The sequence below is a fragment of the Micromonospora sp. NPDC051543 genome, assembly GCF_044454415.1.
Lineage (GTDB): Bacteria > Actinomycetota > Actinomycetes > Mycobacteriales > Micromonosporaceae > Micromonospora.
Genome location: NZ_JBITDT010000025.1, coordinates 1 through 56,510 on the forward strand (window position 1 = coordinate 1; position 56,510 = coordinate 56,510).

A 56,510-nucleotide genomic window follows, 5' to 3' on the forward strand; every position below is an offset into this window, starting at 1 on the left:
GCCCCCCGGCTCGGCGCCGCCGCGCGCCTGGCGGGGGGGCGGGGGCCGGGGGGGGGGGGGGGGGGGCGGGCGGGCGCCCCCCCCCCCCCCCCCCGACGGTCAGCGGATCTCGGTGGTGTCCTCGGGCCGCGTCTGACCGCGCGGCGGCGCGGACCACGGCGATTCGCCGCCCACCCGGCGCGGCAGCGGCTCGGTCGGCGTCGGATCGGCCGGGTAGCCCAGGGTCAGTGGCGCGGTGTCGCGCTCCGCCGATTCGGACGACGACCAGTCGGTCAGGGTGAAGTCGTCGCCGCGCGGCGCGTCCGCCGGCGCCGGGGTGGCGGCCGGTACGGTCACCGGCTCCGGCCACCGCCGCCAGCGTTGACCGCTGAACGTCGCCATCAGCAGCAGCAGACCGATCAGGAAGAGCGTGCCGTTCTCGACCGGCAGCCGCAGCGGCAGCGGGTCACCGAACACCTTCCACTCGTGCGGGATGGCGTCGCGCACCTCGAACGGCGCCACGAACATCCCGATGTACGGGGTGACCAGCAGCAGCCCGGCCAGCAGTGGCCCCGCCGGCGAGAAACGCAGTGTGCCGAGCAGCCCGAGCAGGACACCGCCGACACCGAGGTACACGGCCGGTTCGATCAGGTTGGCGGTGTTGAAGGTGCCGATCTCCACCCAGCGGTCGACCGTCCGGCTCGACCCGTCCTGCCCGAGTGTGACAAGCACCCACGTGATGGGTGCCACCACCAACCCGGCGAGGAAGCTCCAGAGATGTCGCATCCGCGCACCGTACCGTTTCCGGCATGACCGAGCACCTCTCCGCCGCTCCGACCGGCAAGCCGACGTCGTACTCCCGGGTCACCCTCAGCAAGATCATGACTGCGGTGGACGTCAACCTCTACGGAACCGTCCACGGCGGGGTCCTGATGAAGTTCGTCGACGACGTGGCCGGCGCCGCTGCCGCCCGGCACAGCGGCGGGACGGCGGTCACCGCGGCGATCGACGAGATCGTCTTCTCCGAGGCCGTCCGGGTCGGTGACCTGGTGCACGCGCACGCCCAGGTCAACTGGACCGGGCAGACCTCGATGGAGGTGGGGGTGCGGGTGGTCGCCGAGCGGTGGGACTCGGCCGAGGACGCGCCGGTCCGGGTCGCCACGGCGTACCTGGTCTTCGTCGGGGTGGACGTCGGCGGCGCGCCGCGCACGGTCCGCCCGGTGCTGCCGGAGACGCCGGACGACGAACGCCGGTACCGGGAGGCGGAGATCCGCCGCGAGCACCGCCTGGCCCGCCGCCGGGCCATCCAGGCGCACCGGGCCGGCTGACCCACATGGGTTGACCCGGTGGAGTGTGGGCCGGGCACGCGTCGATCGGCCCACCCGGTGCGCAGAATGGCGCTTCGAGGTAGGGCAAGATGGCGCCACGGCCCATGCACAGTGTCGTGCGGGCCTCAGGGAGGGTGGAGCAGTGGGTGACGTGCTGTGGACGCCGCCGGCGGACGTGCTCGAGCGGTCCCGGATCGGCGACTACCTGCGCTGGCTGCGGGAGCACCGAGGGCTGGACTTCGCCGACTACGACGCGCTGTGGCGCTGGTCCGTCACCGACCTGGACGCCTTCTGGCGTTCCATCTGGGACCACTTCGAGGTCATCGCGCACACCCCGCCGACCGCCACGCTGGCCGAGCGGGCGATGCCCGGCGCCCGCTGGTTCCCCGACGCCACCCTCAACTACGCCGAGAACGTGCTGCGCATGCCGGGCCGCGATGACGACGACCCCGTCGTCATCGCGCACGGCCAGACCCGCCCGCCGGTCACCCTCACCGCCGCCGAGCTGCGCGAGCAGGTCCGCCGGGTGTCGGCCGGCCTGCGCCGGCTCGGCGTCACCGCCGGGGACCGGGTGGCGGCGTACGCGCCGAACATTCCCGAGACGTACGTCCTGCTGCTCGCCACCGCCAGCCTGGGCGCGATCTTCTCGTCCTGCGCGCCCGAGTTCGGCACCCGCAGCGTCACCGACCGGTGGCAGCAGATCGAGCCGACGGTGCTGGTCGCCGTGGACGGCTACCGGTACGGCGACAAGCCGGTGGACCGTCGCGCCGAGGTCGCCGCGATCCGGGCCGCCCTGCCGTCGCTGCGGCACACCGTCGGCATCGCGTACCTCGACCCGGACGGCCCCGCGCCCGACGGCGTCCTCGACTGGGCGGACCTGGCCGCGCCCACGGACGAGCCGTTGACGTTCACGCCGGTCCCGTTCGACCACCCGCTGTACGTGCTCTACTCCTCGGGCACCACCGGGCTGCCCAAGCCGATCGTCCACGGCCACGGCGGCATCCTGCTGGAACACCTGAAGATGCTCGCCCTGCACCACGACCTCGGCCCGTCCGACCGGTTCTTCTGGTTCACCACCACCGGCTGGATGATGTGGAACTTCCTGGTCTCCGGGCCGGCCGTGGGCGCGGCCATCGTGCTCTTCGACGGCAACCCTGGGGTCCGGGCGGAGCCCGGCCGGCCGGCAGAGCCCGACCTCGGCGGCCTGTGGCGACTGGCCGCCGAGACCGGCACCACCTACTTCGGCACCTCCGCGCCGTACCTGCTGGCCTGCCGCAAGGCCGGCGTGGTGCCGCGCGAGATCGCCGACCTGTCCGCGCTGCGCGGCGTCGGTTCCACCGGTGCGCCGCTGCCCGCCGAGGGCTTCCAATGGGTGTACGACACGGTCGGCGACCAGGTGCAGCTCCAGTCGCTGTCCGGCGGCACCGACGTGTGCACCGGCTTCGTCGGCGGGGTGCCGCTGCTGCCCGTGTACGCCGGAGAGATCGCCTGCCGCGCGTTGGGCGCCAAGGTGGAGGCCCGCTCGGCCGACGGCACCCCGGTGATCGGTGAACTGGGCGAGCTGGTGATCACCGAGCCGATGCCGAGCATGCCGGTGGGCTTCTGGAACGACCCGGACGGCGTCCGCTACTCCGAGGCGTACTTCTCCGTCTACCCGGGTGTGTGGCGGCACGGCGACTGGATCACCATCAACGCCCGAGGTGGCTGCGTGATCACCGGCCGCTCCGACGCCACCCTCAACCGCGGCGGCGTACGACTCGGCACCGCCGAGTTCTACTCGGTGGTCGAGGGGCTCGACGAGGTCGTCGACTCGGTCGTCGTGCACCTGGAGGACGACGAGGGCGGCGCAGGCGAGCTGCTGCTCTTCGTCGTGCTTGCCGACGGCCTCGAACTGGACGACGCGCTGCGCACGAAGATCAGCCGTGAGCTGCGTACGGCACTCTCCCCCCGGCACGTCCCCGACGAGATCCACCAGGTACGCGCGGTGCCCCGAACCCTCTCGGCGAAGAAGCTGGAGGTACCGGTCAAGAAGATCCTCACCGGCACCCCGGTCGACTCGGCGGCAGCCAAGGGCGCCCTGGCGAATCCTGAGTCCCTGATCGCCTTCGCCACCTTCGCCCAGTCCCGCCCCCACCCCTGACCCCGACCCCCGCCCGCTGACCCCCGACCCCTGACCCCCGACCTCTGACCGCAGTGCCCCGAGCCCCGGAGCCCGATCCCTGACCCCGGAGCCCGGAGCCCCGAGCTCCACCCCCACACCGCTCCCGCCGCTACTCCCGTGCCGCCCCGACCCCAGCGTTCCCGCTCCCGCAGGGCCCGGCTTCCGCACGCTCCCGTCCCAGGCCCCGGCCCCGCACGCTCCCGTCCCAGGCCCCGGCCTCCGCACGCTCCCGCCCCAGGCCCCGGCCCCGCACGCTCCCCGCCCTCGCAGGCGTCGATCATGGAGTTGTGGTGCCCCGCAAAGGGTGCATATCCCTGCTATTTGCCCACCACGACTTCATGATCGACCCTGCCTAGCCCTGAAGCACCGCGATCTTGCACTTTCTGTGGCGGCATAAGGGGCATTCCACGCGTATCGGCAACCGAAACTGCAAGATCGCGGGTGCGGGTGCGGGTGCGGGTGCGGGTGCGGGTGCGGGTGCGGGCGGCACGGGGCGGCGCGGGGCAGCGGGGCGGGGCGCGGCGGCACCGGCGTGGGTGCGGGCGCTGGCGGGGCGGCACGGCACGGCACGGGGGTAGGGGGGCGGGAGGTGTGGGGGCGGGGTTCGGGAGTGGGGTTAGGGGAGGGGGTGGGTTACTTTTTCGGCGGTCTGGCGGGCAGCTAGGCGGGCCGGGTCCAGGTTGGCGCAGAGGACCACCGTGGCGGCCCGGGTCAGCGGCGCGAGGAGCCAGTCGACCGGGTCGGGATAGCGGGCGGTGTCGACCAGGAGGCGCGCGCCCCGCTCGATGCCCAGCTCGTCGGCGCGGGCCTCGGCTCGGCTCAACAGGTGCGCGTCGGTGGGGCCCGGGCCGGGCTGCGGGGTGAAGTGGTCGCCGTGCCCGCGTACCTCGACCACATAGTCGGCGAAGCCGGGCGGCACCTGGCGCAGTGGGGCGGCGAGCGGGGCGAGGCCCAGGGCATAGCGCTCGTCCGCCGTCCAGGACTGCGCCTCGTCGAACCGGTCGGCGGCGGCGAAGAGGACATCCACGGTTCCCGGCATGTCGAGGACGCTCAGCTTGGCCGACCAGCAGCCCAGCAGCACCGCGGCGGTCTGCCAGTGCGGAGGGAGCAGGACGCCGGCCGGTGTGCCCGGCGCGAGGCCGACCTCGTCGACGAGGAGATTGGCGGTCTTCGACACCCAGTTCGCCAGGGTCGCGCCGGAGAGTTCGGTGCGGTCTCCGGTGGAGTCGTCGTACCAGGTCAGCAGCGGTCGAGTCGGGTCGGTCGCGATCGCGTCGGCGAAGACCCGGGCAATGTTGTCGGCCATCGGCGCGAACGATACGCCTCCGCGACCCGTACTCGATGACGATGACAAGTCGGCGTACGGTCGGGTCGCAGTCAGCGTCCGCCCCGTACTCCGGCGTAGGCTTTACCCCCGGAGTGTTGTTCCCCACAGACCCACCCTCAAGGAGTTGCCCCGTGACCGCCGGTCGCCCGCCCCGCGTGCTCATCGACGCCACGAGTGTCCCCGCCGACCGTGGTGGTGTCGGTCGATACGTCGACGGTCTGCTCGGCGCCCTCGGCAAGGTGTGCGGGTCGGGGGTGGAGTTGGCCGTGGTGAGCCTCCGCACCGACCAGGAGCGTTACACCCGCATGCTGCCCGGCGCGGAGATCATCCCCGCTCCGGCCGCCGTGGCGCACCGCCCGGCCCGCCTCGCCTGGGAGCAGACCGGCCTGCCCCTGCTCGCCCAGCAGGTCGGCGCGCACGTGCTGCACTCGCCGTTCTACACCTGCCCGCTGCGGGCCGGGTGCCCGGTGACGGTCACCGTGCACGACGCGACGTTCTTCACCGAGCCGGAGCACTACGACAAGTCCCGCCGCACGTTCTTCCGCAGTGCCATCAAGACCTCGATGCGCCGCGCCAACCGGGTGATCGTGCCCAGCAAGGCCACCCGTGACGAGCTGATCCGACTGCTCGACGCCGACCCGACCCGCATCGACGTGGCCTACCACGGCGTCGACCACGCCGCCTTTCACGCGCCGAGCGAGGAGGAGAAGGCCCGCGTACGTGCCCGACTGGGGCTGGGCAACAGCAGTTACGTCGCGTTCCTCGGCGCCAAGGAGCCGCGCAAGAACGTACCCAATCTGATCCGGGGTTGGGCTCGCGCGGTGGCCGACCGGGCCGACCCGCCGGCGCTGGTGATCGCCGGCGGTCAGGGGCACGACGACGACATCGACCGCGCGGTGGCCGAGGTTCCGTCGCACCTGCGCCTGCTGCGCCCCGGCTACCTGCGGTACGGCGACCTGCCGGGCTTCCTCGGTGGCGCGCTGGTCGCCGCCTACCCGTCGTACGGTGAGGGGTTCGGCCTGCCGATCCTGGAGGCGATGGCGTGCGCCGCCCCGGTGCTGACCACGCCCCGACTGTCCCTGCCCGAGGTGGGTGGCGACGCGGTCGCGTACACCTCGGAGGACCCGGACCAGATCGCCACCGACCTGGCCGCCCTGCTCGACGACGAGCAGCGCCGGTTGTCGCTGGCGAAGGCCGGCTTCGACCGGGCCAAGGAGTTCACCTGGGAGTCCAGCGCCGAGGTGCACATCGCCGCGTGGAGTCGCGCCCGTTCGTGACCGTTTGGGCCCCTCATGGTGACCCGTGCCACTGCGGGACGATGCGTCGGGCATGATGTGCGGATGCTTTATGCGGTCATCCCGGCAGGTGGCAGCGGCACAAGGTTGTGGCCGTTGTCCCGCGCCGGCCACCCCAAGTTCCTCCACCCGCTGACCGGCACCAGTTCCTCGCTGTTGCAGGCGACCGTGGAGCGGCTCGCGCCGCTGACCACGCCGGATCGGACCCTTGTGGTCACCGGCGCCGCGCACGTCGCGGCGGTCGCCCGGCAGCTCACCGGGCTGCCGGAGGAGAACATCCTGGTCGAGCCGTCCCCCCGGGACTCCTGCGCGGCGATCGCGCTGGCCGCGGCGGTGATCGCGGGCCGCGATCCGGAGGCGGTGATGGGCAGCTTCGCGGCCGACCACCTGATCCGTGACCCGGACAGCTGGGTTCGTACGGTCCAGGAGGCGGTCCGGGGTGCCGAGCAGGGCATGCTGATGACGGTCGGGATCACTCCGACCAGGCCGGAGACCGGGTACGGCTATCTGGAGACCGACGACGCCACCGACGGCGCCCCGTGGCGTCAGGTGGCCGAGTTCAAGGAGAAGCCGGCAGCCGAGGTCGCCGAGGCGTACGTCCGCTCGGGTCGACACCTCTGGAACGCGAGCATGTTCGTCTGGCGGGTGGACGTGTTCCTCGCCGAGCTGGCCCGTCAGCAGCCGGCGCTGCACGCCGGGGTCACCGCGATCGCCGCCGCCTGGGGCACGCCGGAGCAGGACGACGTCCTCGGCACGGTGTGGCCGACGCTGCCGAAGATCTCCGTCGACTATGCGGTGATGGAGGGCGCGGCCACCGCCGGCCGGGTCGCCACCGTGCCGGGTGACTTCGGCTGGAACGACGTCGGCGACTTCCACACCCTCGGCGAGGTGCTGCCCGCCGACGACGCGGGCAACGTCGTGCTCGGCACGGACGCCAAGCCGGGCGTGCTGCTGCGGGACACCGCCGACCTGGTCGTGGTGCCACAGTCGGGTCGGCTCGTGGCCGTCATCGGCGTGCGTGACCTGATCGTGGTGGACACCCCGGACGCGGTGCTGGTCTGTCCGCGCGAGCGGGCGCAGGACGTCAAGCTGCTGGTCGACGAGCTCAAGGAGCGCGGCGAAGAGGGCTACGTCTGACGTCCGGAGCGTGATGCTGGCGACGGGAACTCTCGTCGCCAGCGCCGCGTCACCACCTGCGGAGGGCGGCGAGGGCCGGCTCGACGAGTTGTTTGGTGCCGCCGGCCAGTGGCTCGGGCAGCCCGTCGGGCGGGAACCACCCCAGCGCCTCGGACTCGTCGCTGACCTGCTCGACCGCGTCGGCCGGGGCGACCACGGCGAACCGGATGTCGTAGTGGCGCGAGCCGCCCTGGCACTGCACCTCGTGTACGTCGATGTCGATCGGCGCCGGGTCGATGCGCAGCCCGGTGATGCCGGATTCCTCGGTGGCTTCGCGCAGCGCGGCTCCGACAAGGGTCCGGTCGACCGGTTCGCAGTGCCCGCCGAGCTGCACCCACCGGCCGAACTTGGCGTGCAGGCAGAGCAGCACCCGCGCCCCGGTCGGGTCCAGCACCAGCGCGCTCGCGGTGACGTGGCCGGGACGGTGTTGTCGGCTCATCGCGATCGGCCCGGCGGCGAGGAACGCGAGGGTGCGGTCCCGTGCCTCGGCCGAAGCCGAGCTGGTCGGCTGCCAACCTTCGAGCAGCGCGACGGCGTCGGCGTGCAGTGCCGCGAACGTCGTGGAATCGATGGGGTCGACGGTGGGTCCGGTCATCGCGGTGTCGGGCATCCCGTCACTCTACGAGCGGGTGGCCCTCCGCCTGGCCGGCGACGCGTGCCACGGCGGCGGGGTGACCGGACGACACCTCTGCGGAGCAAGGGCCGCAGACCCTCGTGGTGCCGCCCGATCACCGGTCCTCCCCAGTCCCGGTGCCCCGTCATCGAACGCGTCAAGGACGCGTCGGTGCCGTGCGCGGGCACTCGAAGCATGCCCAACCGTCCCCGAGGGCGTCGAGGTTTTTCAGCCCAGGCTTAAAGATGGAGATAACTGCCGGCCAGGTAGAGTCGAAATGGCCGTCCGGCATCCCTCTGCCGGCGGCACGGGAGTGCTCCATGCTGAAGATCCACTTTTCTGGGGAGGACATCCTCCGGACCCGGGTGGCACCGGCGGCCGACCCGGTCTGGGAGCTGGTCCTGAGCCTGCACGCGTTGCAGAGCCGCAACCGCGACCCGCTGACGTCTGCCTGGCGGCACACCGTGACCCGCGGGCTACGCCGGGACATCGCCTCCGACCAGCTCCGACTGCTCTTCGCCCTGAATCCGCCGCGCGGCTACTTTCCCGACTTCCTCACCCCGTACGCCAGTGTGGAAGGTTTCGAGGCGGGCCTGGAGGCGGTTCGCAGCACGCCGGTCGAGGTGCTCCAGCGGGACCTGACCCTGGTGGCCGCCGAAAACCCGCTGCCCCCCTCGGCCGCCGCGCTGGCCCGTGGCGACGTGGCGACGGTGCGGCACCTCGCGGATTCGATGGAGCAGTACCGGGCGTTGGCGATCGGCCCGTACTGGAGCCGGATCCAGGCCGCCGTCGCGGCGGACCGTAACCGCCGGGCGCGCGCCCTCCTCGACGGCGGCGTCGAGGGCCTCCTGACCAGCCTGCGCCCGACCATGCGCTGGGCGGGCGGGGTGCTCGAGGTGCGCGACTACCCGCACAGCCGCGAATTGCACCTGGACGGGCGGGGGCTGCTGCTGGTGCCGTCGTTCTTCTGTGCACCCACACCGGTCGCTCTGCTCGACCCGGCGCTGCCGCCCGTCCTGGTCTATCCCGTGGACCGGCTGGGCGGCCTCGCCGCCGCCGATGGCGAGGCGTCGGCCGCGACCGGTGCCGGCCGTGACTCGCTGGCCGCGCTTCTCGGCCGGACCAGGGCCGCGGTGCTCCAGGCCAGCGACGACGGCTGTACGACGGGCGAGATGGCCCGTCGGCTCGACATCTCCCCGGCGGCGGCGAGCCAGCACGCCACTGTTCTGCGCAACGCCGGCCTGCTCGTCAGCCACCGTGACCGGAACACCGTGCTGCACACGCTGACCCCGCTAGGCCGAGCCGTCCTAGAGGCCTAACCCCCACCCCCACCCCCACCCCCACCCCACCCACCCCGCTCCACCCCGTTGATCATGAAGTTATTGCCCGGACACGCCGAGGCGGCGGGCAATAACTTCATGATCAACGCCAAAGTCGGTCGGGTTGGCCGGGGCCGGGGGACTACAGGGCTAGGGCGGCGCTTGCTGGGCTGCCGGCGGGTGGGGGCAGCAGCGTCGAGCCGACGCCCTCGGCGGCCAGGGCGAGGCGCAGCCGGTGCAGGTCGGCGCCGAAGCGGACCAGGTCCATCGGGTCGACCGGCGCCGGGGCGGTGCCGAGCACCAGCGCGGTGGCGTCGGCGGGCCAGCCGGGCACCTCGGCGACCAGACCGGCGCGTACCTCCGCCTCGTCGACAAGCGTGAAGACCGTGCCCGGGGTGACCACCCCGGCCACCGCGTCGAGCGCCCGCCGCACCGCGGCGGGGTCGATCGGCTCGGGGCCGACGGTCTCGACGAGGGTCGCGGCGTCGGTCAGTCCGGCGGCCCGGGCCTCGGCGGTACCCAACGAGAAGAGGTCCTGCGCGGCGTCCCGGATCAGCGCACGCGCGCCGCCGGAGTCGTCCGCGCCGGTGGCGGTGAGGTAACCCCGCACCACGGCCACCGGGACCTGGTCACACTTACCCTTGATCAACTCGCCGGCGCCCGCCAGTTCGTCCACCACGGCCATCTGGGTGAGCTGGAGCTCGTTGCCGTACGGGTCGACCTCTCCCCGGTGGTCGCGGATGGCCGGCATGCCGGCGACCCCGAGCGCGACGTCGGTCAGGCCGTTGCGCCAGGGCCGGCCCATGGTGTCGCTGACGATCACCGCGACGTCGAGCTCGTACCGTTCCCGGAGCGCGGCGCGCAGCTCCCGGGCCGACGCGTCCGGGTCCTCGGGCAACAGCACCAGTCGGGTCTTGTCGACGTTCGACGCGTCGATCCCGGCGGACGCCATCACGAACCCGTGGTGGGTCTGCACGATCCGGGTCGCGCCCCGGCTGGCCACGACCCGCGCGGTCTCGCCCGCCAGCACCTCGTCGCGTGCGGCGAGCCGCTCCGGCCCGTCCGCCGGGACGTCGACCAGGCGCCCCTCCGCCTTGGAGACGATCTTGCTGGTCACCACCAGCACATCGCCGTCGCGCAGCCACGGCGCGGCGGTGGCGATCAACGCCGCCAGGTCGTCGCCCTCGGTCACGTGGCCGATGCCCAGCACCGGCAGGATCTCCAGCCTCACGTCAACTCCACCGCGGCGCGGACCATCGCCGCCGTCGCCGCCTCGTCGGTCATCCGCAGCGGCACCGCGCGGACCGTCACCTCCGGCACCAGCGTGTCGGCGTCCTCCTCGGCGACCAGCCAGCCGTCCAGCAGGCCGCCGGCCGGCCGGCCACCGTACAGGCGGCCCACCCCCGCGGCGCTGCACTCGACCCCGAGCACCTCGAGACAGCGGTCGGCCATGCCGCGTACCGGCGCGCCGCCGATGATCGGCGACACCCCCACCACCGGTGCCGGGCCGTCCACCACGGCCTCACGCATCCCGGGTACGGCGAGCACGGGCGCGACGCTCACCACCGGATTGCTCGGGGCGACCAGCACCAGGTCGGCCGCCCCGATGGCGTCCAGCACACCCGGTGCCGGCTTCGCCGTCTCCGCGCCCACGAACACGAAACGGTGGGTCTCGATGTTCGCCCGGTACCGCACCCACCACTCCTGGAAGTGGATGGCCCGCTGGCCCTGGTCGTCCTCGGCACCGGGTTCACCGCCGCCGCTGACGATGGCGTGGGTCTCCAGCCGGTCGTCGGTCGCCGGCAGCAGGCGTACGCCCGGTTGCCAGCGGCTCGCCAGCGCCTCGGTGACCGCGCTGAGTGGGTAACCACCGCTGAGCATGGTGCTGCGGACCAGGTGGGTGGCGATGTCCTTGTCGCCGAGGCCGAACCAGGTGGGCTCGACGCCGTACCCGGCCAGCTCCTCCTTGACCGTCCAGCTCTCACCGACCCGGCCCCAGCCCCGCTCCGGGTCGGCACCGCCGCCGAGGGTGTACATGACGCTGTCCAGGTCGGGGCAGATCTTCAACCCGTGCAGCCACAGGTCGTCGCCGACATTGACCACGGCGGTCACCTCGGCGCCGACCTCGCGGGCGTACGCCCGGACGCCGAGCAGGAACCGGGCGCCCCCGATGCCGCCGGCCAGAACCACGATGCGCATGTCGACCATCCTCGCGTACGTGACGCCTCCGGTCCGCCGGTGCCCGGGGAGACTAGGCTCACGTGCGCCCTGTCCGTCAATGCCCCGAGGGGGAGCTCGTGACCAGCCCCGCCGAGCCCGCGTCCGCCGACGCGACGCAGGCCCGCCAGCTGACCAAGCCACTGCGCGAACTGGGTGCGCTCGCCCTGCTCGGCGCGAACGCCGTGTTCCTCTTCGTGGGGCTTCTCCGGCTGCTCATTCCTGCCGACTACACCGACTTCACCGGTCGGGCGGGCAGTTCCTTCTTCTCGTTCATCGGGGTGGAGGCGGTGGTCCTGCCGTTGCTGGCCGTGCTGCTGGCGACCCACGTCGCCCCGGTGCTGCCGAAGGCGAAGCTCATCACGCAGGTGGCGCTCGGCGAGTACGCGGTCAGCGCGCTGTTCGGCACGCTCACCATGCTGATCTGGACGGTCGGCCGGCTCGCCGAGGCGGAGCTGCTCGACGCGCTGCTCGGCGTACTCACCCGGTTCGCCTGGCTGGTGATCTTCGCGGTGGCCGCCTGGGTGGTGTTCACGATCTGGCGGGCGTTCTACTACGTGCCGAAGCCCAAGCCGCAGCCGGGCGTCTACGGGCAGCCGCCGCAGGGCTGGCCGCAGCAGCACGGTGGTTGGCCGGCCCCCGGCCAGCCCGGTGGTCAGCCGCAGGCCGGTTGGCCCGCCCCCGGCCAGCCGGGCGGCTACCCGCAGGCGGGTCAGCCGGGCGGGTACCCGCCGGCGCAGTTCCCGGGCCAGTACGGCCAGCCGTCGCCGCCGTTCCAGGCCCCGCAGTCCGCGCCGCCGCACCAGCAGTCCGCGCCGCCGCACCAGCAGTCCGCGCCGTCGTTCCCGCAGTCCGCCCCGCCGTTCCCGCAGTCCGCCCCGCAGTCCGCCCCGCCGGCCAACCCGGGACCGCAGTCCGCCCCGCCGTTCCCGCCGGCCAACCCGGGCCCGCAGTTCGCGCAGCCCGCGCCGCCGTTCGGACAGCCGCCGTCGGCCGACCCGACCCAGACCATCCCGCGTCAGTCCGCCGACCCGAGCCCTGCCGACCCGACCCAGGCGATCCAGCGCCCCGCGGACGAGGACAACGACCGCACCCAGCACATCAACCCCGAAGGCCCGCGCTGACCCGCACCCCGCCAACCTCGCGCCGATCTTGCACTTTCGGTTGTTGGTTCGCGTGAAATACCCCTTGTGTCACCACAGAAAGTGCAAGATCGGCGAGGGCCGGGCCAACGGCCACGGGGTGGGCGGGGGGTGGGGCCGGGCGGGGGTGGGTTGGGTGGGGGTTTGGGGCGCATAGGGTGAGCGGATGGTTGATCGGATGCACCCCGGGCCTGGCGAGGCCAGCGTGCGGCGGGCCCTGGGCCGGGCCGCCGCCGGCCGGGCGCTGGACCTTGACGAGGCGACCGCGCTGCTCGCCGCCCGTGGTGAGGCGCTGGACGAGCTGCTCCGGGTGGCCGGCCAGATCCGTGACGCCGGGCTGCGGGAGGCGGGGCGGCCGGGTGTCGTCACGTACTCGAAGAAGGTCTTCATCCCGCTGACCCGGCTCTGCCGGGACCGCTGCCACTACTGCACCTTCGCCACCGTGCCGCACCGCCTGCCGGCGCCGTTCCTGGACCGCGACGAGGTGCTCGCCATCGCCCGCGAGGGCGCCGCGCAGGGCTGCAAGGAGGCCCTGTTCACCCTCGGTGACCGGCCGGAGGAGCGGTGGCCGGCGGCCCGTGCCTGGCTGGACGAGCGCGGCTACGACTCCACCCTGGACTACCTGCGCGCCTGCGCGGTGGCCGTGCTGGAGGAGACGGGCCTGTTGCCGCACCTCAATCCGGGGGTGCTGTCCTGGTCGGAGCTGCAACGGCTCAAGCCGGTCGCGCCGAGCATGGGCATGATGCTGGAGACCACCGCCACCCGCCTGTGGTCCGAGCCGGGCGGCCCGCACTACGGCTCACCCGACAAGGAGCCGGCGGTCCGGCTGCGGGTGCTCGACGACGCGGGCCGGGTCGGGGTGCCGTTCACCACCGGGCTGCTCATCGGCATCGGCGAGACGCCGGCCGAGCGGGTTGACGCGCTGTTCGCGATCCGCCGCGCGCACCGGGAGTATGGCCACCTCCAGGAGGTGATCGTGCAGAACTTCCGCGCCAAGCCGGACACGGCGATGCGGGGGATGCCCGACGCGGAGCTGCACGACCTGGCCGCCACGGTGGCCGTGGCCCGGTTGCTGCTGGGCCCGAAGGCTCGTATCCAGGCCCCGCCGAACCTCATCGCCGGCGAGTACGGCCTGCTGCTGCGGGCCGGTATCGACGACTGGGGCGGCGTCTCGCCGCTCACCCCGGACCACGTGAATCCGGAGCGCCCGTGGCCGCAGATCGAGGAGCTGGCCCGGCACACCGAGTTGGCCGGGTTCACGCTGCGGGAGCGGTTGACGATCTACCCCGAGTACGTGCGGGCGGGCGACCCGTGGCTCGACCCGAGGCTGCTGCCGCACGTGTCCGCCCTCGCCGACCCGGCGACCGGCATGGCGGTCGAGTCGGCCCTTCCGCAGGGCCGGCCCTGGCAGGAGCCGGAGGAGGTGTTCGGCGGGCGGACCGATCTGCACGCCACCATCGACACCACCGGCCGGACCGACGACCGGCGCGGTGACTTCGACAGCGTCTACGGCGACTGGGCCGAGGTCGCCGGCAAGGTGACCCCGGAGGCGGCAGCGCGCCGGGTCGCCGTACCCCCGATCACGGCCGGCAGTGGCGCGGACCGTGACCTTGCGGCCGGGCTGCGGCTCGCGGCCGACGACCCGGCGGCGCTGCTCGACCCGGCCCACACCGACGCGGCGTTGGCGCTGTTCGCGGCGGACGGGCCGGCGCTGGACGAGCTGTGCCGGCTCGCCGACGACGTGCGTCGGGACGCGGTCGGGGACGACGTGACCTACGTGGTCAACCGCAACATCAACTTCAGCAACGTCTGCTACGTGGGCTGCCGGTTCTGCGCGTTCGCGCAGCGTGAGCGGGACGCCGACGCCTACCGGCTCTCCGTCGACCAGGTCGCCGACCGCGCCCAGGAGGCGTGGGCTGCCGGCGCCAGCGAGGTCTGCCTCCAGGGCGGGATCGACCCGAAGATGCCGGTCACCGGGTACGCCGACATCGTCCGCGCCATCAAGGCCCGCGTGCCCGAGATGCACGTGCACGCGTTCTCCCCGATGGAGATCGTCACCGCCGCCGCCAAGGCGGGCGTGCCGGTCCGCGAGTGGCTGACCCAGCTCCGCGAGGCCGGCCTGGACACCATCCCGGGCACCGCCGCCGAGATCCTCGACGACGACGTGCGCTGGGTGCTGACCAAGGGAAAACTGCCGGCCGCCGCCTGGGTCGAGGTGGTCAGCACGGCCCACGAGCTGGGCATCCGGTCCAGCTCCACCATGATGTACGGCCATGTCGACCACCCTGGACAGTGGCTCGCGCACTTCCGGGTGCTGGCCGGTGTGCAGGACCGTACGGGTGGTTTCACCGAGTTCGTGGCGCTACCGTTCGTGCACACCAACGCGCCTATCTACCTGGCCGGCATCGCCCGTCCCGGGCCGACCTGGCGGGAGAACCGGGTGGTGCACGCGATGTCCCGGCTGCTGCTGCACGGCCGGATCGACAACATCCAGTGCTCCTGGGTGAAGCTCGGCGACGAGGGCACGGTGGCGATGCTCCAGGGCGGCTGCAACGACCTGGGCGGCACGCTCATGGAGGAGACCATCTCCCGGATGGCGGGGTCCGGCAACGGTTCGGCGCGTACCGAGGAGCAGTTGCGGGCCATCGCGAAGGCGGCCGGGCGTCCGGCGCGCAAGCGGACGACCGCGTACGGTCACGTTCCGCGCTGAGGTCGAACCTTTTCCCGCCGTCGGCCGTACCAAGCGGTGCCGGCGGCGGTCGCGGCGAGGGCCGCCGCCGGTGTTCCCCCAAGGGGCCCGGCGACGTCGGTCGGCGGCACCGGACCCGTCACCGCGGGCGCGTGCGCGCCGCCGCCGGAAAGGTTCCCCATGACCACTGATCAGCGGAAGCGGCCCTGGCCGCGACTGACCCGCCGGCAGACGTTGACCGCCGCGGCCAGCGCCACCCTCGGCGCCGCCGCGCTCACCGTGCCGGGCCTGTCGGCCGCCCAGAACGCGCCGGGCGCGGCAGGTCGGGCCGACGAGCCGATCGTCGTGCACCTGCGCGACGCCGCGTCGGGAACGATGGACGTCTTCGTCGGTGAGTCCCGGATCGAGGTACGCGACCGCGGCCTCGCGGACCGGCTGCGCCGCGCCGCCAAGCGCTGACCAGCGCCTTCGCCCGGCGCTTCCCAGCGCCCTCCGTTCCGCCATCAGTCCCCGCCCAGTGAGGTTGGTCCGCCATGTCTTCCCACCGCGAGGCCCCGGAGATAGCCAAGGATCCGGTCGCCGACAGCTCCGACCTTTACGCGTTCGTCAGCCCCGACAAGCCCGACACGGTCACGCTGATCGCCAACTACGTGCCGTTGCAGCTCCCGTCCGGAGGGCCGAACTTCTTCGAGTTCGGCGACGACGTGCGCTACGAGATCCACGTCGACAACAACGGTGACGGTCATCCCGACGTCACCTACCGGTTCGAGTTCACGACCGAGATCACCAACCCGAACAGCTTCCTCTACAACACGGGGCCGATCGAGTCGCTCGACAGCAAGAACTGGAACCGCCGGCAGTTCTACAGCCTGACCCGGATCACCGACGGCAAGGAGCACCGGCTCGCGCACAAGCTGCCCTGTCCGCCGTGCAACGTCGGACCGCTGTCCACGCCCAAATACGCCGACCTCGTACGCCAGGCCACGTACACCCTGTCGACGGGGGAGCGGGTCTTCGCCGGGCAACGCGCGGACGGCTTCTTCGTCGATCTGGGAGCGATCTTCGATCTCGGCACGCTGCGGCCGTTCCAGCAGCTGCACGTGGCCGGCAAGAAGATCTTCAAGGCCGAGGGGGAGCCGGTCAACGCCACCGACCGGATGAACGTGCACAGCATCGCCCTGCAGGTGCCGCTGAAGCAGGTGCGTCGCCGTGCCAACCGGTACGGTCCGGCGGACGCCGCGTCGGTGCTGGGGGTGTGGACGTCCGCGTCGCGCCGGCAGGTCCGGGTGCTCGGCGACCGGGGTGGGGCGGACACCTCCACCGGTCCGTTCACCCAGGTCTCCCGGCTGGGCAATCCGCTGTTCAACGAGGTCATCGTGCCGATGTCCAAGAAGGACCTGTGGAACTCGCTGCCGCCGTCGGAGGACAAGCGGTTCGCCCGGTTCGTCGAGCAGCCGGAGTTGGCCGCCCTGCTGCCGGCGCTCTACCCGGACGTCTTCCCCAACCTGGACAAGCTCAACAAGTCCAAGAAGGCGCGGGCGGACATGGTGGCGATCCTGCTCACCGGCGTGCCGGCTGGTCTGATCGACGGCTTCACGAACGCCACCGGCGATGTGCAGGCCGACATGCTGCGGTTGAACACGGCCATCGCGCCGAACCGGCGACCGGACCGGTTCGGGGTGCTCGGCGGCGACCTGGCCGGCTTCCCGAACGGACGGCGGGTCGGTGACGACGTGGTCAGCATCGCGCTGCGGGCGATCGCCGGGGTGACCGTACCGCTGGTGGACAAGACGTTCCGCCCCGACGCGGCGGCCGGCGCGGTCACCCCGGGGCTCAGCGCAGCCGATGTGACGGCGCCCTTCCTCGCGAACTTCCCCTATCTGGGTACGCCGTACGACGGGTTCAACAACCCGCCGGCGTCGTCCTGACGTCGGGCGGGGGAGTGGTGGTGCACGAACACACGTACGGGCCGTCGGAGACGGGGAGTGTCGTCCTCGACCTGGGCGGCGACACCGGCGCCCTGATCATCTATACCGGCCGGGATCTGCACGGCCGGGAGATCGAGATCAGCCGGGGTGACGATCGGCGGGTCCACTCGGCGGTCCGGGAGCGCCGGGTCCGGGACGGTTCGTTCCACAGTGCGGTCTACCCCGACCTTCCCGCCGGGATTTATACCGTCTGGTGGGACGGGAACACGTCCGCCGGCACGGTCTCCGTCCATGGTGGAGGGATAGCCGAGTTCGCCTGGCCCAGCAGCGGTTTTGGGGCTGCCGGCTGACCTCTGCGCACCCTGTTTCCCCTCGCACCCCGTCCACATCGTGGGCGGGGTGCGAACGCTGTCCACAACTGGACGGGCGGTCTGCGTCGCGCCGCGTTAACCTGTCCCCCACCAAGATCAGCTTTAGACAGGAGGTGCCGGTGCTCCACGGTCGGCGGGCCGTCCGGGGGAGCGCCACGGCAGAAACTTCGGGCAACTCGCCGGAGAGGGCGTTACTCGGCCGGGGTCTGAATCGATAGGGCAGGTTGCGAGGCTGGACGGTCCTGGTGGCCGGCCAGGGTTGTCGGGAGGGCGACTCCATTATCAAGTTTGGCTTGACGGCGCACGCATTACACGCGTGTAATTTGAATGGGGTTGTTCGCACGGAACGCAACAAAACGGGACCGGACGGACACGCACGCCTTTCGCGTGGGGGGTTGCAGCGGCGATGACGCCGGTGCGCGACAAGGAGGCATTTGATGGACGGCCAGCTTGAGGTGGCCGACCTGCTCGGAAACGCGCCGGAGTGGCAGGAGCGGGCCTTGTGCTCGCAGACCGACCCCGAGGCGTTCTTTCCCGAGAAGGGCGGCTCGACCCGCGAGGCGAAGCGAATCTGCTCGCGCTGCGAGGTCAAGACCGAATGCCTCGAATACGCTCTCGGCCACGACGAGCGGTTCGGTATCTGGGGTGGGCTCTCGGAGCGGGAGCGGCGCAAGTTGAAGCGCCGCGCCGCCTGATCGGTACGGCGTCGGGGGTGGTGCGGAGTCGAGGCGGTGGGGGCCGCCCGGCTCAGGCCAGCTCGTCGGGGTCGACCCCGAGCAGGTTCGCCACCTGCTCGATGATCACGTCATGGACGAGGTCGGCGAGATCTTCGCGGTCCATCGCCCGGAACTCCAGGGGTCGGCGGTACAGCACGATCCGGGGCGGCACCTCCTGGCGGCCGGGGCGACCCGGCAGCAGCCGGGCCAGCGGCACCTCGCCGTCCTCCAGCACATCCGAGTCGTAGACGTTCAGGTCCGGCGGGACATCCTCCACCGCGAACTCGACGCCGGCCAACTCCTTGGCGAAGCGTCGCTCCAACGTTTCGACGGTGTCCAGCACCAGGTCGTCGAAGACCTCCGCCTTGGTCCGCGCCAGCGGCACGGTCGCCGGCACCAGGCGCCCGCGCAGGCCACGCCCGTGCCGGTCGCGGTGCGCACGCCGGCCGGGGCCGGGGCGGCGGTGTTCCGGGCTCGTCATGAGGCAAAGGGTAGCCCCCGGGCCGGGTCGGCCAGCGGCACCGCCGCCAGCGTGGCGCGGCGCGGCGCGAACCGCGAATTGTGATCACCACGACGGGCGTGTCGCAACGCGAACCGGTGCGCCGGACCCGGTAATGGGGATACCCTGCCGCACGTGAGGTCACCACGGCGCTGCTCCCGTAACGGCTGCCCCCGGCAAGCGGTCGCCACATTGACCTATGTCTACAACGAGTCCACCGCCGTGGTCGGCCCGTTGGCGGCGTTCGCCGAGCCACACACGTACGACCTGTGTGAGCAGCACGCCCGCAGCCTCACCGCGCCGCGCGGTTGGGACGTGGTCCGGCACGAGGGCGAGTTCGAGCCGCCCCCGCCCACCACGGACGACCTGGTCGCGCTGGCCGAGGCGGTGCGCGAGGCGGCCCGCCCGGCGCCCCGCCCCCCGGAGCCCGACCAGCCCCACCCGGAGCACCCCCACCAGACCGGCCGCCGAGGCCACCTCCGGGTGATCCCCCCCAACCACTGACCAGCAGCGGTTACTGGCCCAGGAGGCGGGCGAGGGTTCTGGCGCTTCTGGAGGGGCGGTCGGTTCGGGTTTCCTTGGCGTCGGCGCCGGTCATGACGCGCAGGGCCGCGTTCATCGCCAGCCAGCGCAGTGGTTCCGGCTCCCACCTGGGGGAGCGGTGGTCCACCCAGGGCAGCCTGGTCAATTCGGTGCGCTCGCCGCGGATCAGGTCGGCCAGGGTGCGGCCGGCGAGGTTGCTGGCACCCACTCCGTCCCCGACGTAGCCGCCCGCCCAGGCCAGCCCGTTGGCCCGGTCGAACCCGACGGAGGCGGCCCAGTCCCGGGCCACCCCGAGCGGTCCACCCCAGGTGTACGCCACCGGAACGTCCGGCCCGAGCACCGGGAACAGCTCGCCCAGGGTCCGCCGCAGCGCCGCGAAGACCCGTGGCTCCCGGTCGTGGCCGGGAGAGATCCGGGACCCGAAATGGTACGGAGCACCGCGCCCGCCGAAGGCCAACCGCCCGTCGGCGGTCCGCTGGCCGTAGATGATCACGTGCCGGTGGTCGGAGAACGTCTCCCGGTCCGCCAGGCCGATCCGTTCCCAGACGTGTTCCGGCAGCGGCTCGGTGGCCACCATCAGCGAGTACACCGGTGCCACCGTGCGACGCAGACCAGGCAGCGTGGGCGTGTACCCCTCGGTGGCCCGGACCACCACCGACGCCCGCACGCTGCCCGCGTCGGTGACCGCCGCGCCGGCCCGGATCGCGGTCACCGTGGTCCGCTCGTGGATCCTCACCCCGAGACGTTCCACCGCCCGCGCGAGGCCACGCACCAGCTTCGCCGGGTGCACGGTCGCGCAGTGCGGGGTGTACGTCCCACCGCGTACCCCCTCGGCGGTGCAACGGGCGGCGGCCTCGCCGGGGCCGAGGAGCGTCAGGTGGTCGTCGCCGAAGCCGAACGCGCGGGCCTCGTCCACGGCGGCCCGGGCCCGGACGAGCTGCGGGCTGGTCCGGGCGAGCGTGACGGTGCCGCCGTCCGCCCAGTCGCAGTCGATGCCCTCGGCCGCGACCACCCGGCCCACCGCGCGGACGGTGTCGTGCATCGCCCGCTGCATGGCGACTGCCGCGTCGCGGCCGTGCCGGCGGGCCAGCCCGGTCAGCGACGTGGGAAGGAGCGCGGAGCACCAGCCGCCGTTGCGCCCCGACGCCCCGTACCCCGCGATCTCCTTCTCCAGGACGACGACCCGCAGCGTCGGGTCGGCCTGGGCCAGGTGATACGCCGTCCACAGCCCGGTGTAGCCGCCGCCCACGATCACCACGTCGGCGTCCGTGTCGCCGGGCAACGCGGGCCGAGGTGTCAGCGGCTCGTCCAGGCTGGACAGCCAGTACGACAGCTCCTGGTAGCGCACGCTCAGAGCCGTGTCCACGCCTCGGTCAGCACCGTGCGGAGGATCTGCTCGATCTCGTCGAAGTGTCGCTGCTCGGCGATCAGCGGCGGGGCGAGTTGGATGACCGGGTCACCCCGGTCGTCGGCCCGGCAGTAGAGGCCGGCCTGGAACAGCGCGGTGGACAGGAAGCCGCGCAGCAGCCGCTCCGACTCGGCCTCGTCGAAGGTCTCCCGGCTGGTCTTGTCCTTGACCAGCTCGATGCCGTAGAAGTAGCCGTCGCCTCGGACGTCGCCGACGATCGGCAGGTCGTGCAGCTTCTCCAGGGTGGCGCGGAACGCGTCCTCGTTGGCGCGTACGTGCCCGACGAGGTCTTCGCGGGCGAACACCTCCAGGTTGGCGAGGGCGACCGCGCAGGACACCGGGTGCCCGCCGAAGGTCACCCCGTGGGCGAACATGCCGGTCTCGGTCAGGAACGGCTCCATGAGCCGGTCGCTGGCGATCATCGCGCCGAGCGGGGCGTACCCGGAGGTGATGCCCTTGGCGGTGGTGACGATGTCCGGCTGGTAGCCGTAGCGGACCGCCCCGAAGTACTCGCCGAGCCGACCCCACGAGCAGATCACCTCGTCGGAGACGAGCAGCACGTCGTACGCGTCGCAGATCTCCCGTACCCGCTCGAAGTAGCCGGGAGGGGGCGGGAAACAGCCGCCGGAGTTCTGCACCGGCTCCAGGAAGACGGCGGCGACCGTGTCCGGCCCCTCGCGTTCGATGGCCCGGCCGATCTCGTCGGCGGCCCAGCGGCCGAACGCCTCGGGGTCGTCGCCGTGCTCCGGCGCGCGGTAGAAGTTGGTGTTCGGCACCTTGATCCCGCCCGGCACCAGCGGCTCGAAGTCGCTCTTGATGCCGGGCAGGCCGGTGATCGACAGCGCGCCCATCGAGGTGCCGTGGTAGGCGATGTAGCGACTGACAACCTTGTACTTGTTGGGCTGGCCGGTGCGCTTGAAGTACGCCCGGGCCAGCTTCCACGCCGCCTCGACGGCCTCGGAGCCGCCGGTGGTGAAGAAGACCCGGTTCAGGTCGCCGGGCGTGAGCGAGGCGATCTTCTCGGCCAGCTCGACGGCCGTCGGATGGGCGTACGACCAGAGCGGAAAGTACGCCAGCTCACCGGCCTGCTTCGCGGCGGCCTCGGCCAGCTCGGTGCGGCCGTGACCGGCGTTGACGACGAACAGCCCGGCGAGCCCGTCGAGGTAGCGGCGGCCCTGCGCGTCCCAGATGTACGCGCCCTCGCCGCGCACGATGGTCGGCACCTCGCCGGCGGAGTAGCTCGCCATCCGGGTGAAGTGCATCCAGAGGTGGTCGGTGGCGTCGGCCATGTCAGCCCCATCGATCGTCGGGCCGGTCAAGGGGTGAAGCCGGCCGCTCTGCCCACGGTTATCGCACAGTCCGGTGCCCTTCGGCAAGTGGTATCAGTGGCCTAGGTGCCTGAGTGCGACGGAATCAGCGAGTGGTTGCAGCCTGAGCAACGGATTTCGCATCGACGGGCAGGGTTGGACGGTATGGGGCGGGACGCTGTCGAGGTGCCCCAGATGTGGGGCGGGTCGGCCCGAGTCCCGGTGCCTCCTGGGTTGATCCACTCAGGTTCGCTGAAGTTGCGGTGTCAGGGCGCGGTTGATGCCGCGACATCGGCGAAGCCGAGTGGATTAACGGCAGGGTCGGCCCGCGTGTGTGGCGGGACGCTGGTGGGACACCTCGGGGGCGGTTCGAGGGCGTCCCGGGTGCGTTGCCAACACGTCTCACCGCAACACGCCGGCAGGCCGGAGACATCGACACTCAGCGTGGCTATCGTGCGGCGCAACGTGCACCGGACAGCGCGGCGCTGCGCGTGCCGGGTAGTGCGGCGGGGCGTGCACCGAGCGGCGTGGCGTGCGCCGGGTTGTGCGGCCCGCGATGTGCACCGGACTGTGCGGCGCGGCGTGCACCGAGCGGCGCGGCGTGCATCGAGCGGCGCGGCGTTTGCTGGGCGGTGCGGCGTTGGGCACCGCGTGGAGCTGGGGCGTGCCGGCGGGCGGGAGGATCACATGGCCAACGAGGCGTTGCGGGTGGCGATGGCCGAGGCGGGGGAGACGGTCGAGTCGTTGGCCGAGAAGGTCCGCGTCGACCCGAAGACGGCGGGGCGGTGGCTGGCGTCCGGACGTATCCCGCATCCGCGTACCCGGATCGCGGTCGCCGAGATCCTGCGCCGGGACGCGGCGGATCTCTGGCCGGAGCCGTTCCGCCGCCGGGACCTGCCGTGGTTCCGACCGTGGGCCGAGCTGGAACAGGACGCCACCTCGCTGCGGTCGTATGAGCCGCTGCTCGTGCCGGGCCTGCTTCAGACCGAGGGGTACGCCCGGGCGATCCTGAACACCGGCGGGCTGGTCCCGTGCTCCGAAGTGGACCAGATCGTGGCGAGCCGCATCGACCGGCAGGCAGTCCTTCGCCGCGATGCTCCACCGCAGCTCGTCGCGGTGCTCGACGAGGTGGTGCTGCGCCGGCCAGTCGGCGACGGCTCGGTGATGGCCGGGCAACTGCGGCACCTCGCCTCGGCTGCGGGGTGGGAGCACGTGCAGGTCCGGGTCATCCCCGCCGAGAGCCCGTGGCACACCGGCCTCGCCGGCCCTTTCGTGCTGGGTCGCCTGCCCGACGGGACGGAATTGGCGTATCTCGACAACCAACTGCGCGGTCAGATCGTGACCGATCCTCTCGACGTGGCTAACCTGGGACGCAGGTGGGAGAGCGTCACCGGTGAGGCGTTGCCCCAACGTCAGTCGATCGAGCTGATCAGGGAAGTGGCCACGACATGGACATGACCGACGCGCGCTGGCGCACCGCGACCCGCAGCAGCAACAACGGCGGAAACTGCGTAGAGGTGGCCGACAACCTTCCCGGCCGGGTGCTTGTGCGCGACAGCAAGGACCGTGACGGCGGCACCCTGACCTTCGCGCCGACCGCCTGGGCGTCGTTCGTTGACGCGGTCCGGTCAACGACCCGCTGATCCACTCGGGATCCCGAAAATCGGGGCATCCGAGCGCCCCGGACACCCCGACTTCCTGCAACTCGAGTCGATCAAGCGCGAGCCGACGCCGCCGAGCGCCCCGAGCGCCGAACGAGAGCCGTCAGGCCGTACCCCAGGTGTAGGTCTGCTTGCGGAGCTTGAGGTAGACGAACGCCTCGGTGGAGAGCACCCCGGGCACCGCGCGTAGCCGTTGCAGGATCTCCAGCAGATGGTCGTCGTTGCGGCAGACCACCTCGGTGAGCAGGTCGAACGACCCGGCGGTGATGACGACGTAGTCGACCTCGTCCAGTTCGGCGAGCCGGTCGGCGACGGCCTCCAGGTCGCCGTCGGTACGCAGCCCGATCATCGCCTGGCGGGGGAAGCCGAGCTGCAGCGGATCGGTCACGGCGACGATCTGCATGACGCCGGAGTCGAGCAGTCGCTGTACCCGCTGGCGGACCGCCGCCTCGGACAGGCCGACCGCTTTGCCGATGGTGGCGTACGGTCGGCGGCCGTCCTCCTGAAGCTGCTCGATGATCTGCTTGGCCACGTCGTCCAGCAGAGCGTGGTTGGCACCTTCACGCACAGCGACACGGCGACCGCTGCCGCCGCTCTCGTGCTGCCGGTTCGTCATCGTGCGCTCCCCATGTCCCGAATCGTGATGTCGCGCGTGTGTCCCCGCGCAGTCTGGCGTATTTCGTCGTCAACTGCTAATCCCGCAACGGAATCCCTTGTAAGGGAGGTTTCCTCATGTCAGGATCAGTGCTCCCTGGCACTTGACCCTCCCGACATTCCCGCCGGCGCGCCTCCCCCGTCCCGCCGCCGACGATGACCCCCCTAGGAGTCGTCATGCGTACTCCCCTCCGGCCCCTCTCCCGGCGTGGACTGCTCACCGGCACCCTCGGTTCGGCCGCCCTGCTCACCATGGGCGGCAGCCTCGCCGGCTGTGGCACCAAGGGCGCCCAGCAGACCGAGGCCGGCTGCGTCAGCGAGGACCTGTCCGCCACGGAGAAGAAGCTCGCCTTCTCCAACTGGCCGCAGTACATGGACGTCGACGAGAAGGACGAGTCCAAGCGGCCGAGCCTGGACGAGTTCATCACGAAGACCGGCATCCAGGTGACCTACACCGAGGACATCAACGACAACAACGAGTTCTTCGGCAAGGTGCAGAACCAGTTGGCCGCCTGCCAGAGCACCGACCGGGACATCATCGTGCTGACCGACTGGATGGCGGCACGGATGATCCGGCTCGGCTGGATCCAGAAGCTCGACCCGGCGAAGATCCCGAACGTGCAGGCGAACCTGCTGCCGTCGCTGCTCAAGCGCCCCTTCGACACCGAGAACCGGATCTCGATCCCATGGCAGTCCGGCCTGGCCGGGTTGGCGTACAACGGCAGCGTCACCAAGGAGCTGCGGACCGTCGACGAGCTGCTGACCCGCCCCGACCTCAAGGGCAAGGTGACGGCGCTGAGCGAGATGCGCGACACGATGGGTCTGCTGCTCGGCTCCAACGGGCACGACCCGTCCAACTTCACGGCCGCCCAGTTCGACGACGCGCTCAACAAGCTCAAGAAGGCCGTCGACTCCGGGCAGATCCGCAAGTTCACCGGCAACGACTACGCGCCCGACCTGGCCAAGGGCGACATCGCCGCGTGCATCGGCTGGTCCGGCGACGTCATCCAGCTCTCCGGTGAGAACTCCAAGGTGCAGTTCGTCGCGCCCGACTCCGGCGTGATGCTCTACAGCGACAACATGTTGGTCCCCAACAAGGCCGCCCACAAGGGAAACGCCGAGGCGCTGATCAACTACTACTACGAGCCGGCCGTCGCCGCGAAGCTCGCCGCGTACGTCAACTACATCTGCCCGGTCAAGGGCGCCCAGGCCGAGATGGAGAAGATCGACCCGGATCTGGCCGCCAACCCGCTGATCTTCCCGGACGACGCGCTGCTGGCGAAGTCCAAGGTCTTCATGGCCCTGGACGAGAAGCAGGAGAAGGAGTACGAGGGCAAGTTCCAGCAGGTCATCGGGGCGTGACGGGGATGACGCGCGAGACACCCGCCGGCGATCTGCGCCTGGCCGACCTCACCAAGCGGTTCGGCATCTTCACCGCCGTCGACGACCTCAGCCTGACGATCGGCCAGGGCTCGTTCTTCGCGCTGCTCGGCGCGTCCGGCTGCGGCAAGACCACCACGCTGCGGATGATCGCCGGGCTGGAGGAGCCGACCAGCGGTCAGGTGCTGCTCGGCGACACCGACATCGCCCGGCTGCGGCCGTACAGGCGGCCGGTCAACACGGTCTTTCAGAGCTACGCGCTCTTCCCACACCTCACCATCTTCGAGAACGTGGCCTTCGGGCTGCGCCGACGCGGCATCCGCTCGGTCGACGACGAGGTCCGGCGAATGCTGTCGCTGGTACAGCTCGACGGCTTCGGCCCGCGCCGCCCGGCCCAGCTCTCCGGCGGCCAGCAGCAGCGGGTCGCGCTGGCCCGCGCGCTGATCAACAAGCCGCAGGTGCTGCTGCTCGACGAGCCGCTGGGCGCGCTCGACCTGAAGCTGCGTCGGCAGATGCAGATCGAGCTGAAGCGCATCCAGACCGAGGTGGGCATCACCTTCGTGCACGTCACCCACGACCAGGAGGAGGCCATGACCATGGCCGACACCGTCGCGGTGATGAACGCCGGCCGCATCGAGCAGCAGGGCGCCCCGGCCGACATCTACGAGTTCCCGGCCACCGCGTTCGTGGCGAACTTCCTCGGCCAGTCCAACCTCCTCGCCGGCGAGGCCGCCGGCACCAGCGGCGGCGAGGTCGCGGTGACGGCGCACGGTTCGCGCTTCACCGTGCCCGCCGGCCGCTCACGCGCCGACCGGGGTCCGGTCCACCTGGGGGTACGCCCGGAGAAGCTGCAACTGGTCGGCTCCGCCGACCAGGTCCCCCAAGGACACCAACACGTCACCGGTGTGGTCACCGACGCCTCCTACGTGGGCGTCAGCACGCAGTACCTGCTGCGCACCGGCTGGGGCACCGAGCTGTCGGTCTTCGCCGCGAACAGCGGTGCGGCGACGCGGGTCCCGGTCGGCGGCGAGGCCGTGGCGTACTGGGATCCACGCCACGCGTTCCTGCTGCCGCGCGACGCCGCCGACACCGACCGGACGTCCCCGGTGCTCGACGAGCCGGTGGGTGCGTCCTCGTGACCCTCCTGGCGCCCACCAAGGCGGGTCAGCCGCCGCCAACGGCACCGGCAGCCCGGTCCGGGCGGTACCGGCTCCTGCCGTACCTGCTGCTGTTGCCCGGCGCGGCCTGGCTGCTCGTCTTCTTCGGTGTGCCGCTGCTGCAGCTCGCCGCCGCGAGCCTGTACGACCCCGGCGGCTCGCTCTCCACCGGGTACGCGATGACCTGGGCGTTCGGCAACTACCCGGACGTTGTGCAGGCGTACTGGCCGCAGCTTCTGCGCTCGTTCGGCTACGCCGGGCTGGCCCTGGTGGTGGCGCTGCTGCTGGGCTACCCGTTGGCGTACGCCATCGCGCAGAAGGCCGGCCGGTGGAAGAACCTGCTGCTGGTGTGCGTGGTCGCGCCGATGTTCACCAGCTTCCTGGTCCGTACGCTGGCCTGGAAGACGATCCTGTCGGACAACGGCGCTCTGGTCGGCCTGCTGCGTGACCTGCACCTGCTCGCCCCCGACGGTCGGCTGTTGGCCACGCCGTTCGCGGTTGTGCTCGGCCTCACGTACAACTTCCTGCCGTTCCTCGTCCTGCCGCTGTACGCGAGCCTGGAGCGGCTCGACGGGCGGCTGCTGGAGGCCGCCACCGACCTGTACGCGAGCCCGCTACAGGCGTTCCGGCGGGTGACCCTGCCGCTGTCGATGCCCGGCCTGGTCGCCGGCACGCTGCTGTTCTTCATCCCGGCCAGCGGCGACTACATCAACGCCGAACTGCTCGGCACCCCCAACGAGTACATGGTCGGCAACGTCATCGACTCGGCGTTCCTGGTCCGGCTGGACTACCCGCAGGGCGCCGCGCTGTCGTTCCTGCTGATGGCGGCGATCCTCGCGGTGGTCTTCGGCTACCTGCGGCGAGCTGGCACGGAGGAGGTGCTGTGAGGATTTCGCGCTGGCTGGCGGACCGCTGGGTGATGATCGTGGCGCTGCTGGTGCTCGGCTACCTGTCGCTGCCGATCCTGGTCGTGGCCGGGCTGTCGTTCAACCGCCCGTCGAGCCGACTGTCGTACGACTTCAACGAGTTCACCCTCGACAACTGGCGGCAGCCCTGCGCCACCTCGGACATGTGCGACGCGGTCGTCCGCAGCGTGCAGATCGGCTTCCTCGCCACGGTCGTCGCCACCGTGCTCGGCACGCTGATGGCGTTCGCGCTGGTCCGGCACCGCTTCCGGGGTCGGGCCGGCGTCAACGTGCTGATCTTCCTGCCGATGGCGACCCCCGAGCTGGTGATGGGCACGTCGCTGCTGGCCCTGTTCGTCTCGGCCGGGGTGCCGCAGGGCTTCTGGACCATCGTCATCGCACACGTCATGTTCTGCGTGTCGTTCGTGGTGGTCACCGTGAAGGCGCGACTCGCCGGGATGGACCGGCGGCTGGAGGAGGCCGCCATGGACCTCTACGCCAGCGAGTGGCAGACGTTCCGGCGGATCACCCTGCCGCTGGTGCTGCCCGGCATCGTGGCCGCCGCCCTGCTGGCCTTCTCGTTGAGCTTCGACGACTTCATCATCACGAACTTCAACGCCGGTACGACGGTCACGTTCCCCATGTACGTCTGGGGCGCCGCCCAGCGGGGCATCCCGCCGCAGGTCAACGTCATCGGCACCGCGATGTTCGCGATCGCGTTGCTGCTGGTGGGGCTCAGCTCGCTGCGCGGGCGACGGGAACGCCGCGCCAACCTGCTGGCCGTGCCGACCCCGCAGGCGCGGCGGCCGTCATGACCGCGGCCCGGCGCGCTGATCGGTGTCGCTGTCCCGCTGGCGGCCGATCGTCCTGGGCGCGGAGTCGACCGTCATGACGAGCGGCTGTTCTGCCGCGAGCCGCTCGTCCTGGGCGCAGGGTCGGCCGTCATGACGCCCGCGCATGCTTCCCGGGCGCTGGCCGACGCGGCGCCCGTGCCGTACTGGCTCGACCGCAAGGAGCGCCCCGACCCGCTGCCGCCGCTCACCGGCGCGCAGAGCGCCGACCTGCTCGTCATCGGCGGCGGGTACGGCGGGCTCTGGGCCGCCCTGGAGGCCAAGCGTGCCGACCCCGAGCGGGACGTGCTCCTCGTCGACGCGGGCACCTGCGGGTGGGCCGCCTCCGGACGCAACGGCGGGTTCTGCGCTGCCTCGCTCACCCACGGTCTCGCCAACGGCGTCGACCGGTTCCCCGACGAGGTCGGCGAGCTGGAACGCCTGGGCCGGAAGAACCTGGACGCCATCGCCGCCACCGTCGCCGAGTTCGACATCGACTGCGACTTCGAGCGCACCGGTGAGCTGGCCGTCGCCGTCGAGCCGTACCAGCTCGACGGGCTGGTCGCCGACGCGGAACTGGCCCGCCGGTACGGCCACCGGGTGCGGCTGCTCGACGCCGACGAGGTACGCGCCGAGGTCAACTCGCCGACCTACCTGGGCGGGATGGTCGACGCCGACCGGGTCGCCATGGTGGACCCGGCGAAACTGGCCTGGGGACTGCGCCGCGCCTGCCTCGACGCGGGCGTACGCGTGCACGAGCACACCCGGGTCACCGGGCTGCGCGCCGATGGCGTCGCGCTACGGGCGGACACCCTCGGCACCGATCCGGGCGACGCGCGCGGCCCGGCCGGACCCGCGCCGGGTCGCCCCGGCGTCGTCCGCGCCCGGCGGATCGTGCTGGCCACCAACGCGTTCCCGCCGCTGCTGCGCCGGCTGCGCGCGTACGTGGTGCCCGTCTACGACCACGTGCTGATGACCGAACCGCTCACCCCGGCGCAGCGCGACGCGATCGGCTGGCGCAACCGGCAGGGGCTCGCCGACACCGGCAACCAGTTCCACTACTACCGGATCACCCGCGACGGACGGATCCTCTTCGGCGGCTACGACGCCGTCTACCACTACGGCAACCGGGTCGCCCCGGAGCTGGAACAGCGCCGGGCCACCTTCACCACCCTCGCGCAGCACTTCTTCACCACGTTCCCGCAGCTCGCGGACGTGCGCTTCAGCCACCGCTGGGGCGGTGTCATCGACACCTGCACCCGGTTCTGCCCGTTCTACGGCACCGCCTTCGGCGGTCGGCTGGCGTACGCGGCCGGATACACCGGCCTCGGCGTCGGCGCGACCCGCTTCTCGGCCCGTGTGCTGCTCGACCTGCTGGCCGGCGGGAACACCCCGCTGACCCGGCTCGACCTCGTCCGCCGCAAGCCCCTGCCGTTCCCGCCGGAACCCGTCCGCGCGGTCGGCATCAATCTCACGCGCCGGTCGATGGCCCGCGCCGATGCGCGTGGGGGCCGGCGTGACCTGTGGCTCCGTACTCTCGATCGTCTTGGTTTGGGGTTTGATTCCTGATGCGTGTCCTGCTCGTCGGCGCCGGTGGCGTCGGCTCCGCCGCCGTAGCCATCGCCGCCCGGCGGACCTTCTTCGAGACGATGGTCGTGGCCGACCACGACCCGCAGCGCGCGGCCCGCGCGGTGGCCGCGCACGGCGGCCGTTTCGTCGCTGCCCAGGTCGACGCCTCCTCGGCCGACGCGATCACCGCGCTGTGCCGGGAACACCGGATCACCCACGTGCTCAACGCCGTCGATCCGCGCTTCGTCATGCCCATCTTCGACGGCGCGTTCGCGGCCGGCGCGGACTACCTGGACATGGCGATGTCGCTCTCGCACGCCGACACGGGCATGCGGCTCGGCGACGAACAGTTCGCGCAGGCCGACGCCTGGTCGGCGGCCGGTCGGCTGGCGCTCGGCGGCATCGGCGTCGAACCGGGACTGTCCGATGTGTTCGCCCGGTACGCCGCCGACGAGCTGTTCAGCGAGATCGACGAGATCGGAGTCCGGGACGGGGCGAACCTGACCGTGGACGGGTACGACTTCGCGCCCTCGTTCTCCATCTGGACCACGATCGAGGAGTGCCTCAACCCGCCCGTGATCTGGGAGGCCGACCGCGGCTGGTACACCACCGAGCCGTTCAGCGAGCCGGAGGTCTTCGACTTCCCCGAGGGGATCGGGCCGGTCGAGTGCGTCAACGTGGAGCACGAGGAGGTGCTGCTCATCCCGCGCTGGGTGAAGGCCCGGCGGGTCACCTTCAAGTACGGGCTCGGCGCGGAGTTCATCGACGTCCTGAAGACGCTGCACAAGCTCGGCCTGGATTCCACCCGGCCGGTCTCCGTGCGGGGTGCCTCCGTGTCTCCCCGGGACCTGGTGGCGGCCTGCCTGCCCGACCCCGCCACCCTCGGCGCGCGGATGCGCGGCAAGACCTGCGCCGGCACCTGGGTACGCGGGCTCGGCCCGGACGGGCGGCCCCGGGAGGTCTACCTCTACCACGTGGTCGACAACGAGTGGTCGATGAGCGAGTACGGCCACCAGGCGGTCGTCTGGCAGACCGCCGTCAACCCGGTGGTGGCGCTCGAACTGCTTGCCACCGGCGCGTGGACCGGCACCGGCGTGCTAGGCCCAGAAGCCCTACCCCCGAAACCCTTCCTGGACCTGCTGACGAACTACGGCTCCCCCTGGGCCCTACGCGAAACCCCGACCCCGTAACCCCGTGACCCCGTGCCCCCCTGACCCTCGTCGATCTTGCACTTTCTGTGGCGGCATTGCTCGCGTATCGGGCATATCTTCGACAGAAAGTGCAAGATCGACGAGGTGGGGGCGGGGTGGGGTCGGCTTGCTGACAGGGCTTGGGGTGGGCTACTGGGGTCGTGGGGTGGACGGGGTCGGGGTTGTGGGATTTGGGTGGTTGGCGGGGATTTTTCGGGGAGTTCTTGGCACTATCGGCTCGGGGTTGACGGGCTCAACGGTCAGTCGGCCTGGCGACTCGTCGTCCACCTGACACGGTTGGCGGCGCAGTTCGCGCTCACCGATTGATCGTCGGCAGGCGAATGGCGCAGGCAATCGACGCGACGGTGGATATTGCCGACAGTGATTGCCGCGACACTTCTCCGCGTGACGATGCAACCACCACCCGGGCCTGGGCATCCACCGCCGTACGGCCCCGGACCGCAGCCATCCGCCGTCCCGAACTGGTTCCGCCGTGCCAGCCCAGGCCGCCGCGCCGCGGTGATCCTCGGTTCGGTGCTGCTCTCCGTCCTGCTGCTCTGCTGTGCCGGCACCGCCATCGTCGGCGCGCTGGCCGGCGAGCCGGCGCCCAAGAGCACGGGCACCGCCGCAGACGAGCCGCAACGCCCCGTCGCCGCGGCACCCGCCGAGCCGACACCGGACGCGCTCGCCGAAGCCCAGTCCCCGGCGGAGGCGCCCTCCAGCGCAGTGCCTTCCAGTGCCGCACCTTCCAGTGTTGCGCCCTCCCCGGTTGTGCGGGTGACGACCGTGACCGAGCGGGCCACGATCAGGCACAGCGCGCGCACTGTCAAGGACGCGTCGCTGGCCGAGGGCAAGCGGGTGGTCCGCACGAAGGGTGTGGACGGCGTACGGACGCTGACCTACCAGGTGACCATCACCGACGGGGTGCAGACCGGCAAGAAGCTGGTCAAGTCCACCGTGACGAAGCAACCCGTCACCGAGGTCGTCGCCATCGGTACGAAGAAGAAGTCCAACTGCGACCCGAACTACAGCCCCTGCGTCCCGATCGCCAGCGACGTCGACTGCCTTCCTGGCTCCGGAAACGGCCCCGCCTACGTCCGTGGAACGGTGAAGGTGATCGGCGAAGACATCTACGACCTGGACCGCGACAACGACGGCTACGGCTGCGACTAACCCCACCCGCCCCAGCGCGCCCCCGCCCCGCCCCGCCCAGTCGCGTCGATCATGGAGTTGTGGTGGGCGGAAGACACCAATTCGAGGCTTTCCGGAGGCACCACAACTCCATGATCGACGCGACTGGTGGGGCGGGGCGTAGCACGTTGGGCGTTTTTTTGGGGGTTTTGCACAGGGCTGGACTTTGTCCACAGGAGGCTGGGGTGGGGTGGAGGGTTGGGGGCTCGGTGACGCAGATTCCGCGGTATGGCAGAGCGTCTGTATCGATACTCGGAGCTACTCAGTGCCGGCCTTACTCGCGAGCAGGTGCGCAGGACCGTTGAGCTATCCCAACTGCACCGGCTGTCGCGGAGTATCTACGCGCCATCGGCCGAGCGGAGTAGGCACCTGCCGGCGATCTTCCAGCGTTTGCCGGACACTGCTGTGGTCGGCTACCACACCGGTGCACACCTGCACGGGTTCGGCGACATCCGCAGCCCCGACGTGCACGTCATCGTTCCAGCGGGGGAGCGCGTGCCACACATTAGGGGAGTGGTGGCTCACGAGTCGGTGCTGCCCGTAGGCGATCCGGTGCTTTTGGGTGGTGTGCCCTGTGCACCCGCTGCCCGATGTGCCGTGGATCTGGCACGATCCGTGCGCCGAATGGACGCGATGCCGCTGCTGGACCTGTGTCTTCGGGTCGGCGCTTGCCAACCTGGCGAACTCCTGGTCGAAGTCGCTCGGCACGAGCGCCTGCGTGGGATCTGTCAGGCACGCGAGCTGGTCAAGCGCGCCGATCCCCGGGCGGAGTGCCGTCAGGAGAGTCAGCTTCGACTTGTGTTGATCGACGGCGGCCTGCCACCGCCAGAGCCTCAGCTGTGGGTCTCGGACAACGACGGGATACCGCTCTACCGCCTGGACCTTGGCTACCGGCAACACCGAGTCGGTGTTGAGTACGACGGCGCGTCCCATCTGGATCGCGCCCGCCTCCAGAGCGATCGCTCTCGAATGAACTGGCTCGCCGCCAATGGATGGCAGATGCGCTATTTCACCGATCTTGACCTCTACCGTCGCCCTGCCCACATCATCCAAACCCTGGCCCCCCTCCTCCACCCCTAGCCACCCCCAGCGCCCCGCGCCCCGCGCCCCGGGCCCTAGGCCCCGCGCCCCGTCGATCATGAAGTTGTGGTGCTCCTGAAGAGGTGCAAATCACCGCGTAACGCCCACCATAACTCCATGATCGACGGGGCGCGGGGCCGGGGCGCGGGCCTGGGGCCCGGGGTGGGGCGGGGGGAGGGGGTGAACGGTTTCGGGGTGGTTTCCGTATCAGGGGCTGAAGACATTGGCTAGGGCGGGAGTTTCGGCGATGAGGGTTCAGCGGAAGCATGTGCTGGCGGCGACCGTGGCGGTGGTTGCCGCCGCCGGGGTGGCGGTGGGGACCGGGTTCGGGTTCGCCGACACCGCCCCGGCACGGTCGTCCGTCTGCTCCGGATCGGTGACGTTCTCGGCGGAGGCCGGTGCGCCGGCGGCGACCAGCGACCGGTTCCCGGTGGGTACCCGGCTGCGGGTGACCAACCTGGACAACAACCGCGCGGCCACGGTGACCGTGACCGGCCCGTCGGGGAGCTGTGTGCTGCTCAACGCCGCCGCCATGGAGCTGGTGCGGGAGCCGGGCAAGAACGTGATCCGCCGTAACGTGGTGGAGCGGCTGGACGGTGCGGCCGCCCAGCCCGCCCCCGGTGGCGTACGCCCCGGCGCCGCCTCGCCCGCCGCGCCGCGCCCGGTGCCCGGCTCGGCCTGCTCCGGCGCGATCACCTTCTTCGCCGAGAACGCCGCGCCGGCAGCGACCAGCGGGAAGTTCCCCGTCGGCACGCGGCTGCGGGTGACGAACCTGGACAACAACCGGGCGACCACGGTGACGGTGACCGGCCCGTCGGGGAGCTGTGTGCTGCTGAACACCGCGGCGATGGACCAGATTCGCGAGCCGGGCAAGAACCTCGTCCGCAACAACACGGTCGAGGTGCTGCGCTGACGGACGTGCGGGGGCCCGATCCCGGGCCCCCGCACACCGTCAGCCGAACGCCGCGTCGAGGATGTCGGCCCCCCGGGTGAGCTGCGCGTCGGAGATGACCAGCGGCGGTAGGAAGCGCAGCACGTTGCCGTACGTGCCGCAGGTCAGGGTGAGCAGTCCGGCGGCGTGGCAGGCCGCCGAGATGGCCGATGTGACGCCCGGGTCGGGGACGAGCGTGCCGGGCTGGACCAGCTCGACGGCGAGCATCGCTCCCCGGCCGCGTACCTCGGCGATCCGGGGGTCCCGCTCGGCGATGGCCCGGAGGCGGGGTGCCAGCACGGATTCGATCCGGCGGGCCGCACCGGCCAGGTCCGCCTCGTGCATGGTCTCGATGGTGGCCAGCGCGGCGGCGCAGGCGATCGGGTTGCCGCCGTACGTGCCGCCGAGCCCGCCGACGTGCACCGCGTCCATCAGCTCCGCCCGACCGGTGACCGCCGCGAGGGGCAGCCCACCGGCGATGCCCTTGGCGAGGGTGATCAGGTCGGGTTCGACGCCCTCGTGCTGGCAGGCGAACCAGTCGCCGGTCCGGCAGAAGCCGGTCTGGATCTCGTCGGCGACGAAGACCACCCCGGCCGCCGTCGCCCACGCGCGCAGCGCCGGCAGGAAACCCGGCGCGGGTACGACGAAACCGCCCTCACCCTGGATCGGCTCGATGAGCAGCGCGGCGACGTTCTCCGCGCCGACCTGCTTCTCGACCATCTCGATGGCCCGTGCGGCCGCCTCGGCGCCGGAGAGCCCGCCGTCGCGCAGCGGGTACGACATCGGCACCCGGTAGATCTCCCCGGCGAATGGCCCGAACCGGTGCTTGTACGGCATGTTCTTCGCGGTCAACGCCATGGTCAGGTTGGTCCGCCCGTGGTAGGCGTGGTCGAACACCACCACCGCCGGTCGTCCCGTGGCGTGCCGGGCGATCTTGACGGCGTTCTCCACCGCCTCGGCGCCGGAGTTGAACAGCGCCGACCGCTTCTCGAATCCGCCCGGCGTCAACGCGTTGAGCTGTTCGCACACCGCCACGTACGACTCGTACGGTGCGACCATGAAACAGGTGTGGGTGAACCGTTCGACCTGCGCGCGGACGGCCTCGACCACCCTCGGCGCGGAGTTGCCGACGCTGGTCACCGCGATGCCGGCGGCGAAGTCGATCCACTCCCGTCCGTCGACGTCGGTGATCGTCCCGCCCGAGGCGGAGTCCACGTAGGACGTGACGACGCTGCCGACCCCGCGAGCCACGGCCGTGCCCCGCCGCTTGTGCAGTTCGTCAGAGGTGGCCATGGGTCAGCCCTCGATGTTGTGCATGACGTGCTTGATCCGGGTGTAGTCCTCCAGGCTGTAGACCGACAGGTCCTTGCCGTGCCCGGAGTGCTTGAAGCCGCCGTGCGGCATCTCGGAGACGAACGGGATGTGCGTGTTGACCCAGACGCAGCCGAAGTCGAGCCGTCGCGTCATCCGCATCGCCCGGCCGTGGTCGCGGGTCCAGACCGACGCGGACAGGCCGTAGTCGACACCGTTGGCCCAGCGCACCGCCTCGTCCTCGTCCGAGAAGCGCTGCACGGTGATGACCGGACCGAACACCTCGTCCTGGATGATCTCGTCGGCCTGCCGCAGCCCCGACACGACGGTCGGCGTGTAGAAGTAGCCGCGCTCGCCCTGCCGGGAGCCGCCGGTCCGGATCGCCGCGTGGTCGGGCAGTCGGTCGACGAAGCCGCTGACCCGGGCGAGCTGGTTGGCGTTGTTCAGCGGGCCGTAGAGCACGTCGGCGTCGTCCGGCGCACCGGTCTTCGTGGCGCGGGCCTGCTCGGTCAGCGCCGCCACGAAGTCGTCGTGGACGCCGGGACCGGCCAGCACCCGGGTCGCCGCCGTGCAGTCCTGCCCGGCGTTGAAGTAGCCGCCGACCGCGATGGCCTCGGCCGCCGCCGCCACGTCCGCGTCGTCGAAGAGCACCACCGGGGCCTTGCCGCCCAGCTCCAGGTGGGTGCGCTTCAGGTCCGGGGCCGCCGCGGCGGCCACCTCCATGCCCGCGCGGGTCGAGCCGGTGATCGACACGAGCTGCGGGGTCGGGTGGGACACGAGGGTACGACCGGTGTCGCGGTCGCCGCAGACCACGTTGAACACCCCCGGCGGGAAGAACTCGGCGGCGATCTCGGCGAGCAGCAGCGTCGACACCGGGGTGGTGTCCGACGGCTTCAGGACGACCGTGTTGCCGGCGGCGAGCGCGGGGGCGATCTTCCAGATGGCCATCATCAGCGGGTAGTTCCACGGGGTGACCTGGGCGCAGACCCCGATCGGCTCGCGCCGCACGTACGAGGTGTGCCCGGCCAGGTATTCCCCGGCCGAGCGCCCCTCCAGCAGCCGGGCGGCCCCGGCGAAGAACCGGAACTCGTCCACCGCCGGGGGCAGCTCCTCATCGAGGGTGAGTTGGCGGGGCTTGCCGGTGTTGCGTACCTCGGCGTCGACCAGCTCGGCGGCCCGTGCCTCCACGGCGTCGGCGAGCTTGAGCAGCGCCCTCTGCCGCTCGGCGGGGGTGACCTCCCGCCAGCTTTCGAAGGCGGTGGCGGCGGCGCTCATCGCCGCGTCGACGTCGGCCGGGCCGGAGACCGGCGCCTGCGCGAACACCTCCCCGGTGCAGGGGTCGACCAGATCGGCGTAACCGCCGTCGGCCGGGTCGACGTAGGAGCCGTTGACGAAGTTGCGCAGCTGCTGCTGGTCACTCATGACGGAATCACTCCGAGGGGGGCCGGGGGTGAGGTCTGCGGCGGTTATCGCAATCTGCCTGCCATCTTCGCTACTGAATCCGCAGCAGACAAGGGCTGCGGCGACTGTTTCCGTCGACTGCTGTCTCGTCTACGCTGCACGACGTGGAGCCCGCACCCTTCTTCGTCGCCTCCCGTCCCGCCTCCGGCACGGGCGAGTTGACCGTCCACCACCCGTACGACGGTCGCGCGGTGGGGCGTACCACCTTTGCCACCGGCGACCAGGTCGAGGCCGCTGTCGCGGCAGCGGCCGGGGTGGCCGCGCAGGCCGCGGCCCTGCCCGCGCACGCCCGCGCGGCGGCCCTGGACCACGTGTCCCGGCGGCTCGCCGAGCGTGCCGACGAGGTCGCGGCACTGATCACCGCCGAGAACGGCAAGCCCGTGAAGTGGGCGCGCGCCGAGGTCGGACGGGCGGTCTCCACCTTCCGGTGGGCCGCCGAGGAGGCCCGACGCTTCTCGGGGGAGCTGCAACGGCTCGACACCGATCCGGCCGCTACCGGCCGGATCGCCCTGGTCCGACGGGCGCCCCGGGGGCCGGTGCTCGGCATCGCGCCGTTCAACTTCCCGCTCAACCTGGTCGCGCACAAGGTCGCCCCGGCCATCGCGGTCGGCGCGCCGATCATCGTCAAGCCGGCCCCGGCGACGCCGCTGTCCGCGCTGCTGCTCGGCGAACTGCTGGCCGAGACGGACCTCCCGGCCGGCATGTTCTCGGTGCTGCCGCTGCCCAACGACCGCGCCGCCGAACTGGTCGCCGACCCGAGGCTGCCGGTCGTGTCGTTCACCGGGTCCGGGCCCGTCGGGGCGGCCATCCGGCGGCAGGTACCGGAGAAGCACGTGACGCTGGAACTGGGCGGCAACGCGGCGGCGGTGCTCTGCGCGGACTGGACGTCCCCCGACGACCTGGACTTCGCCGCACAGCGCATCGCCACCTTCGCCAACTACCAGGCCGGCCAGTCGTGCATCGCCGTGCAGCGGGTGTACGTGCACCACGCGCGGTACGCCGACTTCCTGCCCCGGCTGGTGGCGGCGGTACGCGCGCTGCGCACCGGCGACCCCACGTCGGAGCTGACCGACGTCGGCCCGATGGTGTCCGAGGACGCGGCCCGCCGGGTCGAGGCGTGGGTGTCCGAGGCGGTCGAGGCCGGCGCGACGGTCGAGGTGGGCGGCGTACGCAACGGCGCGACGTACCCCCCGACCGTCCTCACCGGCGTGCCGGCGGACGCCAAGGTCGTCGCCGAGGAGGTGTTCGGGCCGGTGCTGGTGGTCACCCCGGTCGCTGACGACCAGGCCGCGTTCGCCGCCGTCAACGATTCGGCGTACGGGTTGCAGGCGGGCGTGTTCACCCGGCGACTGGACGTGGCCTTCGCCGCCGCGCGAGTCCTCGAGGTGGGCGGCGTGATCGTCGGCGACGTGCCGTCGTACCGGGCGGACCAGATGCCGTACGGCGGGGTGAAGGGCAGCGGCGTCGGCCGGGAAGGGCTGCGCAGCGCGATGGACGACTACACCGAATCGCGTGTGATGGTGCTGACCGGGCTCACGCTCTAGGCCCAGGTGCCGTCGTCGCGCACCCGGGCGGGGGCGCGGCCGAGCAGCAACGTGGTGAGCGCCGCGTCGACGCTCTCGCCGAGGAACCAGTCGCCGGCCTGGTCGAGGGCGAAGACCCGGCCCCGCTCGTCGACGGCGAGGATACTGTCCTGCTGCTCGGTGCCGATCGGAAAGAGCCGCACGCCGAGCACCGCGCCGAAGTCGGCGAGCGTGTCGGCGGTGTGCGCGATCATGTGCGGACGGATGTCGAAGCGGGAGATCCACACCTGTTCGCCCGGGCCGCGCCGGGCGCCCACCAGGCTCGGGAACGCCGTCAACGCCTCCACGGCGGCGGGGAAGGCCTCGTGTCGGTGCGTCCTGCCGGGCACGGCGGTGACGTCCCGTACCCCAGCCGCCGCCATGATCTGGTCGCCGATGTGCGGACGCCAGCCCGCCGCCACCAGCGCGTTCGCCACCTCGGGCGCAAAGCGTCCCGGGTCGGGATCGGGCGCGGCCGGTGCCCGCCACGTCTCGGTGTAGGCCCGCGCCGCCTCCGGTAGGACGTTGGCGCGTACCAGGAACGTGATGCACGAGTCGCACGGCAGTTCGGCGACGCCGCCGGCCGGGTCACCCGGCTCACGGATCCGGAAGATCTCGAACCGGGCGGCGTCCAGCAGGGCCGCCGCCTCGGCCCGACCCATCGGCTCGATGCCCTCGGCGGCCCGCCGGTGGTCGTACTCGTGCAGCACGTCGGAGACCACGATCAGCTCGGCGTGACACTCGACGCCGCGTACCAGCTCGCCCGGCGGCCTCTCGTCCAGGTAGGCGCGCACGAGCGGATGGTGGTTCAGGGTCGCGGGGCCCCTCGTGCCCTGGGCCGTCCAGATGCGACCGTCGAGGGTCAGGTGCGCCACCGTGTTCGGCGTCGGACCCCGGTGGATCTCCCGGATCAGCAGGCTCGACGCGTCGATCGTGCGCGGCGCGGTCGGCCCGCTGGGCTGACTACGCCGGTACAGGTCCGCCACCACCGTGGCCGGCACCCGGGGCCAGGTGGTGACCTTTCCGGTGCGCTTGTCGATGACGGTCGTCGGCAGGTCGCCGGGGATCGCCCGTGCTCCGCTCGACACGATCGAGGTGACGACGAAGCCCAGGTCGAACTCGTCGACCACCGGGGTGCACTCGTGGCCGACGCGCTGTGAATCGCGCCGAGCCCAGGCGGACGCGAGCTGCTCGGCCTGCTGACGGTCGATCACACATCGAAACTACCGGACTACACGGATCGATGGCGGCCGGTATGGTCCTGGATACCGACGGTGACGGGAGGAGCGGCGGTGAGCGAACGCGTGGACCGGGACGCCAATCGCGAGCTACGAGCCCGATTCGACGACGTGTACGGCCAGTACCAGCAGCTCAGGTCTGGTTTGGACATTCTTACGGCACGGCTCGCCGAGCTACGGGTGACCCACCGCTCATCCGATGGGCACGTCACGGCGACGGTCGACGCGCAGGGCCAGGTCATCGAGGTCGTCCTGACGCCGGCCGCCTACCGGGCCCGGGACGCCGAGGCGCTGAGCCGGAAGGTCACCGAGACGATCCGGGCCGCCGTGGCCGCCGCCACCCAGGCCACCCAGGCCCTGGTCGCCGAGACCATGCCGGCCGGCTCCGGCTCGGCGGATTTCCTGCGTACCGGTGACTTCGGCGCGTTGCTCGGCCGCGCCGACGCGTTGCTCGGCCGCCGCGAGGGGTCGGCATGACCGACGGGCAGCTCTGGCTGGACGCCTCCCGTGCGCGGCGTGGCGGCGCCGATCTGGCCCTGTCCGGCGAGGCAGTGACGGCCCGTCGCGCGGCGGAGGGCGGCGAGATCGAGGCCGCCAGCGGCGCCCGCCCGTGGGGGCGCGACGACATCGGCGCGGCGTTCGAGCGGAGCTACCGCGGCATCGAGCAGACCGTGCTGCGCGCGTGGGCGGGCGTCGGTCAGCGGCTCACCGAGCTGGGTGTCGACGTGGTCAGCGCGGTCGATGCCAGCGTGCAGACCGACCAGAGCAGCGCCGCCCGGCTCGACCGGGCCGCCGACCAGCGCTGACGGCGGGGCGATCCGGATGAGCGTGCTGCCCAGCCCGATCCCACACCCACTCGACTACGCGCCCTGGGACGTACCGGGCTGGATCTACGAGGCCCTCGACTGGGCCATCGGCGTGCAGTGGCCGGAGGGCGACGAACGGGCCGTCTGGGACGTCGCGGACCGGTGGTACGCGGTCGCCTCCGTCCTCGCCGGCCCGCACGCCGACGCCGCGGCGGCCGCCACCGAGGTACGCAGCGGATACGGCGGCGTGGGAGCTGTCGACGCAGCGTTCGAGGCGGCCTGGCGAGGCATCGCCGAGGGCGACGACGCACCCCTGCCGGTGCTGCTCGCGGTCACCGCCGATCTGGGCCGCCTGGTCGAGGAGTGCGGCTGCGACATCGAGGGTGCCAAGATCGAAGTCTGGATCGAGCTGGGGATCCTGGTCGTCGAACTGATCTCGGTGGCGGTGGCGGCGCTGCTCACCGCCGGGGCGGCGTCTCCGGCGGCCGGCGCGGCCGTCACCGCGACCCGGCTGCTCATCCAGCAGATCTTCAAACGCCTCATGGGGCAACTGGCCAGCAAGGCTCTGCGGCGCGGGCTCAAGGAGGCCGGCGAGCGCGCGGCCAAGGAGGTCGCCAAGGGCGGCGTACGTGGGCTCGCCAAGCGCGCCACCCGGGAAGGGTTGGAGGAGGCGGCCGAGGAGTCCGGGATCAGCCTCGCCACGCAGGCGTACCAGAACTCGACGGGCCGGGCACACGGCGTCGACCTGACCGACCTGGGCGCCTCGGCGGTCGGTGGGCTCGCCGGTGGTGCGGTCGCGCCGCTGGCTGGCCTGGGCCGCCACGCGACCGGCCGCGCGGCACGGATCGGCGAGCACCTGGGTCGGGAGATGACCGGCGAGATGCTCGCCGAGAGCGCCGCCAGCGTCGCCACCGGGCAGGGCCTGGCCTCGGTCGACGATGTGGTACGCGCCGCCGCGTCCGGCGTCACCGGCTCGACGACCGCCCAGACCGACCACGCTCTGCAGGCACGGCTCCGCGCACAGGCCGATGCTCTGGCCGGAGCGTCCCTCGCCGGCCCGTCGCTTCCGATCCCGCCCCCACCACCGGAACTCGCGACGTCCACGCCCGCGTCGTCCGGGCTGGCCGCGTCGGGGCTGGTGTCGTCTTCGTCGGTGTCGACGGGGGATGGCGTCGGAGCGGTGGGCGCGGACGTCGCCGGTACGTCCGTGCCGGCAGCAGCCGGCGACCCGGGCCCGCCCGCCGGCGAGCACGGCGCGAGTCCAGCACTGCGGGAGGTTGGGGAAGATGTCGGGCTCCCGGCCGTTGCGGAACCGGGACATCCCGCCGTCGCGGCCGCGCCCACGCTCTCGGGGGTCACCGCGCCCGTCGCCGGTGTCGTCGACCCGTCCGGCGGGCCAGGGGTCGGCGTCGCCCCGGCGATCGAGCCGGCCGGCGTCGCCCCGGGCGTCAGCGGCCCCGTACCCTCGTCGACCGGTCTGCCCGGGGCCGCCGCGGCCGTGTCGTCGCCGGGTCCGGTGACCTCGACGGCTTCCCCGCCCACAGGGGCCGGGCCGTCATCGGGTCCGCTGCCTTCGGCGCTCGCGTCCCCCTCGACTCCCGTGACCTCGACGACCGGGCCGGTGTCGGCCGTGGGGGCGGTGCCTCCGGTCGGTTCGGCGGCGGCGAGCAGTGCCGGGCCCTCGACGCCGCTCGCGTCCGCCGGCCCTGCCCCGGCCATCGCGCCCCCGCTGGCGTCTCCGGTCACGCCCACCGGGCCGACGGTCGGCGCGTCACCCGACGGCAGGCTCGGCGCAGCCGTGACCCCGGTGGACGGGAGCGCGGTCGCCGCGCCGGCTGGCCGCCACTCCGCACCCGAGCGGACCGCGACGCGGGAGTCGATCGCGCCAGCCCGCGTACCCCGGCAGAGGACCGGCGGTCGCGCGTCGGCGTCCGTCGACGTGGTCGCGTTCGGCGACCCGGTGGAGTCCGCGACCGACGCCGACGACTGGTACGCCGCCCAGTGGCTGGCCCAGGCGGAGGCCGCCGAGCGACGGCGCTACCAGGGCCACTTCGAGGCACAGCGGATCGGCTTCGAGAACAACCGCCGGCAGGCCGAGGCCACCCGCCTGCGGGCGCGGGCGGCGGAGCACGACCGCAGGGCAGTCGAGTACGCCAACTACGCCCGACAGTTGCACCAGACCGGCCACCGGCAGTGGGCCGACGGCTGGCAGCGGGCGGCGAACGACGAGACACGCGCGTACGCCCACTGGCGTGACCTCGCCAACGACGTACTGGCGGGCATCACGGCGCCGCCGGTCGTCGACCTGGCCGACGGGGCCTTCGCGCACGCCAACAGCGACGTGGGCGCTCTCGCGCTCGGCGCGGTGGAGACCAGCGGCCCGTCCCGACTCACCGGCGACGACGTCCCCCCGCCGATCGACGACTCCCGCCCGTACGGGCAGCCGGGCGGGCTTCGGCCACCACTCGCGCTGCACCAGGTCGACGTCGAACGACAGATGCCGCGCGAACGCGACGGCACCGTCAGACGTACCGCCGATCCGCGCCGGGGCGGCTGGTTCCGCCTCCTGAACGACGGCGGTCCCCAGGCCGACGCCACCCGTGGCATCAACTGCCTGGACTGCACCCTGTCGCTGTTCGAGACCTGGGTGCACGGCCGACCGCGGGTGTCCGCGCCGCGCACCTTCGACGGTTACCTCGACGGTGACATCCGACGCCCGATCCGTGGTGAGGCGGGTGGCCCCGGCCGGGTGGAGGACACCACCGGCGGACGCTTCCAACGCGTACTCACTCCCGGTCAGCCGTCGGACCCGGCGCAGGCCCGGCAGGGGTATGCCAATCTGCGCGACCAACTGCTGCTGGGCGGCCACGGCAGCTACGCGTTCCTGATCACCGAGTGGGCCGGTGGCGGCTCGCACGCCTGGGTGGCACTCAACCAGAACGGCACCGTCCTCTACGTCGACCCGCAGACCGGCCTCGTCCGCGACGATCCGCTCTATCCCGACGTGGTCGGCATCGACGCGCTCGTACTGGGCGGAGACGGCCGGCCGATGCCGCTGGGCGGACTGCCCCGGGGCCGGTTCAGTGAACGCCCCGACCTGCCGACCCGCCCACCCGGGTACGACGACGGCGGCCACGGCGACCCGTACGTCAACCGCATGTACCTGCTGCTGGACGGCCCCGGCTCGGTACCGGACGGCCCGCCGTCCGACGCTCGCGTCAGTCAGCCTCCGACCCGGTTGCTCGCGCAGGCCGGCAGTCTGGACGAGGTCTTTGCGGCCGGGTTGAGTCCCGCCGACTTCGCGCGTGCGGTGGATCCGCCGACCCTCCGGCGGCTGGTGTCCAGCCTCGACGACGCGGCCGCCCAGGACGTGTCGAGGCTGTTCGCCGACACCCGCGTCCGCGACATGCTGGACACCGCCCTGCGAGAGCCGCCCCCGAACGAGCCGAAGTTGGCCGTGCGCCTGGCGCAGCAACTGGCACAGGCGCCGGATCTGGCGCGGATGATTCTGGGCACCCCCGAGTTGGCGGCCTCACTGACGGCCCGACCGCTGACGCTGCACCACCTGGCGAGCCACCAACAGGCCATCGACGCCCTCGCAGACGTACTCGACGACATCGACGCGCGGGAAGCCGCAGGAGTGGGCGCGGAGCCGGTTCCAACATTGCCCCAACCGGAACCCACACCTCTCACCGCCGATCAGTTGCGGACCAGCGCCAGCTTGCAGACGCGGCGGGGGCCTGTTGCCCAACCAGGCTTCGACAGGCGTCGGATCGGCGATCCCAGCTACCGACGTAGCTATCTCAACGCTCTGTACACGGCGGCAGTCGATGCCCAGGCTGACCTGAATCAGCTCGCCACGGCGCTGTCTGTTGTCGACGGTCGTGCTGTGGGTAACCCAGGTTGGCGTTCCCAACCCAAGGATCGACGGCGAGCCGAGGACAAGGTGAACGGCCGGCAAGGCGACGCGTCGACGCTGCTGGATCTAGCGGCCGCGAAGGTTGAGTTCAGCTCTCTCGATGACCTTTATGCTGCGCTTGCTCGGATCAAGGAGAGCCCGGGCATCGTGATTGTCGGCTTTGAAGACCGTTTCATTGCACCAATGAGCAGCGGCTACCGGGATGTACAACTCGTACTCCGGACACGGAATGGACACCTGGGCGAATTTCGGCTGCACCTGGCCGCGCTCGATGCCGTGGCCGTTTGGGAACATGTGCTTTACGAGGTTCGCCGTGACATCGAAGCGCTGGCCCGCGTCGAGGGGCGCACCCTGACGCTACGCGAGCGGGAGATCATAGAGGGCATCCGCTTTCGCGAGCAGCAGCTGTTCTGGCAGGCCTTGCTGTCGACCTTTGAGGAGTCTGGATGACCGAGAAGCCCGTCACGGCGCTTCCCGCGTACTACTTGTATCACCAGGCACCGGTGAAGATCGTGGAGACACCCGATGGTGGTGCCCAGGTCTGGCGAGTGTCCATAGACACGGGGGGATGGCACGCCAAGCCCAGCCTCTTCGCCGAGATCATGCTTGCGGTCGGCGGTGACATCTTTCGCCGTTCCGAGGCGGACTTCGTTCAGGAGGTAGAGGCGTTCCGGGCCTACTACCTGGAGGGCGACGGACCGATCTTCGCGCTGTACGAGACGGTGCGATCGATTGAGGACCTGGCAACCGCTGAGGGGCGGCACCTGACGCCACGCGAGCAGGATCTGATCCGGGGGATTCGACAGCGAACCTTCGTGATGTTCGAGGAGCAACTCCGTGCGGCCGGCCATCCGGGTGCGGATCCCGATCTGGCTGCCCGCTAGTTGGGGATCGTCGCGCTCAGCGTGGGCCTACACGGGAGAGTGCTGCCCAGCGGGTTTCCGGTTGCCGAGGTCGACGGGTATCGACGAGAGTCGCCGTATGGCTGATGCACGCGCCGAGGCCGCGACCCCCGGCGGCGAACCCACGCGGACCTTCGGTTGGTCGTACCTGTTCGTCCATCCGGACGACGACCCACGCTCGGACGGTAACTTCGCCGACGAGCGGGCCGTTCTCGTCGAGTATTTGCGCGACCAACGCCTCACCTTCGAGTTGAAGTGCGACGGCCTGAACGCCGAGCAGTTGGCCCGGCGGTCGGTGCCACCGTCGACGATGTCGCTGCTCGGGTTGATCCGTCACCTGGCCGAGGTGGAGCGCGGCTGGTTCCGCAGGACGATGGCCGGCCAGGCGGCGCCCCACAGGTACTGCTCGGACGACGATCCGGACGGCGACTTCGACGGCGCGGTCGCGGATCCGGCGGTGGTCGACGAGGCGTACCGGGCCTGGCGTTCAGAAGTGGCGTTCTCGGAGCAGTTCGTCAGCGAGGCTGCGGATCTCGACGTGCAGGGGCGGCAACGCGACGGCAATGTCATCGTGCTGCGCAGGCTTCTGGTGCACATGATCGAGGAGTACGCGCGGCACAATGGCCACGCCGATTTCCTACGCGAGCGTATCGACGGAAGGGTGGGTCAGTGATGGCCGAGGGGTTCGACGTCCGGTTGACGCGGGCGCGGGAGCGCTACGAGCAGGCGGTCTTCGGCGGTGACGGGACGTCGTTGGACGAGGCCGAGCGGGATCTCGTCGCGGTGGAGGCGGACACGGCCCTGGCTCGTGGGCGGCTGTTGCACGCCCGTTTCCTCGAAACCGGCGTGGAGGATGCGGCCGAGCTGTCGCTCTTCGAGCGGGCGGCGCAGCTCTACCGCGAGGTGGGCGACGCCCGTGGCGAGGGTGAGGCGCTGTTCTGGGTGGGCACGGTCCACCAGGTGATCCGGCAGGACCAGGCCGCCGCCGATCCGGCCTTCGCGCGGGCGCGGGAGCTGGCGACGGAGGCGGGGGACGAGCTGACCCTCTCGTACGTGCTGCGGCACCTCTGCTTCGGCGAGCAGGCCGCCGGTCGGGTCGAGGCGGCGCGGGAGTTGCTGGAGGAGTCGACGCGGTTGCGCCGGAAATTGTCCTTCACGCCGGGTGTCGCGGCGAATCTGATCGGTCTGGCGGACCTGGCGGCGAGCGACGGTGACCGGGACGCCGCCCGTGACCTGCTCGACGAGGCCACGTCACTGGCCACCGGCAGCGGCGCGTACGGCATCGTCCGGTGGATCGACGAGGCCCGCGACGAGCTGAAGCTCGCCTGATCACAGTGTGGGTCCACCGGTGCGCGGCTCAGCCCTCTCCATAGCGCCGAACGGCGGTTGACCGTGTTTATTAACATCGCTCCATGGCGAGATCCACTACGGGCAGCAGCAGCTCCGGTTTCTGGGCGTGGGCGGTCGGCCTCCTGTTCGGCCTGGCCATCGGTATCCCTTCGTTCGGCCCGAAGGGAGGGGTGGCGTTCGGTGTCGCCATGGCGGTCGTCGTCGGTGTCGCGTTCGGTGCTACCCGGAAGCGGGTCGACGACGGCGCTGATGGGAAGCCGTGATCGACTCGACATCGCCGATATCGGGGTGTCCGGGGCGCGGGATGCCGCGACATCGCCGAAATCGAGTGGATCAAGGGCGGCGCTGACCCGGACTCCGCGTTCGGTCGCGGAGGCGGTGGCCGTACAGGAGGAGTTGCGGCCGCTGGTCGACCTGGTCGGGCCCGGCCCGCTCGCGCCGGAGACGGTGGCCGGCCTGGACGTGGCGTACGCCGAGAGCGGTGACCTCCTCGCGGCGGCCGTGACCGTGCTGGATGCTCGGACGCTGACCGTGGTGGATTCGGCGGTCAGCGTCGGCCGGCCCGCGTTCGACTACGTGCCGGGGTTGTTCGCCTTCCGCGAGGCGCCGGCTCTGCTCGCCGCCCTGGACGCGTTGAAGACCGTCCCGGACCTGCTCGTCTGTGACGGGCACGGGGTGGCGCATCCGCGCCGGTTCGGGCTGGCCTGTCACCTCGGGGTGGTCACCGGCCTGCCCGCGATCGGAGTGGGCAAGACGTCGCTGGTCGGCGAGTGGGAAGCCCCGGCCGCCGAGCGGGGCGCCTGGTCGGCGCTGCGCGACGGGAGTGAGGTGCTCGGCCGGGTGCTGCGTACCCGGGACGGGGTCAAGCCGGTCTTCGTGAGCGTCGGGCACCGGGTGAGTCTGGAGAACGCCACCGCCCGGGTGCTCGCGTTGACTCCGCGTTATCGCCTTCCCGAGACGACGCGCACCGCCGACCGGCTCTGCCGCGACGCTCTCGCCCAGGCCGGACACGGGTCGTAGACCGTAACGCCGCACACATACCGACCGCTCTATGACCGGTGGTGGGAGTGGCCCGGTAGTAGCCTGTCCGGCGGACCCCACCCGGGGAGGAACGGTGAGGTGATCATGACGCTGCGTCGACGTGCCGCACGGCTCGCGACGGTCTGCGGTCTGTTGGTCGGCCTGGTGATGCTCGGTGCGTCACCCGCGCTGGCCGACGAAGACTCGGTCCGTGTGGGTGCGGCCAGCAGCTTCGCCGCCGGAGGTTCCCCTCAGGGAGTGAACGTCGCGGTGCGCAAGCGCTCCGAGGGATGCGTCCTGCTGCGTACGGCTCTGGGTCTGAGCCTTGAGGGTCTTGCGCCGGATCAGGTGGCGGTCCAGGTCAACGCGGGCGGACGCTGGTTCCCGGTGGGCGTGTCCGGCGGTGGTGGCAACGTGACGACCGCGCAGACCTCGCCGGCCAAGCCGACGTTGTGCAAGGGCAAGGGCATCACCGTGCGGTACCGGGTGGCGTTCGCCGCCGGTACGGCGGGGGGTCGGCTCTCCGTGACCGGTGTGGGTCTCACCGCCGCCGGTCAGCAGTTGGGGCAGGGCAGCGACACGGCCAAGGTCGCCGGGCGGCTCTCCCCGTCGCCCACGCCGACGCCGTCGAAGAAGCCGACCCCGACCCCGACGCCGACCCCGACCGAGGTCGCGACGGCGGGCGAGGTGGTGGACCCGGCCGCACTGGGCCCGGCCTCCGTCGCACCCTCGACGACGGCGGTGGCCGCCAAGTCCGGTGGTGGTGGTTCGTTGATCATGTTCTTCGGCATCGCGATGGTGGCGGTGGGTGTGCTGTTGATCGTGCTGCTGGTCCGCCGGTCCCGGCAGGACCGCACGCCGACCGACGAGCCCGGCCCGCTGCCGGGCAACCCCGGTGGGACCACCTACCGCGCCGGTGGTGGGTCGCCGGCCGTGCCCGGCCACCCCGGCCCGGTGTACGGCCAGCAGCCGCCGGCGGTACCCGTCCCGCGACCCGCCCCCGGCGGCGTCTACGGGGCACGACCCACCACGACCCCGCCGGACGCCACTCAGGTCATGCCGGACGCCACGCAGGTCTTGCCGGGTGCCCCCGGCGATCCGGGTGCTCGGCCCCGGCCGGACGACCCGGACGGCGGCGACCACACCGTGTTCATGCCCCGGCTCCCCGGCTGAGCGGGGCGCGGCCCGGTCGCTCCGATACGCTCAGGTTCGTTGGAAACCTGCGGCCAAGGAGCGGAACTAGTGTCTGATCTGTCCCAGATCGTGAAGGCGTACGACGTCCGAGGGACGGTGCCGGACCAGTGGGACGAACGGGTCGCCGAGGCGCTCGGGGCCGCCTTCACCCAGCTGCTCAACGCCACTGACGAGCCCGGTGACGCCGTCGTCGTCGGGTACGACATGCGGGCCAGCTCGCCCGGCCTGGCGGCCGCCTTCGCCGCCGGGGTACGGGCCGAGGGGCGCTCGGTGATCGAGATCGGGCTCGCCTCCACCGACCTGCTCTACTTCGCCTCCGGCTCGCTCGGCCTGCCCGGGGCGATGTTCACGGCCAGTCACAACCCGGCGCAGTACAACGGCATCAAGATGTGCCGCTCCGGTGCCCGGCCGATCGGCCAGGACAGCGGCTTGGCGGAGATCCGTGACCGGGCGCAGGCGTTGCTGGACTCGGGGGCGTCCCGCCCGGCGGGCGAGCCGACCCGGCCGGCCGAGCGGCGCGACCTGCTCCCCGACTACGCCGCGTACCTGCGCAAGCTCGTCGACCTCTCCGGCATCCGGCCGCTGAAGGTGGTGGTCGACGCCGGCAACGGGATGGGTGGCTACACCGTCCCCACCGTGCTCGGCGAGGCCGCCCTGTCGGCCCTGCCGCTGGAGATCGTGCCGCTCTACTTCGAGCTGGACGGCAGCTTCCCCAACCACGAGGCGAACCCGCTGGACCCGGCGAACCTGGTGGACCTCCAGCGCGCCGTGGTCGAGCACGGCGCCGACATCGGCCTGGCCTTCGACGGCGACGCCGACCGGTGCTTCGTGGTCGACGAGCGCGGCGAGCCGGTCTCGCCGTCGGCGATCACCGCGCTGGTCGCGGCGCGGGAGCTGGCCAAGCACCCGGGCTCCACGGTGATCCACGGTCTGATCACCTCCAGCGCGGTCGCGGAGATCATCCGTGAGCACGGCGGGGAGCCGGTGGTGGCCCGGGTCGGGCACTCCTTCATCAAGGCGGAGATGGCCCGCACCAACGCCGTCTTCGGCGGGGAGCACTCCGCCCACTACTACTTCCGGGACTTCTGGTTCGCCGACACCGGCATGCTCGCCGCGATGCACACGCTGGCCGCCCTGGGCGAGCAGTCGCTGCCGCTGTCCGTGCTGGCCGGCGAGTACGAGCGCTACGTCGCCTCCGGCGAGATCAACTCGACGGTCGCCGACCAGGCCGCGGCGGTGGCCGACGTGCGGGCCGCGTACCCGGACGCGACGACCGACGAGATGGACGGGCTGACGCTGCGCTTCGAAGACGGCGCGTGGTTCAACCTGCGTGCCTCCAACACCGAGCCGCTGCTGCGGCTCAACGTCGAGGCGCCCACCCGCGAGCGGATGGTCTCGCTCCGGGACGAGGTGCTCGACCGCGTTCGCCGATAAGATCGCCTGCGCCGGTCGGCACCGCCGTCGGTGACCCGCACTCGTGGAAGGAGCCGTGCCATGGCCCTGGATCCGCAGTTGCTCGAGATTCTCGCCTGCCCGGACACGCACCACGCCCCGCTGACCTACGACGCGGAGGCGCAGACGTTGACCTGCACGGAGTGCGGTCGGATCTTCGAGGTCCGCGACGATGTGCCGGTGCTGCTCCTCGACGAGGCGCGTGGCGGCCCCGGGCAGCAGTCATGATCGACGGTACGGCCGGGGTCAGCGGTCGGCGCGACGCCGACGAAGCCCTGCTCGACAACCCGAACGCGCTGGCCGAGCACGACCCGGGCGACATGCTGCGGCACACCGCCTCGGGTGGCGCCCAGGTACGCGAGAGCGCGGCGCTGGCCGCCGAGGCGAACCTCGCGGTGCTCGCCGACGACGGGCGGCCCCGGGCCGTGGTGATCGCCGGCATCGGCACGGCCGGGCGTACCGGGGACGTGCTGGCCACGGTCGCCGGCCCGCGCTGCCCGGTCCCGATCATCGGGCACCGCAGCGCGGGCGTACCCGGTTGGGTGGGCGCCGCCGACGTGGTGATCGCGGTGAGCGCGTCGGGCCGCAGCCCGGAGGCGCTCGGCGCCGCCGAGGCCGCGCACCGGCGCGGCGCTCGACTGGTCGCGGTGGGCGCACCGGACTCGCAGTTGCAGTCGGTGGCAGAGCGGGCCCGGGCGCCGTTCATCCCGGTGCCCCGACGGGCGCCGGCCCGGGCCAGCCTCTGGGCGCTCACCGTGCCGGTCCTACTGGCGGCGCGGTCGCTCGGGCTGGTGAAGGTCAACGAGGCGGACCTGGCGGAGACGGCGGCCCGGCTCGACGCCGACGCCGACCGCTGCCGGTCCGCCGCCGAGTCGTTCGTCAACCCGGCCAAGTCGCTGGCGCTGGGCCTGGCCGGCTCGATCCCGATCGTGTGGGGCTCGTCGCCGCTGGCGACCGTGGCGGCCCGCCGGTTCGGCGACACCCTGTCCGCGAACGCCCGCTACCCGGTGGTCACCGGCGCGCTGGGCGAGGCCGGGCGGGGGCGGGTCGGGCTGCTGGACGGCGTCTTCGGCGGCCTTGCCGAGGGGGAGCGGGACATCTTCGCCGACCCGTCGGAGGACGACGGGGAGGGCACCCGGCTGCGGCTGGTGCTGCTGCGCGACGGCGGGCTCAACGCCGACGAGGACACGGACGAGCCGCTCGCCGTCGAGGAGCGCCGCGCGGACGCGGTGCAGACCCTCGCCGAGCGCCGTGGCGTGCGGTGCGACGTGGTGACCGCCGAGGGCGGTTCGGCTCTGGAGCGGCTCGCCTCGCTGATCGCCGTACCGGACTTCGCCTCGATCTATCTTGCTCTGGCACACGGGTTGGACCCGATGGCCGTACCGGCCATCACCGAGATGAAGGAGCTGTCGAACCAGTGAACGAAAGCAGGGGGCGGCGCGGCACGAACGTCACCACGACCCGAAACGGAGTGGCGGCGTGAGCGCGAACGGCGGGACGAAGGCGATCGTCGCCGCCCTGCTGGCCAATGTCGGCATCGCCGTCACCAAGTTCATCGCGTTCCTGCTCTCCGGGTCCTCGTCGATGCTGGCCGAGGCGGTCCACTCGGTGGCCGACTCCGGCAACCAGGGTCTGCTGCTGCTCGGTGGCAAGCGGGCGAAGCGCGCGGCCACGCCGGAACACCCGTTCGGGTACGGCCGGGAGCGCTACATCTACGCGTTCATCGTGTCGATCGTGCTGTTCAGCATCGGTGGACTGTTCGCGCTCTACGAGGCGTACCACAAGTGGTCGCACGCGGAGGGCATCACCGAGTGGCAGTGGCTTCCGGTGGCGGTGCTGCTGGCGGCGATCGCCATGGAGTCGTTCTCCTTCCGGACGGCGATCAAGGAGTCCAACCACATCCGGGGCAAGCAGTCCTGGGTGCGTTTCATCCGGCGGGCCAAGGCGCCGGAGCTGCCGGTGGTGCTGCTGGAGGACTTCGGCGCCCTGGTCGGTCTGGTCTTCGCGCTGTTCGGCGTCGGCATGACGCTGGCCACCGGCGACGGTCGGTGGGACGCCGCCGGCACCGCGATGATCGGCGTCCTGCTGGTGGTCATCGCCATCGTGCTGGCCATCGAGACCAAGAGCCTGCTCCTCGGTGAGGGTGCCGAACAGCAGGACCTGGCGGCCATCGAGCGGGCCATCACCGAGGGCCCCGAGGTGGAGCGGATCATCCACATGAAGACGCTCTACCTGGGCCCGGAAGAGCTGATGGTGGCCGCGAAGATCGGCGTACCGTCCTGCGAGAGCGCCGAGGCCCTGGCTCGCGGCATCAACGCCGTGGAGGCGCGCATCCGTACCGCCGTGCCGATCGCCCGGGTGATCTACCTGGAGCCGGACATCTACAGCGCCGCCGCCGCCAAGGCCGGCACCGGCGCCGCTGCCGACACCGCCGTACCGCAGCCGGAGGAGACCGCGGGCGAGGCGGTCGGACGGCCCGGGGTCTGAGACGGTGGAACCGCTGTACGGACCGATCCGGGACTACGCCTGGGGGTCCCGCTCCGCCATCGCGCTGTTGCAGGGGCGACCGGTGCCCAGCCCCGGCCCGGAGGCGGAGCTGTGGTTGGGCGCCCACCCGGGCGCCCCGGCCAGCGTGGAGCGGGCCGGAGCCCGGGTGAGCCTCTGTGACCTGGTACGCGACGAGCCGGGGCAGTGGCTGGGCCAACGGGTGGCCGGCCGGTTCGGCAGCCGGCTCCCGTTCCTGCTCAAGGTCCTCGCTGCCGACTCGCCGCTGAGCCTGCAGGCCCATCCGGATGCCGAGCAGGCCCGGGCGGGGTTCGCCGCCGAGGCGGGTCTTCCTCCCGAGGAGCGCAACTACACCGACCCGCACCACAAGCCGGAGTTGTTGGTCGCGCTCACCCCGTTCGAGGCGCTGTGCGGCTTCCGCGATCCGGTGGAGTCGGCCGAGGCGCTCGCCGCGTTCGGCGTACCCGAGTTGGGGCCCGTGGTCGACGCGCTGCGCACCGGGCCGACGGGCCTGCGCACGGCGGTGGGGACGCTGCTCGGCTGGCCGGTCGTGGAGCGCGACGGGCTGCTGCGGGCCGTCCTGGCGTCGGCGGCCGACGGCCCGGACGCCGAGTTGGCCCGCCGGCTGGCGAAGGCCTATCCGGGCGACCCGGGCGTGCTGGTGGCGCTGCTGCTGCACCATGTGCGGCTGGTGCCGGGCGAGGCGATCTGGATGCCGGCGGGCAACCTGCACGCGTACCTGAGCGGCTGTGGCGTCGAGATCATGGCGGCCAGCGACAACGTGCTGCGCGGCGGTTTCACGCCGAAGCGGGTCGACGTGGACGAGTTGGTACGGGTGCTGCGCTTCGAGGTGCTCGACGATCCGGTGCGCGCCGCCCGGCACGTCGCCCCGGGGGTGGACTGCTGGGCGGTGCCGGTGGACGACTTCGCGTTGCACCGGGTGCGGGTCGGCGCGGACGTGCCGGAGGCCACGCTGGCTCTGCCCGGTCCCCGGGTGGTGCTCTGCGGCGCGGGGTCGGTGACGGTCGACGACGGGGCGGGCTCTCTGACGCTGGTGTCCGGCGAGGCGGCGATCGGCACGGCGGCCGGCGAGCCGCTGCGGATCAGCGGCGACGGCGAGGCGTACGTGGCGACGTCGGGCCTACGCTGACTCGCCACAAGTCCGACTTTCCCGGAATAGCTTGACTCGGCTTTGCCTGAGTGTGACTCTATGAGTACGCAGCGTTATCGCGACGACGGTCCGACAACGTGCGGGGAACCAAACCGGGGGGATGCGCGGGGCGGGCGGAGGTGGGCAGCGGATCTGTCCACCACCGACCGCCCCGTGCGCTGTCCGCCGCCCGTCCCCGGGCGGACGTCGCTGGCGCGCGTAAGGTGGAGGATCGGCGCAGACATCGTTCGACAGGAGCTTTCATGACCAGCACCCTCCCGGCGGCCGCCAGCGGTACGCCGTCCGAGGCCCGGCCGAGCACGCTCGCCGAGGGCGACTTCAAGGTGGCGGATCTGTCGCTCGCCGAGTTCGGGCGTAAGGAGATCCAGCTCGCCGAGCACGAGATGCCCGGCCTGATGGCGATCCGGCGGGAGTTCGCCGAGGCGCAGCCGCTCGCCGGCGCGCGGATCACCGGCTCGCTGCACATGACCATCCAGACCGCCGTCCTGATCGAGACGCTGGTCGCCCTCGGCGCACAGGTCCGCTGGGCGTCCTGCAACATCTTCTCCACCCAGGACCACGCCGCCGCCGCGATCGTCGTCGGCCCGGACGGCACCCCCGACGCCCCCGCCGGCGTTCCGGTGTACGCCTGGAAGGGCGAGACGCTGCCCGAGTACTGGTGGTGCACCGAGCAGGTGCTCCTCTGGCCGGACGGCCAGGGCCCCAACATGATCCTCGACGACGGCGGTGACGCCACCCTGCTCGTACACAAGGGCGCCGAGTTCGAGAAGGCCGGCGTCGTGCCGCCGGTCGAGTCCGCCGACTCCGAGGAGTACGCGGTCATCCTCGAGCTGCTGCACCGCTCGCTGGGCGAGGACGGCCAACGCTGGACTCAGATCGCCGCCGGCATCAAGGGCGTGACCGAGGAGACCACCACCGGCGTGCACCGCCTCTACGAGATGCACCGCGCCGGCACGCTGCTCTTCCCGGCCATCAACGTCAACGACTCGGTGACCAAGAGCAAGTTCGACAACAAGTACGGCTGCCGGCACTCCCTGATCGACGGCATCAACCGGGCCACCGACGTGCTGATCGGCGGCAAGATGGCCGTGGTCATGGGCTACGGCGACGTGGGCAAGGGCTGCGCCGAGTCGCTGCGCGGTCAGGGCGCCCGGGTCGTGGTGACCGAGGTCGACCCGATCTGCGCCCTGCAGGCGGCGATGGACGGCTACCAGGTCGCCACCCTGGACGACGTTGTCGAGCAGGCGGACATCTTCATCACCGCCACCGGCTGCTTCGACGTCATCACCAACGAGCACATGGCCCGGATGAAGCACCAGGCGATCGTCGGCAACATCGGCCACTTCGACAACGAGATCGACATGGCCGGCCTGGCCAAGCGCTCCGACGTCGAGCGGGTCAACATCAAGCCGCAGGTCGACCTGTGGCGCTTCGCCGATGGGCACGCCGTCATCGTGCTCTCCGAGGGGCGTCTGCTGAACCTGGGCAACGCCACCGGGCACCCGAGCTTCGTCATGTCGAACTCGTTCGCCAACCAGACGATCGCCCAGATCGAGCTGTTCACCAAGACCGAGGAGTACCCGGTCGGCGTCTACGTGCTGCCCAAGCACCTGGACGAGAAGGTGGCCCGCCTGCACCTCGGTGCGCTGGGCGCGAAGCTGAGCACCCTCACCAAGGAGCAGGCCGCGTACCTGGGCGTGTCCCCGCAGGGCCCGTTCAAGCCGGACCACTACCGCTACTGATCGCGCTTTGCTGAACCGGGCCGGCTGCGAGCAGCCGGCCCGGTTCCGTCGTTCCCGCCGCCTTCACCCGCCGAGCCCACACCTCCCGCTCGCGCTCCCGCCCCCCGCTCCCTCCGCGATCTTGCAGTTTCGGTTGGGGATTTGCGCCTCTCGACCCGCTATGTCGCCACAGAAAGTGCAAGATCGCGCGGGCTGGGGGCCAGATGGGGCGGGGTTGGCAGCAACTTCGGGGATGTTGCTGCCTCCCGCGCGTCTGACGCAGCAACATCCCCGGAACTGTGACGATCTTGGGCGCGGGGCGCGGGGCGCGG

At 71.8% G+C, this 56,510-nt stretch carries 51 protein-coding genes; 39 read left to right on the plus strand and 12 right to left on the minus strand.

Features of this window, described 5'->3' with window-relative positions:
* Window positions 1-99 precede the first annotated feature (99 nt).
* Window positions 100-765 (minus strand): hypothetical protein, encoded by a 666-nt coding sequence (locus ACIA3K_RS29960; RefSeq protein WP_396804970.1) that lies wholly within the window; start codon window positions 763-765, stop codon window positions 100-102.
* 23 nt (window positions 766-788) lie between these two features.
* Here ACIA3K_RS29960 and ACIA3K_RS29965 point away from each other — a divergent pair, with 23 nt between their 5' ends.
* Complete coding sequence (locus ACIA3K_RS29965; RefSeq protein ID WP_355048801.1) at window positions 789-1,307, plus strand: hotdog domain-containing protein; 519 nt, start codon at window positions 789-791, stop codon at window positions 1,305-1,307.
* 142 nt (window positions 1,308-1,449) lie between these two features.
* Window positions 1,450-3,447: an acetoacetate--CoA ligase gene (locus tag ACIA3K_RS29970; RefSeq protein ID WP_396804972.1), complete on the plus strand. Its 1,998-nt coding sequence runs from the start codon at window positions 1,450-1,452 to the stop codon at window positions 3,445-3,447.
* Window positions 3,448-4,084: 637 nt separating this feature from the next.
* Here ACIA3K_RS29970 and ACIA3K_RS29975 read toward each other — a convergent pair.
* Window positions 4,085-4,774, minus strand: coding sequence for a TIGR03089 family protein (locus ACIA3K_RS29975; RefSeq protein ID WP_396804974.1), 690 nt, complete (start codon window positions 4,772-4,774; stop codon window positions 4,085-4,087).
* 152 nt (window positions 4,775-4,926) lie between these two features.
* Here ACIA3K_RS29975 and ACIA3K_RS29980 point away from each other — a divergent pair, with 152 nt between their 5' ends.
* Both ACIA3K_RS29980 and ACIA3K_RS29985 read left to right on the plus strand, forming a co-directional pair.
* Window positions 4,927-6,072 (plus strand): glycosyltransferase family 4 protein, encoded by a 1,146-nt coding sequence (locus ACIA3K_RS29980; protein WP_396804976.1) that lies wholly within the window; start codon window positions 4,927-4,929, stop codon window positions 6,070-6,072.
* A 63-nt stretch (window positions 6,073-6,135) separates the two neighbouring features.
* The gene (locus ACIA3K_RS29985; RefSeq protein WP_396804978.1) at window positions 6,136-7,227 is read left to right on the plus strand and encodes a mannose-1-phosphate guanylyltransferase; all 1,092 of its coding nucleotides are present in this window, start codon (window positions 6,136-6,138) and stop codon (window positions 7,225-7,227) included.
* Window positions 7,228-7,276: 49 nt separating this feature from the next.
* Here the strand turns inward: ACIA3K_RS29985 and ACIA3K_RS29990 are convergent, their stop codons facing one another.
* Window positions 7,277-7,861, minus strand: coding sequence for an NUDIX hydrolase (locus ACIA3K_RS29990; protein ID WP_396805074.1), 585 nt, complete (start codon window positions 7,859-7,861; stop codon window positions 7,277-7,279).
* A gap of 338 nt (window positions 7,862-8,199) precedes the next feature.
* On the opposite strand from ACIA3K_RS29990, the gene ACIA3K_RS29995 reads away from it, so the two are divergent.
* Window positions 8,200-9,198: a helix-turn-helix domain-containing protein gene (locus ACIA3K_RS29995; RefSeq protein WP_396804979.1), complete on the plus strand. Its 999-nt coding sequence runs from the start codon at window positions 8,200-8,202 to the stop codon at window positions 9,196-9,198.
* A gap of 142 nt (window positions 9,199-9,340) precedes the next feature.
* On the opposite strand, the gene ACIA3K_RS30000 is transcribed toward ACIA3K_RS29995, so the two are convergent.
* Together ACIA3K_RS30000 and cofD are read right to left on the minus strand one after the other, a co-directional pair.
* Window positions 9,341-10,429: a coenzyme F420-0:L-glutamate ligase gene (locus ACIA3K_RS30000; RefSeq protein ID WP_396804981.1), complete on the minus strand. Its 1,089-nt coding sequence runs from the start codon at window positions 10,427-10,429 to the stop codon at window positions 9,341-9,343.
* Window positions 10,426-11,397: a 2-phospho-L-lactate transferase gene (cofD, locus tag ACIA3K_RS30005; protein ID WP_396804982.1), complete on the minus strand. Its 972-nt coding sequence runs from the start codon at window positions 11,395-11,397 to the stop codon at window positions 10,426-10,428. The genes ACIA3K_RS30000 and cofD overlap by 4 nt, the downstream gene beginning before the upstream one ends.
* 98 nt (window positions 11,398-11,495) lie before the next feature.
* Here cofD and ACIA3K_RS30010 point away from each other — a divergent pair, with 98 nt between their 5' ends.
* The 6 genes from ACIA3K_RS30010 (at window position 11,496) to ACIA3K_RS30035 (ending at window position 18,240) form a co-directional block, all read left to right on the plus strand.
* Window positions 11,496-12,539, plus strand: a complete 1,044-nt coding sequence (locus ACIA3K_RS30010) for a hypothetical protein (RefSeq protein WP_396804983.1) — start codon at window positions 11,496-11,498, stop codon at window positions 12,537-12,539.
* 184 nt (window positions 12,540-12,723) lie between these two features.
* On the plus strand, window positions 12,724-15,267 hold the full coding sequence (locus ACIA3K_RS30015) for a bifunctional FO biosynthesis protein CofGH (protein WP_396804985.1): 2,544 nt from the start codon (window positions 12,724-12,726) through the stop codon (window positions 15,265-15,267).
* A gap of 159 nt (window positions 15,268-15,426) precedes the next feature.
* Window positions 15,427-15,705 carry a hypothetical protein gene (locus tag ACIA3K_RS30020; protein ID WP_357129962.1) on the plus strand — a complete coding sequence of 93 codons (279 nt, stop codon included), beginning with the start codon at window positions 15,427-15,429 and terminating at the stop codon, window positions 15,703-15,705.
* Window positions 15,706-15,779: 74 nt separating this feature from the next.
* Window positions 15,780-17,174: a DUF4331 domain-containing protein gene (locus ACIA3K_RS30025; protein ID WP_396804987.1), complete on the plus strand. Its 1,395-nt coding sequence runs from the start codon at window positions 15,780-15,782 to the stop codon at window positions 17,172-17,174.
* A 20-nt stretch (window positions 17,175-17,194) separates the two neighbouring features.
* On the plus strand, window positions 17,195-17,524 hold the full coding sequence (locus ACIA3K_RS30030; protein WP_396804989.1) for a phospholipase: 330 nt from the start codon (window positions 17,195-17,197) through the stop codon (window positions 17,522-17,524).
* 458 nt (window positions 17,525-17,982) lie between these two features.
* Window positions 17,983-18,240, plus strand: a complete 258-nt coding sequence (locus ACIA3K_RS30035) for a WhiB family transcriptional regulator (protein ID WP_007455784.1) — start codon at window positions 17,983-17,985, stop codon at window positions 18,238-18,240.
* Window positions 18,241-18,292: 52 nt separating this feature from the next.
* Here the strand turns inward: ACIA3K_RS30035 and ACIA3K_RS30040 are convergent, their stop codons facing one another.
* The gene (locus ACIA3K_RS30040; RefSeq protein ID WP_007455785.1) at window positions 18,293-18,742 is read right to left on the minus strand and encodes a metallopeptidase family protein; all 450 of its coding nucleotides are present in this window, start codon (window positions 18,740-18,742) and stop codon (window positions 18,293-18,295) included.
* Between the two features lie 153 nt (window positions 18,743-18,895).
* On the opposite strand from ACIA3K_RS30040, the gene ACIA3K_RS30045 reads away from it, so the two are divergent.
* On the plus strand, window positions 18,896-19,264 hold the full coding sequence (locus tag ACIA3K_RS30045) for a DUF3499 domain-containing protein (RefSeq protein ID WP_396804991.1): 369 nt from the start codon (window positions 18,896-18,898) through the stop codon (window positions 19,262-19,264).
* Between the two features lie 10 nt (window positions 19,265-19,274).
* Here ACIA3K_RS30045 and ACIA3K_RS30050 read toward each other — a convergent pair whose 3' ends face one another.
* Together ACIA3K_RS30050 and ACIA3K_RS30055 are read right to left on the minus strand one after the other, a co-directional pair.
* Window positions 19,275-20,669, minus strand: coding sequence for an NAD(P)/FAD-dependent oxidoreductase (locus ACIA3K_RS30050; RefSeq protein WP_396804993.1), 1,395 nt, complete (start codon window positions 20,667-20,669; stop codon window positions 19,275-19,277).
* Window positions 20,654-22,000, minus strand: a complete 1,347-nt coding sequence (locus ACIA3K_RS30055; RefSeq protein ID WP_396804994.1) for an aspartate aminotransferase family protein — start codon at window positions 21,998-22,000, stop codon at window positions 20,654-20,656. Before ACIA3K_RS30055 ends, ACIA3K_RS30050 begins: the two co-directional genes overlap by 16 nt.
* Window positions 22,001-22,705: 705 nt before the next feature.
* Between ACIA3K_RS30055 and ACIA3K_RS30060 the strand changes: the two genes are divergently transcribed.
* Window positions 22,706-23,476, plus strand: coding sequence for a Scr1 family TA system antitoxin-like transcriptional regulator (locus tag ACIA3K_RS30060; RefSeq protein WP_396804996.1), 771 nt, complete (start codon window positions 22,706-22,708; stop codon window positions 23,474-23,476).
* The gene (locus ACIA3K_RS30065) at window positions 23,467-23,661 is read left to right on the plus strand and encodes a DUF397 domain-containing protein (protein WP_396804998.1); all 195 of its coding nucleotides are present in this window, start codon (window positions 23,467-23,469) and stop codon (window positions 23,659-23,661) included. Before ACIA3K_RS30060 ends, ACIA3K_RS30065 begins: the two co-directional genes overlap by 10 nt.
* A 121-nt stretch (window positions 23,662-23,782) precedes the next feature.
* Here ACIA3K_RS30065 and ACIA3K_RS30070 read toward each other — a convergent pair whose 3' ends face one another.
* A complete protein-coding gene (locus ACIA3K_RS30070; RefSeq protein ID WP_396805000.1) occupies window positions 23,783-24,295 on the minus strand; it encodes an Lrp/AsnC family transcriptional regulator in 513 nt (170 codons plus the stop codon).
* 215 nt (window positions 24,296-24,510) lie between these two features.
* Between ACIA3K_RS30070 and ACIA3K_RS30075 the strand changes: the two genes are divergently transcribed.
* The 9 genes from ACIA3K_RS30075 to ACIA3K_RS30115 all read left to right on the plus strand — a co-directional run bounded on the left by ACIA3K_RS30075 (window position 24,511) and on the right by ACIA3K_RS30115 (window position 34,548).
* On the plus strand, window positions 24,511-25,695 hold the full coding sequence (locus ACIA3K_RS30075; protein WP_396805002.1) for an extracellular solute-binding protein: 1,185 nt from the start codon (window positions 24,511-24,513) through the stop codon (window positions 25,693-25,695).
* Between the two features lie 5 nt (window positions 25,696-25,700).
* The gene (locus tag ACIA3K_RS30080; protein ID WP_396805004.1) at window positions 25,701-26,852 is read left to right on the plus strand and encodes an ABC transporter ATP-binding protein; all 1,152 of its coding nucleotides are present in this window, start codon (window positions 25,701-25,703) and stop codon (window positions 26,850-26,852) included.
* A complete protein-coding gene (locus tag ACIA3K_RS30085) occupies window positions 26,849-27,757 on the plus strand; it encodes an ABC transporter permease (protein ID WP_396805006.1) in 909 nt (302 codons plus the stop codon). Before ACIA3K_RS30080 ends, ACIA3K_RS30085 begins: the two co-directional genes overlap by 4 nt.
* Window positions 27,754-28,590, plus strand: a complete 837-nt coding sequence (locus ACIA3K_RS30090; protein WP_355053570.1) for an ABC transporter permease — start codon at window positions 27,754-27,756, stop codon at window positions 28,588-28,590. Before ACIA3K_RS30085 ends, ACIA3K_RS30090 begins: the two co-directional genes overlap by 4 nt.
* A gap of 129 nt (window positions 28,591-28,719) precedes the next feature.
* Window positions 28,720-30,174, plus strand: coding sequence for an NAD(P)/FAD-dependent oxidoreductase (locus ACIA3K_RS30095; protein ID WP_396805008.1), 1,455 nt, complete (start codon window positions 28,720-28,722; stop codon window positions 30,172-30,174).
* Window positions 30,174-31,364 carry a saccharopine dehydrogenase family protein gene (locus tag ACIA3K_RS30100; RefSeq protein WP_396805010.1) on the plus strand — a complete coding sequence of 397 codons (1,191 nt, stop codon included), beginning with the start codon at window positions 30,174-30,176 and terminating at the stop codon, window positions 31,362-31,364. The genes ACIA3K_RS30095 and ACIA3K_RS30100 overlap by 1 nt, the downstream gene beginning before the upstream one ends.
* Window positions 31,365-31,775: 411 nt before the next feature.
* Window positions 31,776-32,537, plus strand: a complete 762-nt coding sequence (locus tag ACIA3K_RS30105; RefSeq protein ID WP_396805076.1) for a G5 domain-containing protein — start codon at window positions 31,776-31,778, stop codon at window positions 32,535-32,537.
* Window positions 32,538-32,783: 246 nt separating this feature from the next.
* Window positions 32,784-33,635 (plus strand): DUF559 domain-containing protein, encoded by an 852-nt coding sequence (locus ACIA3K_RS30110; protein ID WP_396805012.1) that lies wholly within the window; start codon window positions 32,784-32,786, stop codon window positions 33,633-33,635.
* A 247-nt stretch (window positions 33,636-33,882) separates the two neighbouring features.
* Entirely contained in the window at window positions 33,883-34,548 is a 666-nt protein-coding gene (locus ACIA3K_RS30115) for a hypothetical protein (RefSeq protein WP_396805014.1), read from the plus strand.
* 39 nt (window positions 34,549-34,587) lie between these two features.
* Here ACIA3K_RS30115 and gabT read toward each other — a convergent pair whose 3' ends face one another.
* Complete coding sequence (gene gabT / locus ACIA3K_RS30120; protein WP_396805016.1) at window positions 34,588-35,859, minus strand: 4-aminobutyrate--2-oxoglutarate transaminase; 1,272 nt, start codon at window positions 35,857-35,859, stop codon at window positions 34,588-34,590.
* Between the two features lie 3 nt (window positions 35,860-35,862).
* The gene (locus ACIA3K_RS30125) at window positions 35,863-37,299 is read right to left on the minus strand and encodes a gamma-aminobutyraldehyde dehydrogenase (RefSeq protein ID WP_396805018.1); all 1,437 of its coding nucleotides are present in this window, start codon (window positions 37,297-37,299) and stop codon (window positions 35,863-35,865) included.
* A 143-nt stretch (window positions 37,300-37,442) separates the two neighbouring features.
* On the opposite strand from ACIA3K_RS30125, the gene ACIA3K_RS30130 reads away from it, so the two are divergent.
* Window positions 37,443-38,882, plus strand: a complete 1,440-nt coding sequence (locus ACIA3K_RS30130; RefSeq protein WP_396805020.1) for an aldehyde dehydrogenase family protein — start codon at window positions 37,443-37,445, stop codon at window positions 38,880-38,882.
* On the opposite strand, the gene ACIA3K_RS30135 is transcribed toward ACIA3K_RS30130, so the two are convergent.
* Window positions 38,879-40,114 (minus strand): SUKH-3 domain-containing protein, encoded by a 1,236-nt coding sequence (locus ACIA3K_RS30135; RefSeq protein WP_396805022.1) that lies wholly within the window; start codon window positions 40,112-40,114, stop codon window positions 38,879-38,881. The genes ACIA3K_RS30130 and ACIA3K_RS30135 overlap by 4 nt on opposite strands.
* Before the next feature lie 78 nt (window positions 40,115-40,192).
* Between ACIA3K_RS30135 and ACIA3K_RS30140 the strand changes: the two genes are divergently transcribed.
* From ACIA3K_RS30140 to ahcY, 15 genes are all read left to right on the plus strand, one after another.
* The gene (locus ACIA3K_RS30140) at window positions 40,193-40,615 is read left to right on the plus strand and encodes a YbaB/EbfC family nucleoid-associated protein (RefSeq protein WP_396805024.1); all 423 of its coding nucleotides are present in this window, start codon (window positions 40,193-40,195) and stop codon (window positions 40,613-40,615) included.
* A complete protein-coding gene (locus ACIA3K_RS30145; protein ID WP_357129907.1) occupies window positions 40,612-40,944 on the plus strand; it encodes a hypothetical protein in 333 nt (110 codons plus the stop codon). The genes ACIA3K_RS30140 and ACIA3K_RS30145 overlap by 4 nt, the downstream gene beginning before the upstream one ends.
* 16 nt (window positions 40,945-40,960) lie before the next feature.
* The gene (locus ACIA3K_RS30150) at window positions 40,961-45,313 is read left to right on the plus strand and encodes a toxin glutamine deamidase domain-containing protein (protein ID WP_396805026.1); all 4,353 of its coding nucleotides are present in this window, start codon (window positions 40,961-40,963) and stop codon (window positions 45,311-45,313) included.
* Entirely contained in the window at window positions 45,310-45,747 is a 438-nt protein-coding gene (locus tag ACIA3K_RS30155) for a hypothetical protein (RefSeq protein WP_396805028.1), read from the plus strand. Before ACIA3K_RS30150 ends, ACIA3K_RS30155 begins: the two co-directional genes overlap by 4 nt.
* A 97-nt stretch (window positions 45,748-45,844) precedes the next feature.
* Window positions 45,845-46,438 carry a DinB family protein gene (locus ACIA3K_RS30160; RefSeq protein ID WP_396805030.1) on the plus strand — a complete coding sequence of 198 codons (594 nt, stop codon included), beginning with the start codon at window positions 45,845-45,847 and terminating at the stop codon, window positions 46,436-46,438.
* On the plus strand, window positions 46,438-47,094 hold the full coding sequence (locus tag ACIA3K_RS30165; RefSeq protein ID WP_396805032.1) for a tetratricopeptide repeat protein: 657 nt from the start codon (window positions 46,438-46,440) through the stop codon (window positions 47,092-47,094). The genes ACIA3K_RS30160 and ACIA3K_RS30165 overlap by 1 nt, the downstream gene beginning before the upstream one ends.
* An 83-nt stretch (window positions 47,095-47,177) precedes the next feature.
* Window positions 47,178-47,378 carry a hypothetical protein gene (locus ACIA3K_RS30170; protein WP_396805034.1) on the plus strand — a complete coding sequence of 67 codons (201 nt, stop codon included), beginning with the start codon at window positions 47,178-47,180 and terminating at the stop codon, window positions 47,376-47,378.
* A gap of 115 nt (window positions 47,379-47,493) precedes the next feature.
* Window positions 47,494-48,135, plus strand: coding sequence for a deoxyribonuclease V (gene nfi / locus ACIA3K_RS30175; protein ID WP_396805035.1), 642 nt, complete (start codon window positions 47,494-47,496; stop codon window positions 48,133-48,135).
* A gap of 105 nt (window positions 48,136-48,240) precedes the next feature.
* On the plus strand, window positions 48,241-49,308 hold the full coding sequence (locus tag ACIA3K_RS30180) for a hypothetical protein (RefSeq protein WP_396805037.1): 1,068 nt from the start codon (window positions 48,241-48,243) through the stop codon (window positions 49,306-49,308).
* A 69-nt stretch (window positions 49,309-49,377) separates the two neighbouring features.
* Window positions 49,378-50,763 (plus strand): phosphomannomutase/phosphoglucomutase, encoded by a 1,386-nt coding sequence (locus ACIA3K_RS30185; protein WP_396805039.1) that lies wholly within the window; start codon window positions 49,378-49,380, stop codon window positions 50,761-50,763.
* A 60-nt stretch (window positions 50,764-50,823) separates the two neighbouring features.
* Complete coding sequence (locus tag ACIA3K_RS30190) at window positions 50,824-51,009, plus strand: Trm112 family protein (protein WP_007455824.1); 186 nt, start codon at window positions 50,824-50,826, stop codon at window positions 51,007-51,009.
* Window positions 51,006-52,202: an SIS domain-containing protein gene (locus tag ACIA3K_RS30195; RefSeq protein ID WP_396805041.1), complete on the plus strand. Its 1,197-nt coding sequence runs from the start codon at window positions 51,006-51,008 to the stop codon at window positions 52,200-52,202. The genes ACIA3K_RS30190 and ACIA3K_RS30195 overlap by 4 nt, the downstream gene beginning before the upstream one ends.
* 58 nt (window positions 52,203-52,260) lie before the next feature.
* Window positions 52,261-53,268, plus strand: coding sequence for a cation diffusion facilitator family transporter (locus ACIA3K_RS30200; protein WP_396805043.1), 1,008 nt, complete (start codon window positions 52,261-52,263; stop codon window positions 53,266-53,268).
* Between the two features lie 4 nt (window positions 53,269-53,272).
* Complete coding sequence (gene manA / locus ACIA3K_RS30205; RefSeq protein ID WP_396805045.1) at window positions 53,273-54,436, plus strand: mannose-6-phosphate isomerase, class I; 1,164 nt, start codon at window positions 53,273-53,275, stop codon at window positions 54,434-54,436.
* A gap of 263 nt (window positions 54,437-54,699) precedes the next feature.
* Window positions 54,700-56,199, plus strand: a complete 1,500-nt coding sequence (ahcY, locus tag ACIA3K_RS30210; protein WP_396805047.1) for an adenosylhomocysteinase — start codon at window positions 54,700-54,702, stop codon at window positions 56,197-56,199.
* Window positions 56,200-56,510: the final 311 nt, after the last annotated feature.

Coding starts and splice junctions, on each gene's coding strand:
- ACIA3K_RS30055 (WP_396804994.1), bottom strand. CDS start 22,000: ATGGCCGACGCCACCGACCACCTCTGGATGCACTTCACCCGGATGGCG.
- ACIA3K_RS30095 (WP_396805008.1), top strand. CDS start 28,720: ATGACGCCCGCGCATGCTTCCCGGGCGCTGGCCGACGCGGCGCCCGTG.
- ACIA3K_RS30025 (WP_396804987.1), top strand. CDS start 15,780: ATGTCTTCCCACCGCGAGGCCCCGGAGATAGCCAAGGATCCGGTCGCC.
- ACIA3K_RS30165 (WP_396805032.1), top strand. CDS start 46,438: ATGGCCGAGGGGTTCGACGTCCGGTTGACGCGGGCGCGGGAGCGCTAC.
- ACIA3K_RS30110 (WP_396805012.1), top strand. CDS start 32,784: ATGGCAGAGCGTCTGTATCGATACTCGGAGCTACTCAGTGCCGGCCTT.
- ACIA3K_RS30195 (WP_396805041.1), top strand. CDS start 51,006: ATGATCGACGGTACGGCCGGGGTCAGCGGTCGGCGCGACGCCGACGAA.
- ACIA3K_RS30115 (WP_396805014.1), top strand. CDS start 33,883: ATGAGGGTTCAGCGGAAGCATGTGCTGGCGGCGACCGTGGCGGTGGTT.
- ACIA3K_RS30105 (WP_396805076.1), top strand. CDS start 31,776: ATGCAACCACCACCCGGGCCTGGGCATCCACCGCCGTACGGCCCCGGA.
- ACIA3K_RS30155 (WP_396805028.1), top strand. CDS start 45,310: ATGACCGAGAAGCCCGTCACGGCGCTTCCCGCGTACTACTTGTATCAC.
- ACIA3K_RS29990 (WP_396805074.1), bottom strand. CDS start 7,861: ATGACCGGACCCACCGTCGACCCCATCGATTCCACGACGTTCGCGGCA.
- ACIA3K_RS30040 (WP_007455785.1), bottom strand. CDS start 18,742: ATGACGAGCCCGGAACACCGCCGCCCCGGCCCCGGCCGGCGTGCGCAC.
- ACIA3K_RS29995 (WP_396804979.1), top strand. CDS start 8,200: ATGCTGAAGATCCACTTTTCTGGGGAGGACATCCTCCGGACCCGGGTG.
- ACIA3K_RS29975 (WP_396804974.1), bottom strand. CDS start 4,774: ATGGCCGACAACATTGCCCGGGTCTTCGCCGACGCGATCGCGACCGAC.
- ACIA3K_RS30035 (WP_007455784.1), top strand. CDS start 17,983: ATGGACGGCCAGCTTGAGGTGGCCGACCTGCTCGGAAACGCGCCGGAG.
- ACIA3K_RS30145 (WP_357129907.1), top strand. CDS start 40,612: ATGACCGACGGGCAGCTCTGGCTGGACGCCTCCCGTGCGCGGCGTGGC.
- ACIA3K_RS30125 (WP_396805018.1), bottom strand. CDS start 37,299: ATGAGTGACCAGCAGCAGCTGCGCAACTTCGTCAACGGCTCCTACGTC.
- ACIA3K_RS30070 (WP_396805000.1), bottom strand. CDS start 24,295: ATGACGAACCGGCAGCACGAGAGCGGCGGCAGCGGTCGCCGTGTCGCT.
- ACIA3K_RS30020 (WP_357129962.1), top strand. CDS start 15,427: ATGACCACTGATCAGCGGAAGCGGCCCTGGCCGCGACTGACCCGCCGG.
- ACIA3K_RS30180 (WP_396805037.1), top strand. CDS start 48,241: ATGACGCTGCGTCGACGTGCCGCACGGCTCGCGACGGTCTGCGGTCTG.
- ACIA3K_RS30075 (WP_396805002.1), top strand. CDS start 24,511: ATGCGTACTCCCCTCCGGCCCCTCTCCCGGCGTGGACTGCTCACCGGC.
- gabT (WP_396805016.1), bottom strand. CDS start 35,859: ATGGCCACCTCTGACGAACTGCACAAGCGGCGGGGCACGGCCGTGGCT.
- ACIA3K_RS30015 (WP_396804985.1), top strand. CDS start 12,724: ATGGTTGATCGGATGCACCCCGGGCCTGGCGAGGCCAGCGTGCGGCGG.
- ACIA3K_RS30150 (WP_396805026.1), top strand. CDS start 40,961: ATGAGCGTGCTGCCCAGCCCGATCCCACACCCACTCGACTACGCGCCC.
- ACIA3K_RS29960 (WP_396804970.1), bottom strand. CDS start 765: ATGCGACATCTCTGGAGCTTCCTCGCCGGGTTGGTGGTGGCACCCATC.
- ACIA3K_RS30160 (WP_396805030.1), top strand. CDS start 45,845: ATGGCTGATGCACGCGCCGAGGCCGCGACCCCCGGCGGCGAACCCACG.
- ACIA3K_RS30190 (WP_007455824.1), top strand. CDS start 50,824: ATGGCCCTGGATCCGCAGTTGCTCGAGATTCTCGCCTGCCCGGACACG.
- ACIA3K_RS30100 (WP_396805010.1), top strand. CDS start 30,174: ATGCGTGTCCTGCTCGTCGGCGCCGGTGGCGTCGGCTCCGCCGCCGTA.
- ACIA3K_RS30170 (WP_396805034.1), top strand. CDS start 47,178: ATGGCGAGATCCACTACGGGCAGCAGCAGCTCCGGTTTCTGGGCGTGG.
- cofD (WP_396804982.1), bottom strand. CDS start 11,397: ATGCGCATCGTGGTTCTGGCCGGCGGCATCGGGGGCGCCCGGTTCCTG.
- ACIA3K_RS29965 (WP_355048801.1), top strand. CDS start 789: ATGACCGAGCACCTCTCCGCCGCTCCGACCGGCAAGCCGACGTCGTAC.
- ahcY (WP_396805047.1), top strand. CDS start 54,700: ATGACCAGCACCCTCCCGGCGGCCGCCAGCGGTACGCCGTCCGAGGCC.
- ACIA3K_RS30080 (WP_396805004.1), top strand. CDS start 25,701: ATGACGCGCGAGACACCCGCCGGCGATCTGCGCCTGGCCGACCTCACC.
- ACIA3K_RS30060 (WP_396804996.1), top strand. CDS start 22,706: ATGGCCAACGAGGCGTTGCGGGTGGCGATGGCCGAGGCGGGGGAGACG.
- ACIA3K_RS30065 (WP_396804998.1), top strand. CDS start 23,467: ATGGACATGACCGACGCGCGCTGGCGCACCGCGACCCGCAGCAGCAAC.
- ACIA3K_RS29985 (WP_396804978.1), top strand. CDS start 6,136: ATGCTTTATGCGGTCATCCCGGCAGGTGGCAGCGGCACAAGGTTGTGG.